This is a genomic window from Paraburkholderia sp. Tr-20389, assembly GCF_017104565.1.
Taxonomy (GTDB): Bacteria; Pseudomonadota; Gammaproteobacteria; order Burkholderiales; family Burkholderiaceae; genus Paraburkholderia.
Genome location: NZ_JAAGPD010000032.1, coordinates 1 through 57,671 on the forward strand (window position 1 = coordinate 1; position 57,671 = coordinate 57,671).

Here is a 57,671-nt window from a genome sequence, read left to right on the forward strand (position 1 = left end):
TCACCGCCAGCGCCTGCACCGCCAGCACCCGCACTGCCAGCACCCGCACTGCCAGCACCCGCACTGCCAGCACCCGCACCACCCGCACCCGCACCGCCAGCGCCTGCGCCACCAGCACCCGCGCCACCCGCACCCGCGCCGGCTGCGCCGGCACCCGCACCGCCCACACCAGAACCACCTCCGCTACGACCGCCTACAGGCTGTCCTTCAGCGAACTGCAGTGCAGCAGAATTCGGAGAAGCTGCACCGCGTTGATCGAACGAAGCTGAACCCACTGGAGGGGTGAGCCCCGCACTGCCAATTGAAGTTCCCCGGGCAGGAGGTGACGATGATCTCGCGACAGGAGCGGACGAAGGCGCCTGTTGCGTTGGCAATATGGATCTGGGGATCACGGGCGCATGCCGGGCGACTACTCGCGCGTGCGGCGCCGGATGGTGACGATTCTGTGTAGCGGTATAGCCTGCTTGCCCCGCCGGGGTTCGTGTAGCCGACTGCGGTGCAGCAGAATCCGGAGTCGGTCCAGCGCGGTGATCGGACGGAGTGGACGGCACAGGCGGGGCGGGTTCACCATTGGCAACCGCAGTTCCGCGAGCGGGAGGCGGCGATGGTTGCGCGACGTCACCGGACCAGGACGTGTGTTGCGGTGGCGACGTAGAGCCGATGATCCCAGGCGCCTGATCATGGTTGAACCGATCGCCGAACGCGATGACACCCATGACCCCGACAGCCAACGATGCGCTTGCCCACGCAACCCAAAGCGCAAGGCTTTTGCCCCGCACAGACAGTGCGGCCTTGATACCAGCATCCGACTTACCTGCATACGAATGCGCAAGCTCGGCCTGGCTGGACATTACACCATGCTTCGGACCGTTTCGTCTGATCCTTCCATTCGCTACATTCATGTGCCGTCCCCTTGCGGAGTGCTCATCGACATGCGCCGCGGGACCGTTCTGCGTGTTCGACCCTGGTTCCGCCACGACAATGGGAGCCGTCAACCAGGTGTTCTATCGTAAGTCTTCCAGCTATGAACGCGCTCGCCATCTTCGTGGCCGATCTGGACGGATGGCTAGTGTCGCCGCCCCGTGGGCTTTCCGCGATGACCCACAGTCGGCGACGAAACCATGCAAGTGAAGCATCCGCTGTGCCCGTTAGTCCGAATCCAAAATTGAATTGGGGCGGCGTGGACATAGCGCGGGGATACACGACCCAACAGGTTCCGCGCGAAATTTATTGGGTCGATCCATGTCGCGCAACGCCCGGATTGAGCTGACCTGATTTCGGAATGTCTAGACCCTTCGATCGTATTGCGATCAAGAAACGGGCTTACCCGAACCTGCTTTACGCTCAGTCTGAAGATAGGCCGGTCATCATTCAAATTTGCAGGTACCCGGTGCCGCGTCGCACCTCACTGTTGAGGAACAGACAACATTCAAGTGCGCTTTTTCTATTTCTTCCGTATGAGCCGTCTTTACTAGTGGATGGCTCCGCACGACGGCCAGGTAATCAGATTGATGCCATTCATCCTGTCGAAGTAGCCGCGTGCTCTGCGGCGTCGGGCAACACTTGCAACTGGATCGGCTATGGGCACACTCAACGCGTTGACCGAATGGGTGAAGCATATGTGGCCGTTGCCGCTGGTTCTGGCCGTTGTCGTGCGCGCCGTTATCGGCTACCTCGTCAACCGCCGTGCTGCCCTCGACCGACACAAACTTGGTCTGGAAATCGCCAGGCTGCAGGGTGACGCGGATCGCGCCGAGCGCGAGAGGATCAAACTCGAACTTGAGCTTTGGAAACTGACGGCCGCTACCGAGCGTCGACAGTCGGGGAGCACAGTGGGCTGGCAGCACATCGATGCGGCGCATCGCGACGGACCTTCACTCGGTGTCGACGATGCCGCGTCCGGGCGGACTTACACATCGGATTGCTCTGGACCACCGTCACCTTCGAAGTAAGACGTGTTGACGTTCTTGTCGTGCGATCGCGGGAAGCAAGCGCGTCCCTTGGCGCGAGGTCACTGTCAGCTGTCGTATAGGCCGCTGAGAACTCGTTGCCCGTGACGAAACGAGCCGAGCTTCGGGTGCTCGCTGAAGTGAGCAAAGATCAGTAATAGAGCCAGCGACCATACTCCGGCGACCAGTACCATCGGCCAGCATATGCCGCCGGCTGATATCGGTCGCCCCACGCGTTGGCTGGCGCGTAGTAAGCGTAGGGACGGGGCGCCATATAGGCTGACTGCTGCGCGTAGCCATAGGCTTGCGGTGGCGGCTGCATCGGTACGGGTGGTGCCGCGTACTGCGCGCGCGGTCTTGCGTATTGTGGGCTGGTCGTATAAACCTGTGCCTCGCGCGGCATTCCACTGTCATAGGCTTCGTCTTCCGCCAGTTCTGCGCGGGACGTCGTCGCCGCTTGCTGCACGCGTCCCGTAGACCGCACGACACCGGCATTTCTTGGTTGCGCACTGGGGCGTGGGACGGGTTGCCTCGCTTGCGGCGCGTCGGATTCCACCAGATCATCAGTTGCCACGGTTGAAGAGCGACGTGCAACAGGCTGCGGCTGCGCGACGCGGGCGGCCCTGGACGCAGAAGACTGCGTGCCTTTGTTGTCCGGCAACGGCGTCGACGTGACGGGCACCTCCTGCACGGTTTCGATATCGCTCGTCTCGCTGTAGACGTGTTTGATGTCGAGGATGGGTTTGCGAGGCGTGTCGGACACCGGCTTTTGCGCCGATATCGCGGTATCGGGCGACGCGGCGGCAACACCCTTCGTCGCGGCCTCGCGCGCGAGTTCTTCTTTCGCCGCTTTGTATCCGCGATCATAGGCGGCTTTCACTTCCCGATCCTGGGCGTCGGCATCCTCGGTCGCACTGTACGCATGCGACGCCGACGAAAACAGACAGCCTGTGGCCAGAAACGCACTCGCCAACGTATGCCTCAAGCTTTCGTCCATGAGGCCTCCCTTTAGCATTATTGATGGGAAATCGTACAACGTCCTGACTGACAGTCAAACGCCATTTACCGCACACCGTGCGCTTCCCAACCGAAAGCCGCTTTGCAATCGCATGAGGACGCGCAATGCGCATTGCATCGACCGATAGTCCCTGACACAACAAGAGCATACAACGCAGCGTAGCGGCTAAAGGAATGCCCTATTGATGACGTTAACGTGTTTGCTCGAAAACGTTACCGGGCGACTGCCGTTCTTGCGGCGCGTTTCTCATCGCACGTGGACAGGCACGCGCGCACACACATTGCCACAACAAGAATGCGATCGCATGACTGATTCAATCGATACCAGGCCATGACGACGCCAGTCTGAATACGGGGAACCATTGAATGTCTCAAATCGTTGGAATCGACCTCGGCACGACGAACAGTTTGATTGCCGTTTGGCGAGAAGACAAAGCCGAGCTTATTCCGAATGCGCTTGGCGACTTTTTGACGCCATCGTGTGTATCGATCGATGCCGATGGTGCTGTGCTGGTCGGTCGACCCGCACTCGAACGAAGCAGTACCCATCCTGATCGAACCGCTGCCAGCTTCAAGCGTTACATGGGCACGGATCGGAAACTGCATCTCGCCGACCGTTTCTTTCGGCCGGAAGAGTTATCGTCACTCGTTCTGAAATCGCTAAAGGCCGATGCCGAGGCATGGTTGCGCGAACCCGTGACCGACGCCGTGATTGCTGTTCCAGCGTACTTCAACGACGCCCAAAGAAGAGCGACGCGGGTGGCCGGCGAACTCGCCGGACTCAAGGTATTGCGGTTGATCAACGAACCGACGGCGGCAGCGCTTGCGTACAGCGTGCATCAGCGGGAAGGCGAACGTAAGTTCCTGATCTTCGATCTGGGCGGCGGAACGTTCGACGTGTCGGTCCTCGACTTTTTCGAGGGCGTAATGGAAGTCCGTGCGAGTACCGGCGACAACTTCCTGGGCGGTGATGATTTCACGCAGGCGCTGTGCGAACTGTTCTGTCGCAAACGAGGCATCGTGTTCGCTGCGCTGTCAGCAGGGGACTCGCAGCGTTTGTGGCGACAGGTCGAAATCGCCAAGCGGCGATTGACGCAAAGCGACGCCGGGTGCGTGTCGGTGGAAATGCGTATCGGCGATATCGAGCATGCCGTCGAACTCGGTTCCGATGAGATCCAGCAGCACTTGGAGCCGCTGCTGAACAAGTTGCGCAAGCCCGTCGAGCGTGCATTGCGGGACGCACGGATTCCGCTCGACACACTGGACGACGTGATTCTCGTTGGCGGTGCGACCCGCATGCCGTTGGTTCGAAAGCTCGTGTCGCGAATGTTCGGCCGCCTGCCTGCCGGCAATCTGAATCCGGACGAGGTCGTCGCACTGGGCGCGGCCGTGCAGGCCGGACTCGTCGGCCGTCACTCGGCACTCGACGAAATGGTGATGACGGACGTCGCACCCTACAGCCTCGGGATCGAAACGGCGATTCAGCTAGGCGCCAACGATTACGTCGGCGGGAATTTCGTGCCGATCATCGAACGCAATACGGTGGTGCCCGTTAGCCGCGAGCAACGCATTCTGACGATTCGCGACCGGCAGCGTTATCTGGTCGTCAAGGTGTTCCAGGGTGAAGCTCGATTGACCCGAGACAACATCGCGCTCGGCGAACTAAAGCTCGAGGTGCCAATCAAGCCCGCCGCCGAGGCAGGCGCCGACATCCGTTTCACCTATGACGTCAGTGGCGTGCTGGAAGTGCAGGCGACAACGTTCCCCGACGGCGTGACAAAGACGATCGTGATCGAAGAGAATCCGGGCGCCATGACAGCGGAAGAGATCGCGCGTTGTATCGCGGCATTGGCGTCGTTGAAGATTCATCCGCGCGACCAGACAGAAAATCGCACCGTGCTTGCGAGGGCGGACCGGATTTACGAAGAATTGCTTGGTGAGCCACGTCGCCTGCTCGCGGTCGAGATTGCGCGATTCCAGTCCTCGCTCGAACGACAGATTGTCGACGAAATCTCGCGTACACGTCAGGAGTTGACGGGCGTACTCGACCACATCGAAGCGCAATACACCTATTGAGTCGGGAAGACAAATGAATCAATGGCCATGGAGTACGCTCGACATCGAGAGCGGCTCAGACGAACGCGCGGTTCGCCGGGCCTACGCCCGTGCATTGAAGGCGAGCCGGGCGGATGAGAATCCCGCGGAATTTCAGGCACTGCGAAGCGCATACGAGCACGCACTCTTGCTCTCTCGCAGCGCGGCAAGCGTGAGTGAGCCTGTCGAAACGGTCGTCGCCGGCTCTTCCGATTTTCAGTCGGGTGCGAGTGAAGCCGAAACCCAGCGCGCGCACACGCAACGGGAGCTTGCGACCGTCGGTGAGGCGAACGAGGTGTCGTCTTGTTCGCCTGAGTCGTTGTTGCCTGTTACGCGGGACCCGATTGAAACGCTAGACCCGGCAGGAGCTGCCGCCGAGATCTGGAATGCGTTCGTGGCTAATCCCGACAATGTGACGTCGCGTCGCGCGCTCAAGAATCTGTTTGAGTCGGCGGTCAGCATTGCGTTGCGCGACGAACTGGAGTGGATCGCGCTGTTGTATTGCTTGAGAGACGATATTCCCGCCGACTGTCGTGAGGATATGGCCGACGTTCTGAAGTGGCGCGAGGAATCATCGCATTTGATTCGACGGGACGCATTAACGGCGAGGCACGCACTAACGAAGGTCTTCGCGGACGAGGAGTATCGCGAACTAAGACGTCGTTTCCCCGTGGCCGTGGACCTTATGGAGCGACCGCGTCCGCGCTTTGCAAAGGCGTTGATCCTGCTGAAGAAAGGCGTGCATTGCCGCGAAATGGAAGCGTTGCTGTTTGCATTGCACATCTCTCATCTGAATGCTCGAAACATCCGCTTCGATGTCGAGAAGATTGCATTCTGGCAAGAGGTCTGCGCTCGTCGAACGAACTTGATTCGACTATCCGCTATGGTGCCCCTGCTCGGCGCATGGGTTGGATTTCTGCTTGCCCAGGGTTTGTCCGGCGTGGACATCGTGGGCAGTGGCGGGATGCGCAGCACACAGGAGTGGGCGATCATTGCGACATCGATAGCAGCGATCATGCTGGTATATGGCGTCATCGTGTTTCGTGCGCCATCGCTTGCGGCTCGCTGGAAAAGTATCTGCGGGCAAAACGTCTACGTTCGATACGGCTGGATCGCGCTTTGGCTGGCTTCGTCCTTCGCCGTATATGCCGATAAGCGGGGCGGTGCGGTGACGGCGTCGGCACTCGTCTTGCTGGCTATCGCGACCGTGTGGACGACGGCAGTCCACGGGTGGATCCATCCCAAAGGGTTGGCCTTCCTCTGCGCATATTCGGCTATCGGCTATGGATTCTGGGGCTATTACGTGACCATCGAGCACCGGCCGTGGTGGGTGCCCGTTGCGCAGTGCGTGTTGTATGGCGTCTTTGTCGCGCGCGTACAGACCGAACTGCGCGAGGTCATCGGAAGATGGAGAGTGGTTCGTCGCGCAGTGAGTATCGTATGGCTCGTTGCTGCGGCAGCGACGGCGGTCATGCTGGTCGGCCCCGAACTGGCAGAGACAGGATCCGAATGGCTCGGCGTCAGTTGGGGCGTATGTGCATTGTTGATCCCCTTGGGAGGGACGCTTGCGACAATGCGTTGGGGGCAACTGTCGAATATCGTTCCGCGACTTTTCCTCGGCTATCTGTACATGATGTGGTTTGCATTGGCGTTGTTCAAACCGTCGTTTGCTGCCTTCGTCGCGCTTTCCGTTGCGGCTTTCTGGATTGTGCAGGCGCTGTCAGGGCGGAAATACCAGGCTTGGGCTTAAGCAAAGCGATCTGCGTATCGGTAGTCACGCAACGGTTCGCCCGAGCGAACTTCCGATCTCAAGCGTCTCCTGATGGAAGGATACGAGCGACTCCCGATGCGTCACGCTGACGATGGCTGCCTTAGGCAGCCGTTCGCACAGCAGCCGATAAAGATGTGCCTCATTGGCAGCGTCGAGTGCACTCGTTGCTTCGTCGAGAAAGACATAGTCGGGGCGGTGCAACAGCAGACGGGCCGCCGACATTCGCTGCTGCTCGCCGGGCGACAGATTCTGCGACCAGGCGCAGGATTCGTGCAACCGGTCGACGTAACGATCCAGCTGGCATGCCTGTAGCGCCTCGGAGCACTCGATGTCGCTGAAAGTACTGGCTGGAGCGGGATACGTGAGCACCGCCTTCAACGTGTCATTCGGCAGATAGGCTTGCTGCGGAACGAACATGATTCGCGCGTCAACGGGCGCATGGATCGAGCCTGCACCGAACGGCCAGAGACCGGCAATCGCGCGCAATAACGTGGTCTTGCCGGAGCCGGATGGTCCCCGCACGAGCCAGCGGGAACCGGGCCGGATGACGATGTCGCGCACGTTCGCAAGTACCTCTCTGTCAGGTAACGCGAGCGTCAGGTTACGGACTGCAAGCTGGTTCTCGTCCCCGTAGTGAATATCGATGCCGCTCTGCCCGGCCGTCTGTGCCACTGCCTCATTCATAGGCGGCCGCGTCATGACGCGCCTGAACTCCCGAAGGCGGTTGACGGTCGCGCGCCACCGCGTGAGCGTGTCGTAGCTGTTGATGAACCAGGACAGCGATCCGCTAACCGAGCCGAATGCGTCGGCGATCTGCATGAGCGTGCCGAAACTGATCGCACCCGTGAAAAAGCGAGGCGACGCAACGACAAGCGGAAAGATGTCGGCAATCTGACCATAGACGTTGACCACGAAGCTGTAGCGCCTCGTGTACCTCATGAAGCGCCACCAGTTGTTGCGAATCTGCTCGAACAGTGTGTTGGCGTTCGACTCTTCGGCGCGCATGCCGTCCTGAAACGCAATAGGTTCGGCGTGTTCGCGAACGCGTACCAGCCCGAAGCGGAAGTCCGCCTCGACGCGCTGCAACTGGTAGTTGATCGAGATGAGCGGATGCCCGACCTTGTTGGTGAGAAACGAACCTGTAATCGCATAGGCGAGGGCCGCCCAGAACATGTAGCCCGGGATGTCGACGGGTGTACCGTTCAACATGAAAGTCAGTGTACCTGCCGTGGTCCACAACACGATGGAGAACCAGATCAGGGTCTCTATCGTCGAGAGCAGGTCGAGTGTGAGAGAAAGCGTCGTGTTGGCGAACGCTTCGAGGTCGACGGAGATCCGCTGGTCCGGGTTGTCGGCGAGCCGGTCGCGCTCGATGCGATAGAAGGTGTTGTCGTCCAGCCATTCGTGCAGATAGTGCGTGGTCAGCCATTGGCGCCAGCGGAAACCGAGCATCTGCCGCAGATAGCGGTTGTACACCGCGATGATCACGTATGCGAATGCAAGCGCCGTGAAAGTCAGCATCAGACGTGGGAACGCATGCACGTTCCGGCTTTCGAACGCGTTGTAGAAGTCGCGGTTCCATATGTTCAACTGCGCGTCGATGCCGACCAGAAGAAGGTCCATCAGGATGATGGCGATAAGCAGACACCACGCCAGTCGTCGTTGTTCGGACACCCAGTATGGTTTGATCAGGCTCCAGGTCGAGATGTGATCGGCTTGCGCGGATGGGGAACTGGAAGACTGATTCGTCATACGGCCTCCCTGGAATGCGCCCGTTGTGCGCATTTCCGAAATAATCGTTCGCTTCGTACATCACGCGAGTGTGGGAACGCGCTACCCGCTTCGCAATTGTCAAATTGCAGCCTGGACGAGCCGATAGTGCCTCACCGCTGACTGCATGCTTGAGCGTAGCCCTTGAGGCGCCGCACAGGCGCATCTCATTGCGATATTCGAAAGCATCAGGTGAGAATCGGCTGTTGATAGCTGGGGGCACGGAAACGCGTTGCTTGCCACGTCGGGATTTGGGTCATTACAACAAGCTTCCAGACGGGTCTGCCCCACATCATCATCGGCCAACACGTCTGTCAAATTGGCTTGCAAGTCTGACCCGGAATAAAATGCGCCTGTCTCACAGACACGACTGCGAGCCGATGGGCGAGCGTCGTAGGGAAAAAGCAAGGTACGCTCGACGAGCAACGACTTGCTTTTCGGGGAAGTGATTCCGGAAGCGTCACTGATAACGCCTGTGCACCGGCCTGCGGCGTTCCTGACCGACGGGCGGAGGCCAACAACATAATGCAGACCAATGTCCAGCACTGACGTCCTTCTTGTCGTCGCCATGGTGTCATGCATCGCAAGCGCTGGCGTGCTCGGCAGCCTCATGCGTCATCGCATTGCAGGTCTTGATCAATGGCTTGCCGCGCATTGCATGCTCTTTGTGGCATTCGGCGCACTCGTTTCGAGGCACGGCAATTACTCGCCACTGATCGTACTGGCTGCGTGTTCGTGCGTCCTTACGGCCGCCGTCCTGATCCTGCAAGGCTGTCGTCGCTATGCCGGCCGCCCCGTCATTTGTCTGTACGAGTGCCTTGGTCTGGCTGCGTCGGTCTGCGCCGTAGTGTATTGGACCGTGTTTGCGCCCAATGAGAATGCTCGGGCGGCCATGATGTCGGGCGTACTCGCCTATACACGAATGGCCGTGGGCTGGACCATCTGGAATTCCCGCACGTTTCGTCAGCGTCAGTACGGTCACTGGCTGGTCATCCTGGCGGCGACTGCAGGTACGGCGTTACATGCGGCGCGAGTGATTCAGTGCATTTTTTTCGCCAGCCCGACGGCGAGGGCACTCGAGCCGACGGCATTGAATATCGGGTTCGTTTCAGCAGGCATTCTTTCGCTGCTCCTGCTCTCGATCGGCCTTGTCATGCTGGTGAACGCCAGTCTCGTGGACCATGCCCAGCACCTCGCAACGGTAGACGAACTGACAGGTCTGCTCGCAAGACGCGAGCTTCTGATCCGCGGGGAAAAGTTGCTGAATTCCGCGCGTTCATCCCGGCGTGCGCTCTCGGTCGCCATCATTGATCTCGATGACTTCAAGGTCGTCAACGACCGGTACGGGCATCCTGCCGGTGACCGCGTGCTGCAGAACTTTGCCATCGATGTGTCCCGGCAGCTTCGACGTACCGACGTTTTCGGGCGACTCGGCGGCGAAGAGTTTGCAATATTCTTCCCCGAAACAGTGAAGGAGCAGGCGGCCCGACTGATGGAAGCCATTCTTTCGTCAGCCGGTGTCAGTAAAGCAAACGCAGATCAACCCGCCTGCACCTTCAGTGCGGGTATCGACGAATGCAGTTTCGACGACACCCTCGGCGATCTGATAAGTCGCGCTGACGCGGCGTTGTATCTGGCGAAGCAGAATGGAAAAGGGCGCGTGGAACTGGCCAGTTCGGATTCGCTAACTGCCGCGTGACAGCGAACCTGCAATCGCTCACGCGCGGCAGTTACTCCTCGTCATCGTCGCGGTGACGCTGTTTCCAGCCTCTGTGCCAGCCGTTGTCGTGCCAGCGGCGGCGGTTCCAGTCTTCGCCTTCATAGCCGTATCCGTGCGCAGCTTGCACCGGTACGTAAGCGAGCGGTACCTCCTGATAAACCACCAGAGGCGCCTCGTAGATCATGGGTGGCGGCGGTTTATAGACCGGAATGTGCTGCGCGAGTTGAGGGTGGTTTTGCCTGGCGAAATAGCTTGAGTCACTGGGCTGCCCTCCAGCTACCTGGGTCGAAGCAGAATACGGAGAAGGCGCAGCGCGGCGATCAAACGAAGCGGAAGACACAAGTGGAGTGAGTTCGGCACTGGCGACCGCTGCTCCCCGAGCAGAAGGTGGCCTCGGAACCTGCTTGGACATAGGCGCTTGCGTCGCTATCCCGATTGATCGGGCTGCCTCGGGCGGCTGACGCCTATGGGCCGTCATCTGTGACGCCGGAACGCGGCGGTGCTGTGTCGCGGAATAGCGTGTTTGCACCGGCCGTCGCGCGGCCAGGTGCGGCGCGGAGAGGGGCGCAGAATGCACTGCGCGGTGCTGTGCCGAAGTCGAAGAAACAGATGCGGCGAGCTGAGCATTGACAAGCTTGCTCGCGCGGGAAGACGACGATGGCGCGGCCCGACCGGGCGAAGGCGTTTGATGGGGTGACGCTGGTTCGATGGTCCCGGATACTTCTTGCTGGCTTTCCGTCGCCGTGGAGGGGCGCTGATTCTGGTCGAATCGATCGCCGTACGCGACCATGCACGCGAGAGCCACGGCAAGAGCACTCGCCGACCCAACCCAAACCGCGACCCGTCGGCTGCCCTTCAGCACGTTCACAAATGTTCGAACCTGCCGGAAGCGACGCGCAATAATAATGAAAGACACGACGAAACACATCAGCGTGTTCGCCAGATTCAGCCAGAACATCTGGTTCGGGATACCGCGACTCATTTCGAGGAGCATCAGTGCGAACGTGCCATTGCTCAGAGTCCAGCTACACCAGCTCAACAGGCTGTGACTGCGTATGTCGGCTTCCTTCGCGAGGAGCTTACCGATGGTCGGGATGTACGTAAGGATGCGCGCCCCATTCCAGAACAGGAACATCGCGCTAAGTGCACGGATGTAGAACTCGTGAGACATCCTGAATCCTTTACCCTGCGTGACCGTGTCGCGGCGTCATTGCCGCGCAACGAGGCACGAAGCAAATGCCTTGAGGTGTACCCATCGCGCAGCGGCGACCAATCCTCCGATGACAACGTCCGGAAGCTCCGACCATGTGTTCAGTAAAGTCGCGTTCCGCGGGCCATTCAAGCCGATTTGTAAAGTCATGAAGTAAGCGGCGTGCGTATTGGCCTTGATCCCGTGCCCTAACAGGTCCGCGGCAAGTGCGGCGAGCGCGGCGATTGCCGTTCTGCCGGCAGGATCGGGAACGCGGAATGCGGCGGTGACGGGGATTCAACCACTGGAGCGCATACTCATGTCCCATCGACTCAAAACAGGCGATCGCGTCACGTGGAACACCCCGCAAGGCATGACGACAGGCACGGTCGTCCGCAGGATCATCAGGGATACGGAACTGGACGGTCTGACTGTCACCGCGTCGAAGGACGACCCGCATTACGAGGTCGAAAGCGAGAAGAGTGGCGAGCACGCGGTCCATCGCGCGGACGGACTGGAGAAAGTACACAGCCACTGATCTGCGCAGGGCGTTACCGGGACCACCGGCCTGCCTGCTTCGGCAAGCAACGCCATCAAACCGGCGCAGAGAGGACACGCCACTTCCCGGTCCTTCATGATGGCAATGCGTGAGCCGAGTTTCATGGCCTCATCGATATCATGGATGATGAAGATGATGGTTTTCTTCAACTCCGTCTGCAATTCGAGCAATAGGTCCTGAAGATCGCAGCGGATGAGCGGGTCTAGCGCGGAAAACGCCTCGTCCATCGACAGCACGTCGGCGTTCTTCATCAGCGCACGCGCCAGGCCGACACGCATGGCGCATGCCGCCCGACAGTTCGTCGGGAAATTTGTCGCCATAGCCTTTCAGCCCAATTTATATTTGGCGTCAGTCATATTGACTCGACCAAACGGACCGCGCGATGCACGGCGTCGCGGTGACTTTTTGTGGTTACCGCTCTGCGATATCCTTCAGTTCGGAATCTACGCGGCGAATTTCGCGTCGTCGTGCATGTTGTGTGTGTGGCGCTTGGAACGCTGCGATGTTGACGAGGACGGTATATTGTCGGCTCGTATCCAGCGTGACGCGAGCCTGCAATGACTGTCCATGCGACGATGACCCCTCATTTTGAACAGGCCACATCCAGATGAAATACCTCGGGTCGGTTGCCGCCTTGCTTGGGCTGATGACTGCAGGCTGGCTAATCTGGCGAGAAGATCCTGCCGCGATCCTGCATCTGCTGGAGTCCGCCGGCTGGGGCCTGGTGCTGGCTGCTCTCGTACATGTACTTTCCATGATTCCGAACGCATGGGATTGGCGCCTGCTCATACGCGACGCAGAGCGCCCCTCCTTTGCGACCATGCTCAAGCTCGTCTGGATTCGCGAGTCGATCAACGGACTGCTGCCTGTCGCGCGAATCGGCGGGGAGATCGTGTCGTTTCGCCTGCTCACACGTGTCGGCGTGCGCCCGGCAACCGCCGTGGCCGGTCTTGTCGTGGATATGCAGCTCACGCTCATCAGCCAGGTCGTGTTCGCACTGGTGGCCGTCGGGTACGTGGCAGAGCTGGCCTCGTCGGATTCCGTGCGCCTTGCGGGAAGATTCGCGTGGGGCCTCGCCGGCATCGTGCCCGTCCTCCTGCTCTTCGCGCTGGTGCAACATGCACGGCCGTTTGAACGCGCAGCGCGCACGATTAACCGGGTCACCAGTGGGAAGGTCTATGCCCTTGTTGGAAAGTCGGCGCGCATCGATCAGTCAATCAAGCTGATCTGGCGGCAGACGGGTATCGTGGTGCGCTATCTGTTCATCTGGCAAACGCTGCAGTGCCTTGGCCTGGCACTTGAGCTATGGGTTGCGTTGCACGTGCTTGGGTCGGATACGACCTTCGCAGCCGCATTCGTACTCGAGGCGCTGATTCAGCTCGTGAGCAGTTTTGCTTTTTTCGTGCCGGGTAACATTGGCGTGCAAGAGGGCAGCTTCGTTGTGATCGGCGGCATCCTGGGTATCGATGCGCCCACGTGCCTCGCGCTGGCAGGCGCACGGCGAGTGCGAGATCTGCTGTTCTTCGTGCCAGGGCTCATTTTCTGGCAATTGGCCGAGCGTTCGTTTGGCCCTCGGCGCTCACCCGCATTAAAGCCCGGCAACGCAAACGCCAAGTAATCTGGTGAATACGAAATTGTAAGTTGTGGTTGAATCGAAGCGATAAGCGCAGACGTCAGATCCCGTCACTTGACGATGGGATCGCACACTTTTGCAACGCTGCATTCATCTGGGCGCTTCCAGCATGAACGAACCTTCCCTCGACGGGTTTGCTGTCGAACAGCTGATTCAAGGCTTTCGCTCACCTGAACTGCCGCAACTCAAGCCCGACCAGGCAACCATCGAAGCCGCAGACCGCAAGGTCCGGCATTGGACGAGCGAAGTTGCCGGTACGTTGAAACCAGGCTCCGATGTGCATCGGAGCGAGATGTGCCGGATGTTTCGCGAGACGTTCAGTCCGTACCGCCCGTCGGTCCTCGATTGGCCACAGCTGGCGCCTGACGCACTCGGGCGGATCGTTGCTCTGCCGATCTGGGACATCGCCGTGCAGACGGAGGGCAGGGCCCGGCTGCGCATGGCGGCGTACGCAGGCACCATCAGCGAGCCGGACGTACGGGACGCACTTGCGCTCAATGCATGGGAAGAGAGCCGCCACAAGGAGGTGCTTTCGCGGATGGTGGCTGCATACGGCATTCCGCTCGCGAGCGAAGCACCGTACACATATCCAAAGGATGCTGAATGGGCTTACCTGGTCACGGGTTACAGCGAGTGTATCGACAGTTTCTTCGCATTCGGCCTATTCGAAGTTGCCAGACGCTCGGGGCTGTTCCCACCTGAACTCGTCGAAACTTTCGAACCAGTAATACAAGAGGAATGTCGCCATATCCTGCTCTTTGCAAACTGGGCGGCATGGCATCGGGCGAAGCTCTCCTGGTCGCGGCGCATTCGCTTCGAGTTAAAGGTGGCCGCCGTGTGGGCGTTTCTGGTGTGGGAACGATTGCGGCTTGCTCAAACACTCGATGCCGATGGCAAGGAGCACAAGCAGGATAACAACTTCACCATAAACGGTGCGCAGTCTTTGTCATCCGTGAAGGTGGATTTGCGCGAACTCATGGCGTTGTGCCTTGCCGAGAATGAGCGCCGTTTTTCCGGCTATGACCCGCGATTGCTGCGTCCCGAAACGATCCCGAAGATCGTTGGATTTGCGCTGCGTTTCATGCGCTCAGAAAAGACTAGCTGACACTTTGTCGAATGCCACGTGGCCTTCAAGCGTCTTCTTCTATGAGTACGCCGGCGTTGCGAATCACTCGCAGGTAATTGGCCGTATCACCAACTGCAGCGGTGGCCTGCTCTGCCAGTTTCTGTATGCGAGAAGACTTTTCGGCGTTTGCCATCATCGCCTGCAGGACATCTGACTGGGTAAACCCACGCGCACTCGCCACCTCGAGGACCGCGACCAATATGCGCCGTGCCGCTGCGCGCGCCTCCTCCGAAGCCGCAGGTGCGCGATACGCAAGAAAGCCTGCCATCAACAGAAACTCGGTCGGACTGATGCGCTGGCCATTTCCAACGGGCACACCCGCGGTAATGCCTGGACTTTGCGTCATTGATCCCCTCCTGGCTTCGAACAGGGCGGCGCGATCAGTATGCGTCAAGCCGCCTGCGAAGTCGACAATGAAGCAATCGTCCCGGTTTCGATACGCTAGTCGGCCGCATTAGTCACCTCAGCGTAATGATTCTTCGGCGCGAGAAGAAAAAGGTTCACATTAAAAGACGTGTGAGTCGTAGTATTCTTTAGCGGGCCCCAGTTGAGATCCAGGGCGTCCTCATCGCAGCGGTTACGTCAGCGTCGCTGTCCAGTGACCGCTGGACTGTTTGAAGCCCTGATTTCATTGCTCAATATCGCCGAAGGCGGCGGCCGTGTGTGCAACGCATTCATGAAAGTGGACCGTTATCCTAGAGGGCATTTATGAAAACGCTGTTTCTACAGGCACCTTCGTACGACGGATTCGATGGCGGAGCGGGCTCGCGTTTCCAGACGAGACGCGAGATCCGGTCATTCTGGTACCCGACATGGCTCGTCCAGCCTGCCGCGCTGGTTGAGGATAGCCGGGTCGTGGACGCACCGGCAGATGGCCTGTCGCTGGATGCAACGCTGGATATTGCTAAGGATTACGAGCTTGTAATCATCCACACCAGCTCGCCATCGTTCGCGAGCGATGTGCAGTTTGCGGAGCATCTGAAACGGCGCAACTCGAGCATCCTGATCGGGATGATAGGCGCAAAGGTTGCCGTCGATCCTCACGGCTCGCTGGTCGCGAGCGACTCGATCGATTTCGTGTGCCGCGAAGAGTTCGACTTCACGTGTCGCGACATTGCACAGGGGCTTCCGTTCGAGTCGATCCTCGGTCTGAGCTACCGTTTGCCGGACGGCGGGATCATGCACAACGAAGCCCGGCCGATTCTGGAAGACATGGACCAGTTGCCGTTCGTTGCGCCGATCTACAAGCGCGACCTCACGTCGACGAATTACTTCAGCGGCTACCTCAAGCATCCGTATGTCTCGTTGTACACGGGCCGGGGCTGCAAGTCGCGATGCACCTTCTGCCTCTGGCCGCACACGGTCGGCGGGCATCGCTATCGCACGCGGTCGGTCGAGCACGTCCTCGAAGAGGTGAAGTGGATCAGGGACAACATGCCCGAAATCAAGGAGATCATGTTCGACGACGATACCTTTACCGATCTGAGACCGCGAGCCGAGGAGATTGCGCGCGGTCTTGGCAAACTGGGGGTGACGTGGTCGTGCAACGCGAAAGCGAACGTACCTTATTCGACGCTGAAGGTGATGAAAGAGAATGGGTTGCGGCTATTGCTCGTAGGCTACGAATCCGGCGACGACCAGATTCTCGTGAATGTCAAAAAGGGGCTGCGCACCGATATGGCACGGCGCTTCAGCGATGATTGCCGCCAGCTCGGTATCAAGATTCACGGCACATTCATTCTGGGTCTTCCAGGGGAAACACACGAGACGATACAAAAGACGATCCAGTATGCCAAAGAGATCAACCCGCATACGATCCAGGTGTCGCTCGCCGCACCTTATCCGGGGACGGTCCTTCACAAGCAGGCTCTCGACAATGGCTGGCTGGAAGAAACCAAGGTCATCACGCTCGTCAATTCCGCGGGTACCCAGCTTTCGACTATCGGCTATCCACACCTGTCGCGCGAAGAGATCTTTCTCGGTGTCGAGGAGTTCTACAAACGCTTCTATTTCAGACCGTCAAAGATCTGGGAAATCGTCCGCGAAATGCTGATGAGTTGGGAGATGATGAAGCGGCGACTGCAAGAGGGCGTGCAGTTCTTTAAATTCCTCCACGATCACAAAGCGTGAAGCCTGATTCAGACCGTCACCGCGCCCGGTGACGGTCTGACAGGCGATGCAGACCGCGTCGCTTTTTTACGGGATCGGCGCACGGCCCATGCGCCGTCCGATCCGTCAGCCGCTCACCACGGCAACGAATAGGTCTTGGTATTGGTGAAGCTCTTCATCGCTTCCTGCACGCCTTCCTTATAGCCCAGACCGGAATCCTTCACGCCGCCGAATGGCGTGAGTTCCAGCCGGTAGCCCGGCACTTCGCGCACGTTGACGCTGCCGACTTCCAGTTCCGAAATGAAGCGCGTGATGTAGTCGAAGCGGTTCGTGCACACCGAGGACGACAACGCATAGTCGGTGCTGTTGGACATGCTTATCGCCTCTTCGATATCGCGAAAGCGCATGATCGGCGACACCGGCCCGAACGTTTCGTTCTTCACGAGCGGCATGTCGGGCGTCACGCGATCGACGACGGTCGGGGAATACAGCGCGCCGTCGCGCTGGTTGCCGGCAAGGAGCCGTGCCCCGCGAGCGAGCGCGTCGTCGACCTGGCGCTCGCAGAAGCGCGCCGCAGCCTCGTCGATCACGGTGCCCATGTCGACGGACGAATCCGCTGGGTTGCCGTATTTCCACGCACGCGTCTTGTCGACGACGAGATCGGTGAAGCGGTCAGCGACGGCTTCGTGCACCAGCATCCGCTTGATCGCGGTGCAGCGCTGGCCCGAGTTCTTGTATGAACCGGATACGGCGAGCGTGCTCGCTTCGTCGAGATCGGCATCCTCCATCACGATGATGGGATCGTTGCCGCCCAGTTCGAGCACCGCGCGCCGATAGCCCATGCGCGACGCAATCGATTTGCCGATCGACACGCCACCCGTGAAAGTGATCAGATCGATTGCGCGGTTGGTGATCAGTTCGTCGGCGATCACGGCGGGGTCGCCCGTCACCACCTGCAGCATCTGCACGGGCAGCCCTGCTTCGTACAGGATGTCGGCGAGCAGGTAACACGACAGCGGCACTTTCTCGGACGGCTTCACGACGATCCGGTTGTTGGTCGCAATGGACGGCACGATCTTGTGCGCGACCTGGTTCATCGGATGATTGAATGGCGTGATGGCCGAAATCACGCCGAGCAGGGGATCGCGCTGCGTGTAGACGCGGCGTTTCTTGCCGTGCGGCGTGAGATCGCACGAAAAGATCTGGCCGTCGTCCTTCAGCACTTCGCCGGCGCCGAATACCAGCACATCAGCGACGCGGCCCGCTTCATAGGTCGAATCCTTGATGCAGAGTCCGGCTTCCGCCGTGATGAGCGCGGCGATTTCCTGCGTGCGCGCGCGCACGGCATCGGCGGCGCGCCGCAAGATCGCGGCGCGCTCATAGCGCGTAAGCGACGGGCGATAAGCGCGCGCCACAGCGAAGGCGCGGCGCACGTCGTCGAGCGTCGCCTTCGGCACGGTGCCGACCAGTGCGCCATCGTACGGGTTGCGTACTTCGATGACTTCGTCGCGATAGATCTTTTCGCCGTCGATGCGCAACGCTTCGTGGCGAACCTGTGCTTGTGCTTTCGTCGTGTCTGCAATCGCGTTCATGAGCGTGTCCTTCACTGAAGATGGTTGAGTGCGATGTCGATGACGTCGAAGTTGCGCAGACGCTCGCGTTGCGCAGCGGACTTCGCGACGGGCTGGCTGAAGATCAGCGGTACGCTCTGTTCGGCAAGGCCGCCGTGTGAACGCAGTGGTGCATCGAGTCCCGAGAGATCGTGCCTGGCGCGCTGCGTGCCGAGCACGACGTTGCGTTCGGAGATCACGATCAGGTCGCCGACGCGCTCCGGCGGCAACTCGAAGCGCTTGCAGCCTTCGGCGCGCGTCAGCGCGAGTTCGATGCCGGGCTCGGCCGCAAGCTTGCGGCGCAACGCTTCCGTATCGGCCGACGGCGGCAGATACACGGTCGCAAAGGAGCCGAGCGCGCCGTGATGCACGACATAGGGGTCCGTGATGGGCAGGATCACGCGTGCCTGATCCTTGCCGAGCCATTCGTCGAAACACTCCTGCAGATAGATCACGTTGGGCTCGCCGTCTTCGTTGTGCTTCGCGTTCATGCCGTGGTCGGCCGTGATCGCGACGATCGCGCCCAGTTCGTCGAGCCTTTGCAGATAGCCGTCCATCATCTGATAGAACGCATTCGCGCCGGGCGTGCCGGGCGCGCATTTGTGCTGCACATAGTCGGTGGTCGACAGGTACATCAGATCGATCTCGCGCGTTTCGAGCAGACGCACGCCGGCGGCGAACACGAACTCAGACAGGTCCGCGCTATAGACACTCGGTACCGGCTTGCCGACGAGTTCGACGACGCCATCGATGCCGTTTTCCGCGAGCGTCGCCTCGTCCGCTTTCTCCGATGAGAAGCAGATGCCCTGCAAGCCTTTGCCGAGCAGGCGGCGCAGTTTGTCCTTCGCGGTGACGACGGCGACCTTCGCGCCCGCCTCGGCGAAGCGCGCGAGCACCGTCGGCGCGACGAGGTATTTCGGGTCGTTCATCAACACTTCGGTGCCGCTCTCGCGATCGAAGAAGTAGTTGCCGCTGATGCCGTGCACGGCAGGCGGCACGCCCGTCACGATCGACAGGTTGTTCGGATTCGTGAAGCTCGGCACGACGCAGTCGCCCCTGAGGGCGGTGTCCGGCTGCAACAGCTTGCCGATGAATGGCGCGACGCCCGCGGCCGCCGCCATTTCCAGATATTCGTACGCGCAGCCGTCGACGCAGACCACGACGACGGGCCTGCGCATCCAGTTGTAGCGGCGGCCGTTCACTTCGACGGATACAGGGGATGTGCTCATTGACTTCTCCTTTGACCAGTTAAATCCGGCAGTTGACGATGTGGCGTTGTGTGGCATTGTGAGGCAATACTTGACATTAAAATTGACGCTTTGTAGATTGTCAACAACAGACAACAACGACATCACTTCCGGGGAGACGCACCGAACAAGCTGCATTTCGCTGCACTGGCCGTTTTCGTCGCTGGCCGCGACGCGACTAATCAAGGGGTCTGGAGATGAGGAAAGGAGCGGGATTCAACGGTTGCAAGGGTCTTCTGAAGGTGGCGGCGCGTTGCGCGCTGGCGGCGTCGGTGGCGCTCGGCGCGATGCAGGCTGCGCAGGCGAAGACCCAGTTGCTGGTCTACACGGCGCTCGAAGACGAGGCGATGAAACCGTACAAGGACGCATTCGAAAAGGCGAACCCGGACATCGAGATTCGCTGGGTGCGCGATTCGACGGGTGCCGTCACGGCCAAGCTGCTGGCGGAAAAGAACAATCCGCGCGCCGACGTCGTGCTCGGCCTCGCGGCGTCGAGCCTCACGGTGCTGGATCTGCAGGGAATGCTGATGCCCTATACGCCGAAGGGCTTCGACAGTCTCACGCGCAAATACAGCGACACCAACAATCCGCCGCATTGGGTCGGCATGGACGTGTGGGGCGCGACGATCTGCTACAACCGCGTCGAAGCCGAAAAGCGTCACCTGCCGAAACCGACTTCATGGGAAGACCTCGCGAAGCCCATCTACAAGGGAATGATCGTGATGCCGAGCCCGGTTTCGTCGGGTACGGGATATCTCGACGTGACTTCGTGGCTGCAAACCTTCGGTGACGAAAAGGGCTGGCAGTACATGGATGCGCTCGACAAGAACGTCGCGCAATACGTGCACTCCGGCTCGAAGCCTTGCACCCTGGCGGGCACGGGCGAATTCCCGATCGGCATCTCGTTCGAATTCCGCGGCCACGAGTTGCAGGCGCAAGGCGCACCCATCGACCTGATCTTTCCGAAAGAAGGCCTGGGCTGGGACATGGAAGCGACGGGCATCATGAAAACGACGCGGCATCCCGACGAAGCGAAGAAGCTCGCCGATTTCATGGCGAGCCGGCAAGCGAATGAAATCACCGCACAGTGGTGGGCGATCGTCGCGTATCCGGGCGTCGCGAAGAAGCTCTCGGGCATCCCAGACAACTATTCGCAACTACTCGTGAAGAACGACTTCGTCTGGTCAGCGAAAAACCGTCAGTCGATTCTCGACGACTGGCAGAAGCGCTACGGCAGCAAGGAGCAAAAGTAGCGGCGGGTTTCGCGTGAGGCGCGCGGCACGCGCGCTTCCATCGATGCGGCGGCGCGGCGCATGGCGCAGGCTTGTTGCCGCGACGCACACTGGCAAGCGAAGGCGGAGGATCAGATGACAGCGTATTTGAGCGTGCAGCAGGTTTCGAAGCGGTTCAACGACACGCCCGTTCTAAAGGATATCGATCTGGGTGTGAAGAAGGGCGAGATGCTTTGTTTTCTGGGACCGTCCGGATGCGGCAAGACGACGTTGCTGCGCATCATCGCCGGCCTCGAGACGCAGAGCACGGGGCGCATCATGCAAGACGGCCGCGACATCTCGCGTCTGCCGCCGCAACTGCGCGACTACGGCATCGTGTTCCAGTCGTATGCGCTGTTTCCGAATCTGACCATTTTCGACAACGTCGCATATGGTCTCGTGAATCGCAAGATGAAGCGCGCGGCCATCGCTGAGCGTGTGCACGAACTGCTGGCGCTGGTGGGCTTGCCGGATTCGCATCGCAAGCATCCGAACCAGTTGTCGGGCGGTCAGCAGCAGCGTATTGCGCTCGCGCGGGCGCTCGCTACATCGCCGGGCCTGTTGTTGCTCGACGAGCCGCTGTCGGCACTCGATGCGCGCGTGCGGGTGCGTCTGCGCCAGGAGATCCGTCAGTTGCAGCAGCGGCTCGGCGTCACCACGATCATGGTGACGCATGACCAGGAGGAGGCGCTGTCGATGGCCGATCGCATCGTCGTGATGAATCACGGCGTGATCGAGCAGATCGGCTCGCCGCATGAAATCTATCGCGAGCCGGCGTCGCCGTTCGTCGCGGATTTCATCGGCAAGGTCAACATGATTCCCGCCGAAGTCATGCGGGACGGCACGCTGAAGGCGGGCGAGATCGGCCTCGTCTATGGCTGCGGCGCCGCGCAGCCCGCTGCGGGTTCGCAGGTGTCCGCCTTCGTGCGACCCGAGGATATCCACATCGGCGTGCCCGGCAATGTGTCCGACAACCGGCTCGCCGCACGCGTCGAAAAGCTGGAGTTTCTCGGCGCGTTCTGCCGGGTCAGCTTCAAGGTCGACGGACTGGCGGGGCAGGAGATCGTCGCGGACCTGTCGTTTCATGAGATGCGCCGAACGGGCCTGCAAGCGGGCGCGCGTTTCGACCTTGTCGTACAGCGCGAGAACGTGTGCGTGTTCACGTCCGCGAAGGAGCGTCTGCAATGAGCGCCGTATTGATCGAACGCCGCAGCGGCGAAGAAGCGCACGCCGAAGTGCGGCAAATCACGCATTGGCACGACCGGATCGCGCAGCTTGCGCTCGTGCTGATGTCCTTGCTGCTGGCGGTCTTTCTGCTGGTTCCGCTCGCGCTCGTGATCGGCAAGTGCTTCGTCGATGCGGACGGACATTTCATCGGACTCGCGAACTTCAGCGGTTATCTGGCCAACACTGCCGTCCTGACGTCGGCGCTTCATTCCGTGGCCGTCGCTTGCACGGTGACGGCAATCGTGATCCCGATGGCTTTCACGTTCGCTTACGCGCTCACGCGTTCGTGCATGCCGATGAAGAATGCGGTCCGCACGGTGGCGCTTCTGCCGTTGCTCGCCCCCACGTTATTGTCCGCGGTGTCGTTCATCTACTGGTTCGGCAATTCGGGGCTTCTCAAGCCGCTGTTGCATGGACATTCGATCTACGGCTTCACGGGCATCGTTTGCAGCCTCGTGTATGCGTCCTTTCCGCATGTGCTGATGATTCTCGTGACGGCCTTGTCGCTCTCGGACGGTCGCCTCTATGAAGCCGCCGATGCGATGGGTACGAGCAGTCTGCGCAAGTTCGTGACGATCACGCTGCCCGGCGCGAAGTACGGTCTCATCAGCGCGACGATGGTCTCGTTCACGATCTGCATCAACGATTTCGGGGTGCCCGTGGTGATCGGCGGGCCGTACACGGTGCTGTCGACCGACATCTACAAGCTGATCATCGGCTTGCAGGATTTCAATCGCAGCGCGGTGGTCAGCCTGTTGCTGCTGTGTCCCGCACTGGTCGCCTTCGCCGTCGACTTCATGATTCGCCGCAAGCAGCAGTCGCAACTCGGCGCGCGCTCCACGCCGTTCCAGCCGAAGCCGTCGCGCGGCTTCGATATGGCGATGCTCGTGTACTGTGCGGTCGTCTGTCTGCTGATGATCGCCGTGGTGGGCATTTCGGTGTTCGCTTCGTTCGTGAAGTTCTGGCCGTATCAGATGAGCCTCGGCTTGCAGCACTACAAGATGGGCCTGATCGCAGCGGGCATTTTCGATGCGTACAAGAACAGCTTGCAGATGGCGGCATGCGTCGCGGTCGGCGGCACGGCGATCGTGTTCGGCGGCGCGTATCTGGTCGAGAAGACGCGCGGGCCGCGCTGGTTGCGCGGCTTCATCAACCTTTGCGCGATCCTGCCGATGGGCGTGCCGGGTCTCGTGCTAGGCATCAGCTATATCTTTCTGTTCAACGCGCCCGCCAATCCGCTCAATGGTCTCTACGGCACGCTTGCGCTGCTCGCGGTCGTCACGGTGGTTCACTACTACTCGTCGAGTCATCTGACGGCCGTCACCGCGTTGCGGCAGATCGACAACGAATTCGAAGCGGTGTCCGCGTCGCTGAAAGTGCCGTTCTACAAGACGTTCTGGCGCGTCACAGTGCCCGTGTGCCTGCCGTCCATCTTGCAGATTGCACGCTATCTGTTCGTCAACGGCATGACGACGGTGTCGGCCGTTGCGTTTCTTTACTCACCCGATACACAGCCCGCTTCGGTAGCGATCCTCAACCTCGACGACGCAGGTCAGATCGGACCGGCTGCCGCGATGGCGACGCTCGTCCTCGTCACCGCGGGGTTTGCGTGTGTGCTGTTTGCCGGCGTATCGCACGGCGTGTTGCGTCGAACCCAGGCATGGCGCACTCCGCGCCGTGGCTGAACCCAACTTTCATCGTGTCCATCAAGGAGATACCGTGAATCAGCCCCGTCAACCGATTCTGCTCACTCCCGGTCCGCTCACCACCTCCGACCGCACGCGCGAAGCGATGCTGCGCGACTGGGGATCGTGGGATGGCGACTTCAACCAGATCACCGCGCGCATTCGCCGCGAGACGCTGCGCATCGTACATGGTGAAGAGACGCACGAATGTGTGCCTTTGCAGGGCAGCGGCACGTTCTCGGTCGAAGCGGCCATCGGCACGCTCGTGCCGCGCGACGGCCATGTGCTGGTGCCGAACAACGGCGCCTATTGCCAGCGCATCGTGAAGATCTGCCGGGCACTCGGTCGCCGTCATGCGAGCATCGATTATCCCGAGGACACGCAGGTCAAGGCGGCCGACATCGACCGCGCGCTCGCAGCCGACGCGAGCATCACGCACGTCGCGCTGGTTCATTGCGAAACGGGCGCGGGCGTGCTCAATCCGCTGCACGACATCGCGATGGTCGTCGCGAAGCACGGACGCAGCCTGATCGTCGACGCGATGAGTTCGTTCGGCGCGATCGATATCGATGCACGGCAGACGCCGTTCGATGCCGTGGTCGCGGCGTCGGGCAAGTGTCTCGAGGGCGTGCCCGGCATGGGGTTCGTGATCGTCCGGCGCAGCACGCTCGAGCGCTGCGAAGGCAACAGCCATTCGCTCGCGATGGATCTCTACGACCAGTGGGTCTACATGAACCGCACGATGCAATGGCGCTTCACACCGCCGACTCATGTCGTCGCGGCACTCGATCAGGCCATCGCGCAGTATGTCGACGAAGGCGGTCTCGAAGCACGCGGCGCGCGTTATGCACGCAACTGCCGTGCGCTGATCGACGGCATGGCGAAGCTGGGTTTCAGGCCGTTTCTCGACCAGTCGATCCAGGCGCCGATCATCGTCACGTTTCATGCGCCCGACGATCCCGCGTACGACTTCAAGACCTTCTATCAGGAAGTGAAGAAGCGCGGGTACATCCTTTATCCGGGCAAGCTCACGCAAATCGAAACGTTCCGCGTGGGGTGCATCGGGCACTTCGGCGAGGCGGGCATTCCGGGCGCCGTAGCGGCGATTGCCGAAACGCTGCAGGCGATGGGGATTTCGCAGGTATCGCCGGGCGCGCTCGCGTAAATGGCATTGCGGTCCTCAGGCACTCGCGCGCCTGTTTGTGCATGCGCGCGAGTGCAAGGGGACATCGGCATCTATCGCAGTACAACCTGACCCGCGAGCAACCATGCGTCCCTTCTGGATCGAACAGGCTCTTTTCTCCGATGGCGAACTGTCCCCGGCTTTGCAAGGCAGCATCACCGCTGACGTGTGCATCGTCGGAGGCGGTTACACGGGACTTTGGACGGCTATTCAGACGAAGCTGCTCAAGCCCGACATCGATATCGTGATCGTCGAAAGCGATCTGTGCGGTGCGGGTGCGAGCGGGCGCAACGGCGGATGCATGCTCACCTGGTCCGCGAAGTTCTTCACGTTGCGGCGCCTGTTCGGCGAAGCGGAAGCGCTGCGGCTCGTGAAGGCATCCGAAGACGCCGTGCACCGCATCCGCGATTTCTGCGCGACGCATCGTATCGACGCCGAACTGCGCATGGACGGCACGCTCTATACCGCGACATCGCGTGCACAAGTGGGCGCGTTGGACCCTGTTATCGCGGCGCTGCGCGAGCATGGCATTCATTCGTACCAGCACGTTTCGCCGGAGGAGGTGGCGCGCCGCTCCGGTTCCGCGCGCAACCTGGGCGGCGTGTTCTCTCCGACTGCGGCGACCGTGCATCCGGGCAAGCTCGTGCGCGGCCTGCGTCGCGTCGCGATCGAGATGGGCATACGGATCTACGAGCGCACGCCGATGCTCGACTTCACGGGCGGCGAGTGCGTGACGGTGCGCACGCCGGCGGGGAGCGTGACGGCCGGCAAGCTCGTGCTCGCGATCAACGCGTGGATGGCAAGCCGCTTCAAACAATTCGAACGGACGCTCGCGATCGTCTCCAGTGACATGATCGTCACGGAGAAATGCCCGGAACTTCTGGCGCGCAGCGGACTGACGGACGGCGTATCGGTGCTCGATTCGCGCATCTTCGTCTACTACTATCGCAGCACGCCTGATGGGCGTCTGATGCTGGGCAAGGGCGGCAATACGTTTGCGTGGCGCGGACGGCTTGCGCCTGTGTTCGATCAGCGCTCGCCTTACGAAGCCGAGCTGACGCGGGGCTTGCACTCATTCTTTCCCGCGTTGCGCGAGGTGCCCGTGACAGCGAGCTGGAACGGCCCATCGGATCGTTCGGTGACGGGGATTCCGTTTTTCGGCAGACTCGATGACGCACCCAACGTGTTCTATGGGTTCGGCTATTCGGGCAACGGTGTGGGGCCGACCTATATGGGCGGACAAATTCTCTCGTCGTTCGTGCTGGGACTCGACAACGCGTGGACCCGCAGCCCGTTGACGCGCGGACCGCTGGGCCGCTTTCCGCCCGAGCCGATACGGTATGTCGGCTCGATTACGGTGCGCAATGCGATACGGCGTAAGGAGCGTGCCGAAGACGAGAACCGCCGGCCGTGGCTAGTCGATCAGTGGCTGAGCCGCTTTGCGAGCGCGGCAGGTAAATCGGACAAGGCGTAGGCTTCACGCCCCGGCGACTGCCGCTCCATCGGGGCTGGCTGCTTCGACCCAACGCTCGTGCGCCAGCCGCATCCTGGCGATGCCGTGAGCGACATGCTCGCGCACGAGCGCGACGGCGCGATCTTCATCGCCGCTCGCGAGCGCGTTCACTATCTTCTCGTGCTCGGCGACCGACTCGCTCAATGCACCGTGTTCCGTTTCGATCGCGGCCTGACGCAACAGCCCGAGTTGCAGCACGAGCTGACGATATGTCGCAATCAGATGTTGGTTGCCGACGCCGGCGATCATCGCTTCGTGCAACTGCACGTTCAGTTCCGTATAGCGCGCGAGGTCGCGTGTTTTCTTCGCAGACTTCATCGCTGCGATGATCGCTTTTAACGTGTCGAGCGTCTGGGGCGGCATATCGTTCGCCAGCTTCCTCGCGACCGATTCGTCGAGCATGGCTCGCACTTCATAGATTTCTTCGGCTTCTCGCAGCGAAACGACACGTACCATCACGCCGCGGTTCTTTTCCGTTTTGAGGAGACCCGACGCTTCCAGAGCGCGGAATGCTTCGCGCACAGGACCACGCGATACTCGCAGGCGTGTGGCGATCTCGGCCTCATTGAGCTTTTCGCCTGGCGCAAATTCGCCGGAAAGGATGCTTCGGTGAAGACTTTCTTGCACCAGCATTGCCAGCGATTGTCGTCGCAGGAGTTCGAAGGCAACGGGCAGGTTGTTGTTGTCGTTCATTGAGATCGATCCCGAAGTGTCAGCGGACGCGGCTTAACTCTGCAAACATTGCGGCACGGCATGTTTATTGTCAACAATGAACACGGCGGTTGAAGCGAAAGTGAGCATCGCATGGCTCACAGGCCTGCTCAGAAAAGTGCTTCATCGATAGCGCGCAAGAAGCCGCTGAAGCCTGCGGCGGCGACGGCTGTGCGCACACGTTCGAGTTCGCAGCGCGCGCCGCCGGACGCAGGATCCTGTTGTATCGCCGCGAGTGCGCGGCCACGTGCCGCAAACAGTTGCGCCCACGGCAGCGGTTCCGCTTGCGTATAGCGTTCCAGTGCTTCGACATGGCGCAACACGCCGTCCGGATCGCGGACCCATAGCATTGCCTCGATCGCATCGCGGTAAAACCACAGATGGTTGTGTCCCACCGCACCGAGGCGCAGCAATTCGGCGCCCTCGGCGAGCAGCTGCAAGCGCTCGGCGTCGTCATCGACAGCGCGGCTCAGCGCGCTCAGCGCCTTCGGGGCGCTGAACTGCATGCCGACCTCGCGACATAACTGGAGCGCGTCCCGCAACATCTGCGCGGCTTCCGTCCGTCGACCGGTTTCGAGCAACAGGCGCCCCTCGATCTCGATGTTCTGCGCCTCGAAGCGGCGCGCGCCGAGTTGCCGGATCAGCCGCCGTTCCTGTTCGAGATGCACGCGTGTCGCTTCGATGTCGCCCATTTCGCAGCATGCAAAAGCGCCGAGCGTTTCGCACAGCATCTGGGCACGAGGCTGCCCGACGAGCGCGGCCTCGCGCGATGCGTCGACGGCATCGTCACGCGCCTCTCGCGCCTCGTTGAGGTAGATGCGGCTGAAACCCTGCATGGAACGATTGGCCACTTCGATGCGGCCAAATCCGTGTTCGCGGCTGAGCGCGACGCAACGGCTGAAGTATTCGAACGCGGAGCGCATCCGGCCTTGTGCGTAGGCCGCATCCGCCAGGCCGCCCAGCGCGCGTGCTTCCGCTTCCGGCAACCCCAGACTGCGAGCATGTGCGAGCCCGCGCTCATGCTCGACGCGGCAATCGTCGATGCGGCCGAGCGGAAAGAGAATGTTGCCGCGCAGATGATGCAGCCGCGCCAGTTCGCTGATCAGGTTCTCGCGTTCGGCTGTCTGCTGTGCCGCGTCCAGCAGCGCGAGCGCTTCCGTCAGGCCCTCGTTGACGCGCAGCCCCTCCGCGAGCCCGAGTTGCGCGGTACACAGGGTGGCGTCGTCGGGCGCGATGGCGGCGGCATCGCGGTACGTCGCAATCGATGCCTCGATGTCGCCCAGATCGCGCTGCAACTCGCCCTTGAAGCACGTCAGCGCGTGCCGGTCGAGGGGCGTTTGTGCAATCTCCAGACCCCGCTCGACCAGTCGCAATGCCGACTCGGTGAAACGGGCCGCGCGTTGTGTCATCGCCGCGACGAGACAGGCATGCGCGGCGCGCTCGTCCTCCGCCCGATCCAGATGCTGCGCGTGAAGCACGGCATCGGTGTGGGCAAACCATTCGGCGGCGCGCCGGTGCAGCTCGCGTCGCCGCGTGTGCAACAGCGTCGAATAGGCACTCTCCTGGATCAGTGCATGGGCGAATAAAAAGTCTTCGCCTTCGGGAAGCACGAGTGCGTTTTCGACGAGCTTTTTGCAGTCGTAGTCTGGCTCGACGATCAGATGCCTCAACAGAGCAACGCCAAAGCGTTGGCCAATCACTGACGCTGCCTGAAACGCCAGCCGGTCGCGCGGCGCGAGTCGGTCCATGCGTGCGAGCACGAGGCTCTGGATCGACGCAGGCACCGCCTCGCTGCTGCCTTCCTCGGCGTTGTGCAGCAGTTGTTCGAGGAACAGTGGATTGCCGTCCGCCCGTTCGATGCAGGCGAGCGCGACACGCTGCGTTGCATCGATGAAATTGCCTGCCAGGGTCAGCGCTTCGTCGCGCCGCAGCGGACCGAGATCGATCGTCGCGAGCGGCATGTCTCGCAGACGCGCGCGCCACGCGGCATCGAGCGGATCGCCTTCGGCACGCGAGGTCAGCACCAGCAGCCCGGCGCCACCCGCCATGCCCGACGCGAAAGCCGCGAGATAGCCGAGCACCTGCCCATCCGCCCAATGCAGGTCTTCGACGAGCAGCATGATCGACCTGCGCCGGCACGCATTGGCCGTCAGCGCCGCCACGACGGACTGCTTGCCGCGCTTGCGCGCCGTATGATCCATCGCGTCATGGAGGGTGCGCCATTCTCCCGTTTGCGGCAGATCGAGCAGGTCGTGCAGAAACACGCGCTCCTCGCTGCTGATGACACGTTCTTGCACCAGGCGTTCGGCCGCTTCAAGTCGCTCGTCGAGCATGGACGACGCGGACAGGCCGAGCAGGCTGTCGATGATCGCGCGCACAGGGTCCTGTCCTTTGCCGACACCGAAGTCGAGCACGAGCCCTCGATGTACCGCAAAACCCTGCGCCTGCGCGAAGACGCGCATCTCATTGACGAGACGCGTCTTGCCGATGCCCGCATCGCCGCGCACATAGACGACGTGGCCCGCGCATTGTTCGACACAGGTTCGGACGATGCCGTGGAACTGTTCCAGTTCGGCTTTCCGTCCGACAAATTGGCTGCGGCTCGCGCGGATCGGTTCACGCGCCACGCTGCACAATCTCCAGACACGCACGGGCGCGCTGATGCCCTTGAAGCGCATCTCGCCCAACGATTCGCAGATGGCGTTTTCGCCCAGCGCGCGCTGTACGCCATCCGACAGCAATGTCTGCCCCGCAGTCGCGGCCGCGACGAGCCGCGCCGCCAGGTTCACGGAATCGCCATGCACCGTGTAGTCCAGCGCATCGGCACGGCCGACGGCGCCCGCTACCACTTCGCCGCTCGCAATGCCGATATGGGCTTGCAACGGGTGGGCGCTCTTTGCGCTGAGCTGCGCGAGCGCGTCGTGGATGTCGAGCGCGGCGCGAGCGGCACGCAGCGTATCGGTCTCATGTGCGCGCGGCGCGCCGAACAGCGCCATCACGGCGTCGCCGATGTGTTTGTCGACCGTGCCGCCATAGGCAAGCAAGATGCCGTCGACCAGCGATATGAAGCGGCCGATTACCTCGCGCAACTCTTCGGGATCGAGCCTTTGAGAAAGCGCCGTGTAGCCGCACAGATCGGCGAACAGAATGGTGACCTGTCTGCGATCGTCGACGGGCGAGGGGACAAGCGGCGGTGGGTTCGCGTTCGACGTCGAGGCGGTTCGTTCGGCAATCGCTGCCAGCAGCCGCTTGCGATGCCCCAGCGACCGGACGCCGAGTTCCTTCAGATCCGCGTCGGTCAGTTCGGGCAGCATCGCAAGCTCGATGTCGTTATCGACGAACGCCTGCGCGTATTGATCGAGGCCAAGTCCGCCCAGCCATTGTTCGATATCCATTGCCATTGCCGGAAGCCCTGGAGCTATTTTTCGCTATCCCGATTCGTAGTGTAGGCGCTGATCGGGATAACGGCCTTCAGGCCGGATCGTCAATTGAAAGGTTTCAGGCGTTTTGGCATTGGCGCGAAGTGCGGTTCGGCGGACTTCCGAAATGGCCGCGTGCTCAACTTCCCTGGTAAATGTCGCACGACAATCCGACGACGCATGGCGCACCGCTTCTCGCTCGCCCGCTGCCGCTCGATCCGCCGGGCTGCGGCCCACTCGAATCATAGTCGTAACGGTTCATCGAACCGGCCGGTTGTGCCATTTGCGGCGGCGATGTCGTCGCGCTTTGAGGCATCGGCTGATCGGCATTTCCTGAAGGCTGCCATGTCTGTGAATACGCGACACTCGAGACAGCGGACAGGGCGGTTGCAACGAGTAATACAGAAAGATGAAGTCTCATTTTTTCACCTGCACTGGAGAATTCGATATTCAAATATAAAATAAGGATGCCAAACCAAACACATCGATTGCATGTGTTGGGTAGAGCACGCCACAAAGATTGATTCTATCGAGTTTGGAAACTGCGTGCCGATCGCAGGAAAGGAGTCCTGTCGCGGCGAGGCTCGCAATGCGCTACCTCATGCGACCAGCCGAAAGAGCGTTGAAAGGCTGGCGCGCATGTAATAACAATCCAGGTTCTTCTTGTTGAAGTCACTCCCGAAACCAGCCGGGAATAATGGGCGTTCCGGGGAGGCGCTTTTGTTCTTTATAGACCCGTCGACATCGGAAAGCCAGCGTCAAGGCAATTGGAAACGCTATAGGCGTCGCGTTCGCGCGATAAAACTTCGTATCCGACTTTGCGATTATTTCCGCAACCGGACAACCGCCTTTCACGCATGACAAGTCAGTAAGAAAGTGATCATGCGCGTCGCGCAAGCACGCGTCGAATTCGCTCGGCTCAGGACGAACCGCGCCGGTTTCGTGCATGAATATCGTGTTCAAACATGCGATTTCCTTGGCCTGTGATCGTCTTTCATATACGCCAGGCGTCGCGTGTTACCAGCGCTCACGGTTGTATCGAAGTTGAAGGCTTGGGCGCCTAGACTTCGGTTGCCAGTGATCGAGCCATGCATGCGTATTACGCGACCCTGGCATCCACAAGGAGGTCCCCCATGAGATCAATTGCTATGGCGATCGCCGCGGTGTCTGCGCTTGCGTTGCCAGTCGCCGCATTCTCTCAGACAGATGCGTCGCCCACGCGTGCGCAGGTACGCGCTGAGCTACAGCAACTGGAGCAAGCCGGCTATGACCCAGCCAAAGGAGAAAATCCGAATTATCCGGCGGATATCCAGGCAGCGGAGGCGCGCGTATCGAGCCAAAGCGGCGCAACGGCTTATGGCGGAGTGACGTCGGGCACATCGGCATCCGGCTCTCACGCTATCAGCCGCCCAGCTACTAACGAGGAAATGAAGCAACTCTATTTCGGAGGTGATTAGCGGGTTCTATTTCTCTGACCGTGCGTCGAAGACCGTCGAGGCTTCAACGCACGGCGTCGGCGAAGACAACCGATAGGCTCCGCCAGAGAAGCACGAGTTATATAGCGTATTACCTGAATCAGGTGTCGATGGAAATCGATATGGGCGAGCAAGGCGCGAGTTCGCTGATAAGGGATTCGGGGCCGCGCCCAAGCCCGATTCAGATAGGTAGAGCCAGTCCCTTCACCGCCTTGTCGCCGGCTTTCTTCGCGCCATGCAGCGCGAGGCCCACGAAATCGAAATTGGCTGCGTCCGGTGGCGTCCTCATACGGCTCGCCCAGCGTGCGCCCGCAGCACTTCGATACCCGTCTCCGGATCACGCCGCGCGACGCTCGTTGAACACGGTTGCGTCTGTCATCGCTTGCTCCGGTGGTGTCGGCATCTTGCCTTGGCGCACATGGTAGTCGATCAGGCGGAACGCGACCCGTGAGCCGTCATTCGCCAATCGATTGCCGGGACGTTCAAGCGGAAATTCCGCTCAGAAGCGGCTGTTCGATCCGGGAGCGGTTGCTGACATTGTCGATCTGGCTGCACACGGAAACGGGTTAACCCAGCCCCCTTCACTGAGGGGGCCGGGCCGCGGCGAGCCTGCGTACGCTGTGAAAATGGAGGCACGGTCTGGTGGCCCCATGGGGCAGCGGCCTGCCACGCAAATGCGGGCCGCTTCCCGAGAGTACGTTCGAGACTCGAACCCAAAAAGCTGCAGTGTTGGAGAAACGATGAAGTTCAACCATGAGCCACTCGCCACAGCGAGACGTAATGGTCAGATCGAATGCATTTACAACGGCTCCGCTGCGGTTGTCGATTCGACGGGCAGGTTGATTGCCTATGTTGGCGATCCAGCATGCCATATCTGGTCGCGCTCGTCCCTGAAGCCGTTTCAGGCGCTTCCATTCGCACTCGCCGGCGGCATGGACGCTTTTGACTTCAGCGAAGCGCAGACTGCGCTGACCTGTGCCAGCCATTCGGCAGAGGATAGTCACATCGCCGCGGTTTCCGACATGCTTCGCAAAATCGATTGTACGGAGCATGACCTCGGTTGCGGTTGCCATCTCCCTGAGCGGTTTCAGAAAGGGGAGATGCCTCCGGCTGGTTTCGTCCTGGACCAGCGGCACAACAACTGTTCCGGCAAGCACGCGGGGTTCCTTGCCTATTGCCGGATGGCGGGCCTTTCAATTCGGGACTACCTCGATCCTTCCCATCCCCTGCAACGCGAGATCGTGAAGGTCGTTTGCGACCTCGCAGACATGAAGGCGACTGATCTCTGGTACGGCACAGACGGCTGCAATGCACCGAATATCGGATTGCCGCTATCCCAATTGGCGAGGATGTGGGCCCGGTTCGGCGCCGCCCGGCACGACGGCGACGAATACCAGCGCGCCATGTCGCGGTTAAGTGCTGCCATGATCCGCCACCCCGGGATGTATTCGGGAAGCGGCCGTGCCGACAACGCCTTGACCCGCGCAGGAAAGGGCGCGTGGGTCAGTAAGACGGGTGCCGAAGGCGTCCGCTGTGTGGGTATCCGGACCCACGGTTTGGGCGTCGCGCTAAAGATCGGCGATGGCAATTATCCGGCGGCTTACGCGGTCACGGTCGAGGTCATGCGTCAACTCGGAATCCTGGACGACCGCGCAGCGGGCGACCTTCGCGAATGGTCGCAGCCGGTGTTTCGCAATTGCATCGGCCGCGATGTCGGCGATCTGATCTGTGATTTTGAACTGAAGTTCATCTAGGCCGCCAGGGCGGAGGACGGGGACATGGCAACGCGAAGGGATACGCCGCTGATTTCAATCGAAGGCGTGAACAAGTTTTTTGGGCCAAAGCAGGTTCTACATGACATCAATCTGCACGTCATGCCCGGCGAGGTGGTTGTTGTCGTCGGACCTTCGGGGTCCGGCAAGTCCACCCTGTGCAGATGTATCAACAGACTCGAAACTATCAGCAGCGGCGAGATTGCCGTGGCCGGCATGCTCCAGCCCGCAGAAGGGCGACCGCTGGCCAGGTATCGTTCCGAGGTGGGCATGGTTTTCCAGTCGTTCAATCTGTTTTCCCATTTGACGGTCCTTCAGAACATCACGATAGGTCCCGTCAAGGTTATGAAGCGGCCCCGGGAACAGGCCGAAGCCGACGCGCGCGAATTACTCAGGCGCGTAGGCATTGCTGAGAAGGAAAACGCGTTCCCGGCGCAACTTTCTGGCGGTCAACAGCAGCGAGTGGCGTTGGCCCGCTCGCTGGCCATGAAGCCAAAAGTGATGCTCTTTGACGAACCGACATCAGCGCTGGATCCCGAGATGGTCTCGGAGGTGTTGTCGGTCATGGTGGACCTGGCAGCGAACGGTATGACCATGATTGTCGTCACCCACGAGATGGGGTTTGCAAACAAGGCCGCGGACAGGGTCGTCTTCATGGACGGCGGCAGGATTGTTGAGGAAGCGCCTCCCGGCGCGTTCTTCAACGCACCTCGAACGGACCGTGCCCGCGATTTCCTGTCCAAGGTGTTGGATCACTGATTGACGTAATGGAGGTAGAACGATTCTGAACAGAACATAACTTCGCAGTACAGAAAATGATTTTATAGATTGGAGACATCGGATGAAAATCGCAAAACTAAAAGTTATCGTGGCATCGCTGGTCGTTGGGCTGGCTTTTGCGGGAATCGCATCTGCTGAGACATTTCCCGCCGGCTCGACCATGGAGGCAATCCAGAAAAAGGGCAAGGTGGTAGTGGGAACCTCGCTCGACGGTCCCGGCTTCTCGTTGCTCAATCCGACCACCAACAAGGCGGAAGGCTTTGAGATCGATATTGCTCGACACCTGGCAAAGCGGCTGACAGGTTCCGAGAGCAATGTCGAATTCGTTCCTGTGCTGAGCGCAAACCGCTTTGCCTTCGTTCAGACGGGCCGGGTCGACATCTCCCTGGCGACGGCGACGATCAATGACGAGCGCAAAAAGATCATCGGCTTCGCGGGTCCATACTACCTTGCGGGTCAGGACGTTCTGGTCGGAAAAAACAGCAATATCCAGACGTTGAGCGACTTGAATGGCAAATCGGTCTGCGTGGTAACGGGAACTGATTCGGCCGCCAATCTCTTGAAGGTTGCTCCACGGGCAGAGATTCACTCGTTGGCGGACGAGAAAAGCTGTGCCGAGGCTGTCGCCGATGGCCGCTTTGCGGCCCTTACCGACGATGGCGCAGTGCTGGTTCCCTTCGTCAAACTGCAGCCGGACCGCGTAAGGATGCTTGGCAAGCCATTCACCAAGGAACCTTATGGCATCGTCGTCAAGCATGACGATGTCGAGTTCAGAAACTGGATCAACACGGAACTGGACACCATGATCAAGAATGGCGAGTGGCAGCGTCTCTATGATAAGGATCTGAAGGAATTCGGAGCCGCTCAGATTCCGACCGTGGAACGTTACTAATCGTGCTGGATGATCTGGCCGCCCGCTCCGGGCGGCCGATTCGATAAAGAAGGTCGGAAATGTTCTGGGACTATGTTTTCCGTTTCGTGCAAGGGATGGGCGTCACGCTGGAGTTATCTTTCTGCTCGATAGTGCTGGCTCTGCTGGCCGGAATATTGTTGGCGGTGATGCGAATATGTCCTTCTTCCCCGTTGCGGTTTTTCTCGTGGTGTTACGTCGAAGCGATGCGTGCCACCCCGGTGCTCGCGCTGTTGATCATGGTCGTCTGGGGTCTGCCAAAACTGGGCTTCATGTATTCCGAGTTTGCGTCCTCTGTACTGGCGCTGGGTCTCTACACCGCTGCGTGGGTGTCTGAAGCAATCCGCGCAGGCGTTGCCTCGGTTCCCGTCGGACAGGTGGAAGCAGCGCGCAGTATCGGGATGTCGTTTGGGAGAATACTGCACTCAATCGTGATTCCGCAGGCTATTCGCACCGTGATTCCGTCTCTGAGCGGCATCGTTATCGTTCATATCAAGACGACTTCGGTCGCGGCGGTTGCCGGTGTTCTGGAGATTACCGGGACGTCACAAATTATCAATGTCGAGAGCGCTCAGTGGTTGTGGTTTCTGGGGGCCGCGGCCTCATACCTGATTCTGACCGTCCCCACTGGATGGATGTTTAGAGCAATTGAACGGAAAGTGGTGTTCGTACGATGAGCGAAAATGTTCTGCTATATGAGCAGCCCGGCCCGGTCGGATTGCTGAAAAACCGTGTCTATGCCGTTGTGGGCGGCGCATTCGTGCTGACACTGTTTTGCACTGTGCTATACAGATTTTATCAGCGTGGACAATTCGACCATGATAGATGGTCTGTGTTCCTGAATACGCAGGTTTGGGGCTTTCTGTTGAATGGCCTGTATGCCACGATGCTGGTCGCTGCAATCAGCGGCGCAATTTCATTCGTCGCCTCAGTTCCGATTGCGCTGGCGCGCATCTCCGAAAACCGTCCGATCAGAAAAGTCGCGGAAGTCTATATATCTGCATTCAGGGCGGTTCCGCTTTTGCTGTTAGTTCTGTTCATGGCGGTCCTGCTACCTACCGTTGGCTTCGCCTGGCCGGCGATGGCCTTCCTCGTGGTGGCGTTGACACTCCATCATTCGGCATTGCTGGCTGAGATCGTGAGATCGGGGATCATGTCGCTTGAGCGAGGGCAAGGGGAGGCTGCTCTTTCAATCGGTATGACCGGATTTCAGTCGATGTGCCACGTCGTTCTGCCTCAGGCCATTCGAAGAATGATGCCGGCACTAATCGGGCAATTGCTGGCGATTGTTCAAGATACCTCCCTGGGGTACATCATTCCCTACAATGAGTTGTTGCGTTGCTCGCAATTGATCTCGACGTACGCACCGCAATCGCTGTTGCAGGCGGCGTTTGTTTCTACGCTCCTGTACGGGATGATCAGCGCCTTGCTGATGGTCGTTCAATATAAGGTTAAGACCCGCGACCGCTCTGTCGGCAAGTAATGTAACGATCTTCTGCCGATCATTGAAGCGGCTTCGGCGTGGCTGGGCACGAGTCGCAACAAATACTCATCGCCGCACGTGAAATGCTGGCTGACGGTACGTTGCAGGCTATTTGTCGTCCTGACCGGATGCCGCTCCGGGTCCGAACAGCGCCCGTCGACGGCGTTTGTGTGAAGCTCCAGCCCCCGATGCCGTCTAACATGATGACTGGCATCCGGACGAGTTGCACATCGAACCGGGCGATCCGATCGACATAGGGGCGAGGCCGTGACCATCCGCAAGCTGAGTCTTCGCGCACTCGCGCTCTGCATAGCGGCCGCGTTGCTGGGCAGCGGGGCCGCATTGGCAGACGAAGTCAAGGTCATGATTTCGGGCGGTTTTGCGGCGGCCTGGCGCGAACTGGGCCCGCAATTCGAGGCGGCGACCGGCCGTAAGCTGATCACCGTCTGGGGACCCGCGGTGGGTACGGCCGCGAATGCGATTCCTATGCGGCTAGCGCGCGGGGAGTGGGCCGACGTGCTGATTGTGGTTGAGTACGCGCTCGACGAGCAGATCGACGCCGGCAAGATATTGCCTGACAGCAAGACGGACCTGGCACGCTCGGCAATTGGCTTGGTGGTTCGCGAGGGGCGGCCGAAGCCGGATATCGGCTCGGCCGACGCATTACGGCAAGTGCTGCTCGCAGCGAAGTCGATCGTCTATCCGGATAGCCCAAGTGGCGTGTATGTCGGCAGAGAACTGTTCGTGCGTCTCGGGATCGCGGGACCGATGGAGAGCAGGAGTCGCATGATTCCGGTCGCGCGGGTAGCCGATGCCGTCGCGAATGGAGAAGCTGAGATCGGACTTCAGCAGGTCGTCGAACTGTTGCCGGTGAAAGGGGTGACGCTGGTCGGCAGTATTCCCGCGGAACTTCAGCGGTACACGGTGTTCTCCGTGGGCATCGCCACCAATGCGAAGAATCCCGCTGGCGCAGTGGCGCTGATCCAGTTTCTGTCGTCGCCGGACGCGGCGCCTGCGATTTCAAGGACCGGTCTCGAGCCGCTTTCGGCCGCGCCTGCGAAGTGAGCGAAAACGCCGTTCGAACCTTGGAAACACAGTCGTCGAAAGTTAAGACTCGGTGGCCACTGGGCTCTGCGAGGCGCGTTCATCGACAAGTGCCGGCTCTGCAGGCTGCTCGATTCGCCGCACGCTCACGCTGACGTCCATGCCGATGAAGTCCTGCGCGGAACCAAACCAGGAACCGGACACTGGCGCAGCCTGTTCAGGCTTGCGCGTGTAGGCCACGCGGATCAGGTCAGTACCGCCGACAAGTGAGTTGGTCGGGTCGTACGGCACCCAGCCAGCGCCCGGCAAGAAGACATGCAGCCATGCGTGGGTCGCGCCGGCGCCTACCACTAGCGGCTCGTCTCGACTTTCTATCTGTCGCGCGCCCTGCTGCAGTCCCGTGTTGCGTACCGCCGGCGGAGCCGGCGTGTCGAGCGCCTGGTCGTACAGATACCCCGACACGAAACGCGCGGCCAGTCCCAGTTCCCGCACCAACTCCATCATCAGCAGCGCGAAATCCCGGCAGGTGCCGCTGCGCCGGTTCAGCGTCTCGGATGGAAGTTGGGTGCCCATGGCGTCACGCGACTGATACTGGAAGTCGCTGCGGATGGCGGCGTTGATATTGGCCAGGATGTCGCGTGTGTGGGTGGTGCCGCGACGGGGGAGAAACTGTGCTACCCAGTCGCGTAGCAGGGGCTGATCCTCCGGGTATTGCGACGGCAGGAAGGGAGCCAGGTCGAGTTGATCCTCATTGGTGTACTGGAACGGGTAGTTTTCGGCTTCGGGTGCCACCGGCAACTCCAGATTCTTGACGCCGAAGTGCTCGATCACGAAGCGCGCGCGAAGATTGAGCGTGTCGGCCGGCACCCGTGGTTCGACGATCGCGACCGAATTGGAAAAGACGTCCTGCATCCAGTACTGTGTGCTGTGCGGCGACACCGCCAGTGTGGCCGACAGCACGCGGATATCGTGCCCGGCGCGCGGCCGGAACATCACGCGGTGCGGGGAGAACTCCACGGGCTTGTGATAGCGATAGGTTGTGACATGCTCGACTTCGAGAAAGACAGACATGTGCGACCTCCGAGCCAGTGCTGTGCGAACCGGTGTCACGCGCGAACGCTGTTGCCCGCGCTGTCGAACGTGCCCGCTGACACGACAATGATGCCACTGACCTCGCCATCGAGGTACACGACGCGCGCAGTCTTCCTCAGCACTTCGACCGCGTGGCATGCGTCAGAATCGATCTCCTTCGCAGGAGAGGAGGTTGATATGGAAACGCTTAATTCTTCCGGCGACGCGCGCGATATGGCTGAGGAACCCGAAGTTTGAATGCTCATCGGTCGGCGAGCGGACAGCTTGCCGGTTGTGAAGAGTCATTCGCGGACACATCGACTACACTCGACATTGGACTTCGACTCTTTCTGCCCGATATGGGCAGCGGCCGGCCGCGAGCCACCCACTGTTCTGAACGACCATCGAGGAGACCGGCATGAAACCTCAGCCCTTGCTCGTGGTGCCGCAAGCTTATGCGCGTGCACTGAATGTCCTCGGCGAAAAAATCACGGTTCTCGCCGACCATGCCGCCACGCAAGGCTACGAGGTCTTCCTGCAGCGCGGGCCGGAAGGCAGCGGGCCGCCTCCGCATAGCCATGACTGGGACGAATCGTTTTTCGTGATCGACGGCAGCGTCGAATTTGTGTACGGCGGCACCATGTCGGTAGCGACCGCGGGCTCGTTCGTTCATATCCCGGCCGGCACGGTTCACAGCTTCCGCTGCGGTCCCGGCGGAGTCGAGATGCTGTCGATAACCAGTCACACCAGCCAGGCGTCGAACCTGTTTGCGGCGATCGATCGTGAAGTCACTGCGATGCCACCCGACGTCTCGAAGCTGGTCGATATCGGGACCCGATACGGTGCGCGCCTCGACGCGTGACGGATACACCAGCGCGAGCGTGCCGAATCTGATTACTTTGTGAAGTCTCCCGCGCTGTCCTAGACTCGGATTGAGTAGCCTTTACCCGCGGCGATTCTTTGGCGGTGGAATTCACTGTTAGATCAACAAGCCGTCATGGTTCCCGCGACGTGCATTCGCGGCGTCGGGAACCGAAAAGGCTCCCGCATGACAGCGCTGGGAGACCAACCCCGCTGATTGTGATCGCTTGCAATCGTTGTCCGCCGCGCGGATACCCGCGCGGCAAACTGCGAGGAGGCATGTGATGCTCACGCCGATTCCCCAACGCCCATACCCCCGAGAGTTGCTCGACGTTCTGATTCGCGCCGGGCTCATAGCGGTGCTCGCGGTCTTCTGCTTTCGCATCTTCGCCCCATTCCTCAATCTCATGGTCTGGGCGTTGATTCTTGCGATCACGTTGTACCCGCTTCAGGTCAAACTCCGGGGAACGCTCCCCGGCAAGGATGGCCTGATCGCGACGCTGATCATCCTCGCTGCATTTGCTGTCATTCTCGTGCCGACCTACCTTCTTGGCGTCGCGGTCGCCAATTCGATAGAGCGTGCTATGGCCGTTTTCAAAAGCGGCAGCTTCCACATTCCGCCGCCCGCCGAATCGGTGGCCGCGTGGCCGCTCGTCGGCCAACGGGTGTACGACTTCTGGGCGCAGGCCGCAAACGACATCACGGGTCTCGCGCAGCGTTTCGCGCCCCAGCTCAAGGAAGGCGGTCTCGCGCTGCTTGGCACGGTCACGGGCCTTGGCGCGGGGCTGCTGGTGTTCTTCATCGCCCTGATCGTCGCGGGCATCTTCATGGCGTATGGGGAGAAGGGCTATCGCAGCACGGTGCAGATTGCTTCACGCATCTCCGGACCGGAAAACGGCCAGCAGATCGCCGACCTGTGCACGGCGACCATCCGGGCCGTGGCCCAGGGCGTGGTCGGGATCGCGTTCATCCAGATGCTGCTGATCGGCATCGGCTTCGTCATGATGGGTATTCCCGGCGCGGGTCTGCTCGCGCTCGCCGTACTGTTGATCGGCATCATGCAGCTACCCGCGACCTTGATCACGGTTCCTGTCATCGCCTATGTGATCGTCACCGAGGGCGTGAGCACGGCCACGATCATCTTCTCGGTCTACGTTTTCGTCGCGGGACTTGCCGACAATGTGTTGAAGCCCCTGTTGCTCGGGCGTGGCGTCGCGGTGCCGATGCCCGTGGTGCTGATCGGAGCGCTTGGCGGCATGGTGACGGGCGGCGTGATAGGTCTCTTCATCGGTCCCGTCATGCTTGCTGTGGCTTACCAGCTGTTCTGGCGGTGGGTGAAAGAGCAGCCGGACCCAGCTGCGCGTGTGCAGGAAGAGCCACGGCAGTTCAGACCGCAACGGCAGCCCGGGCCGCGACAGATTCAGCATCGCCACCGGCACCCATGAAGCCCGGTGTAGGCGAGGCCGCCCTCGCGCTGCTCGCGAAGGACGCCTGTGGTGGAGGTGGTGGTGCCTTGGCAACCTGTTGCTGGCAGCTAATGCAATGTCGCGTCGTCTACCTTGAGTCGAGGCCATATGAGCACCATCACACCCGTCGGGCACGCTGAACGTGAACAGCGTGAACCGATTCTGAATACCGTCGATCGGGTCTGCGAATTGTGTTTTGGTCTGTTCATGGCGCTGACGTTCATCGGCGCCGTGAAGGCCGTCTCCCCCGGCGACGACGCCGGGTACAAGATGTTCTTCGCTGCACTCGGGTGCAATCTCGCCTGGGGCCTCGCCGACGCCGTGATGTATCTCGTCCGCACGCTCGCCGATCGAGGACAGCGCCTGAAACTCGTGACGACCGTGCGGCAGGCGGGAGACCCAGCCGTCGCCGTGCGTGCGCTGCGCGACGCATTGCCTGAGAGGCTGGAATCGCTTGTCGAAGACGCTGACCTCGAACGGATTCGTGCGCGCCTCGCGACCGTGCCGACGCTGCCGGCCCGAGCGAACTTCGTGCTGGATGACTTCGTCGGCGCGATCGGTATCTTTCTGCTCGTCGTGCTGGGGACGTTCCCGGTCGCGGTGCCGTTTCTCGTCATCCACGATCTGACGACGGCGCTTATCGCCTCGCGCGTGCTCACGCTCGTGATGCTGTTTATCGCGGGATTTGCACTGGGGCGCTACACCGGCGCGGGAGCGATGAAAGCAGGCTTCGCCATGATCGCGGTTGGCATTGCGCTGACCATGGCAATCATCGCGATAGGTGGATGATCGACGGGACGCCGTGCTTGAGCGTTGTACGAACCGGTCCATGCTGGCGGCGCCGTGAAGCGCTAATCCCCCTTCGTATAGCACAGAGAGTCAGCGGTTAGCCAGTCAGATGGGGAGCACCATCAGTTCATTCGCTGTTGAAGTTACATCATCGTCCACGTCAAAAATCGATGGCCGCTCTTGGCCTGATTTACCCCCGTCATTGTGCAGACTCCTGTTGACTCGTATCAGCGTCGCGAGGAGGTGAGGTCTTCCTCGATGAAACGCAGTATCGCTTCCGTCAGTGCCTCACGAGGGTAGAGGTTTTGCGTAACGAAGAGCGAGCCGACAGTCGGATGTGTCCGTGCGATCGGTACGGCAACCGCCCAGTGATCCGCATTCAGATAACCGAGCAACGTGCTGCCGGGTACTACCTGATCGTAGAAGATCATCTGGCTGTCATTGCGGGCATCGATGCGGGCCAGCTTTTCGTAGCTCGACTCGAGGATCGACGAAATGCGTTCCGGCTGCGGAAACGTCACGACCGAGTAATAGCGCAGTCCAGTCGGAAGCGGGTTTTGCGCGAGCCATGCCTTGCGCGTCGCAGGGCGGAGACTCTGCACCGCACCTCCGTCCCCTTCCTCGCAGGTTGCACCGGGAAAATACTGAAGCAACTCGGCGTGATATTGCTCGACGTCGTTGGCGAGTGGCGACCCGCCTATTGCACCGGCCGCGCTGACCATCGCCGCCACGCGGGGCCGGATTTCCGGGTACGTGACGAGCGCTTCGAGGATATCGGGTGCACCCTTCGAATAGCCGATCAGCACCAGGCGCGGTGCCCCGGGTTCCAAAGGCATGGCCATGATCGCATCGCGAATCTGTCGGGCGTTATGGGTCGTTCCGGATAGTGCATCGACGGAAAGCAGCATCGCGTCATAGCCGAACTGGCGCAGGTGCGTCACGACCGTGCCGGGCGGATTCAACCACGGCTTGAAGCATTCGTATCCGACACCGGCGACGATCGCTGCGACGAGGTGTTGCCCTGAAGGGCCCAGATCCACGGGCTGACCCGTGCCGTCCGGCTCGGTGCCCACACGCGTCAGTGCCTCCTCGCAGGGTCGATAGTCGGGTAGCTGCGCGCCGTGGGCCTTCAGCACCGCGCAGTAGATTTCCCGGAAGCGGCCCCTTCTGTCCTGCGCGCCTGCATAGGACGCCGGAACCAGCACGAGAGGAGGCGTATCGGTCGAGTAAGAAATCAGCGGCTTCGTGGCGCAAGCACAGAGCGCAAGACATAACGCAACCGTCATGCGGACCGGCATGGCGCGGACTGAATGCCATCTCCCGTACGCCGGACCGCACCGTGGTTCAGCGACCGGTTCGCTTGCGCTCATCGTTTCCGTCCTCCACGTTGACAGCACTGCCCGGCCGCAAATACGGAACCCAGTCGAGGAACTCTACGTCCGACAGCTTCAGTGGCCGCGTCGCGACGAACAGCACGATGCGCAAACCGTCCGTGTGATATGACGCGGAATCGAGTGTCGTACGCGGGTGGGACGGCGGTGCCGGCCCGACGCCATACACGAATCCAAGCCTTTCAAGTCCGCCCGAATACATCATGTCCTGAATCAACAGATTCCTGGCCTCGTCGACATCCGCCTGAAGCGTGAGGCTTGCCCCGCTGTTCGACACGAAGCGTCCCCCGACAGGCCGCCCGATCTGTGCCACGTAGACAGGCTCCTTCCTGAACTGTATCGGTGTCAGCCACACGCGTATCCAGGTCGCCGGCGCCCTCTTCGGCGCCTGCTTGCGCAGGACGACATCCGGACCGCGTCCATAGAGGCGCTGAGCCAGATCGAAATCCCGCTTGTTGCCGTGGTAGCCACGTCGTACGAATGCCGCGCCGATATTGTCGAGCGTGCCGACGAATACCGCATTGAGCGGATCGCCCTGGTTGGCCCCGCTTGCGTCCGTCGCGCAGCATGGCATCCGTTCGAGTGCCGTTCTCAGGGAGGCCAGGTCGTCATAGTTCGTGATGTCGGAATCGGGATAATGGAACTGCGTTTCCTCGTAGAGCGGATTGCCGGCGTCGTCGGGCACTGGCAAAAACAGAGAGAACGGAATCAACGTCCTGTCCGCAAACAGATCGATATTGCAGAGTTTCGTGCCGCGATCCGGGTTGGTGAAAAGCATTCCCGCGTGCGTCGCTCCCGGCGGAATCGGATTTTTGAAGCCGAGCTTGTCGAAATACTCATCCATGCGTTCGTTTGTCGCGCCACCGAGCATCGCGTGCATCGACCATGCGACTTCACGCGGAGAAAAGTACCGCGGGTCCGTTCCTGAACGCAGCAACCATAACGATTGGGAGGTTTCGTTCACGACCTCGATCCATACCGGCTGTATCCCGATGGCATCGAGATCGGCTCCGATCATGCGCTTGCTGTCGTCTGTGCCGAGCACTGCCGCGCTGACGCGTACGCCATGGCTGGTCGCCGTCACTGCACGCGCGCGCAGTGGTGCATCGTCTGCGTCTGTTGGGCGCTGCCATGTCGAACAACTGGCAACGACGAACAGGAGACCGATCCAGCACAGCGGCGATCGAAACAGACGATGCAACCGCTGCAACGCACTCATCGCCGCGCTCCTGCGCTATCGACCGCGTGAGCGCTATCCGCGTTCCACTCGAAAACGCGGATCCCTGAGAGCGACGTAGGCTTCTGGTCGAACACGAGCACCATCCGGTATCCGTCGGTGTAGTAGGGGTCCGTCGTCAGGTTTTCCCGTGGCGCACTTTGTGGCGCAGGGGCGGTCGCCTTCACCAGCCCGATCTGCATCAGACTTTGCGAATAGGCCATGTCTTCCGTGAGCGCGCTCCGGGCCTCGTCGACATCGGGATCGATCTTGTGGGTGGTGAATGTAGGTGTGTGAGTCGTCAGTCGCGTGCCGATATCCCGACTGATCTGACCGACCCAGACAGGCTTGTCGTGATACTTCATGGGGCTTAACCAGAGCCGCAAATGATTGCGCTCGTGAATCGTGTCGCGCGCTTTCTGCAACGCAAGATCCTGTGGCCGTCCAAACAGGTAGAGGTCGCTCACCGGAGCGTTGTCGTACCGCTCTCCCGCTAGCGCGGCAGTCACCATCTTCATGATGGCGCCCGACCATTTTTCCTCCGTCGGCGTCCATCCGCGCCGCACGAGTGCGGGAAAGGCGTCGTCCAGCCCGCCCACGACCACGAGATTGAGGGGATCGCCGTTCTTCGTACCGCCCTCATTGGTGGCGCAGCATGGCAGGGCTTCGAGTGCTGTCCGGAAGGCCGCGTCATCCGTGTAATTCACGATCGACTCGCGTGGATAGACTTCGCGCATGAATACTTCGCTCGTCTTGTAATCGCCCTGGAAGCCCGGCACCGGTACGAAGAGCGAGAACGTCGTGGCGCGCCGGCTCGCAACCAGATCGACCTGAACCACCTTCACGCCCTCCTGAAGGTTGGTCAGCACGAAGCCGGAGGTCGTCTGGCCGGGCAATACAGGGTTATGGAACGCAAGCTCGCGAAAGCGCTCGTCGAGTCCTGTGGGGACGTCGCGAGGGTTGCCATGGATGTAGGCCTCGGCGGCCTCAGAGGCGGGAAGAAAGTTCGGATCGACGCCGGGCGAGAGCAGGAAATAGCGGTGGTCTCCCGTATTCTGGACTTCGATCCAGACAGGCTGGATTCCCTTTCTTGCAAGTGCAACGCCGTAGAGAGCCGCGCTTTCGTCAGCGGAAAGCGCGGCAGCGGATACGCGCAAATGATCCTCGCTACGAGTGACCGTCCGGGTCCTGTAGCTGGACGCGGATGTGTTCGCCGAAGGCGCGGCGCAGCCGGCAACGGCGCACGCGACGGCTAACGCAGCAAGCAGTCGAACAAGCATTCCTTTCATCGCCGATTCCAGGTGGTACCACCAGAATGGACCCGTCCGGAGAACCAGCGCAAGGCGCAGGTAGCGCGGTCGAAAACCTTCGACAGCCATCTGGCTGCAGGCGGCCTGGCGTGCTGAATACCGCCGCATGTCAACGGTCGAGAGCCGAACTGATTCTCTCGGGACGCAGACAGAAACGACGCGTTGGCTGCTTCATTGCAGTTCGGGTAGTTCTACGAGTCTGCAATGCCGCTTACAGACAGGTGTTCACTGAACCCGTCGCGCTTCCGCCCTCGCCACGAAATCCAACCCATGAGCCAGAGCCGTCCGGCCGTACGACAGCCGACGCACCGCCTGGCGGTTGCTGGCCGGGTACATAGACATTGAACGCGCGGTCACCTGCGAGTTCATGTTGCAGATAGACTGTCTTGCCGGAGCCATTTGCCCAATTGGTAGCAATGCACTGAGCAACCATCGATGGCGAGTGTTGGCTCTTTCCGACGGACTGAAGGTTCTCTTGAGGTGGTGTCGCACACGCGGCAAGCGTCAGCACGGATCCGATCAGAAGATATTTCATTTCGGTATTACCTCCTTCGATTGAGTTCACCCGTTCAATTCATCATCCTTGTAATACTTGGTTCCCTTGGCTGTGAGTTCTACTGCGAGACCTTTGTCGGTGAGCTGATAGAGCCAAACACCCGGCCCCACAGCTATCGCTCCTTCATATGAGCTTCCCTTATCGTTTGCTTTTGCCGCAGCAGTTGCCTGTCCGCCGAAAGTCCACCCTGAAGCGATAAAGTCATTCAGTGCGCTTACGTTCTCGAACACCCAGACCTGCCGGAATTTCTTGACGCCTATGCCCAACCCGGCCTGCACCTCGGCCATCTTCATGTAGGTTGCCGACTTTGTTTTGTTGTTGACGGCAATGCCTTCCCCTGTACCACTGCCTGCAAGGAGAATCTTCATTCCGAAGTTGCTGAATGCAGCGTAACCAGCCGCCGACTGCACCGCTTTGCGCGCCGAAGGTTGCGCCTTATAGAGCGCATCAAGTGTCTTGCGGACAGCGGCCTTTACCTCGGCCTGCTTTTCCGTCTTGCTTGAACCTAGCACCATGCGTGGAGCGACGAACATGGAGGTCAAAATAATCATCACCGCTCGACGGTTCATAGTTCGTCTCTCCGCAGATCGTAAACAGTCGGCCAACCCGAAAAGACGACTTCCGGGCGTGCGGGAAGCGCACGGCCAGCTTGCGGCGCAAGCGCCGTCATGCTCGCCTCGAAGATTCCAGCGCGTGTTCCGGCAACTTCCTGACGTCCCGCTTCGAGGGTTAGTCGGGTTCGCTCGATATGACCTTTGTTACTTATTGCTCGTTCGGTGTTGTGCTGACGCGAGGTGCCTGACGACATGTCGATTGAAATCCGATCGACGCATCACGAGGGTGCTTGAAAACCCTGTTGACTGGCTCAGCCATCCAGCGTCGTGAGCGAACGCGTGCCGAACCTCTACAACAATATAGGCCGCAGGAACACGATTTGCCACATCGTATCGATTTCCGAACGTTGAACCATTCACCCGTCAATGACGGCCGAATGTGATGAGGTCGTTCGACCATTAGGCGGCGTTTGGAAAGATCTTGAGACAGAAAAGCGATCTTCCGGGAAACGATTGTCTGATGGCGGTTCCTTATTAGAACCTGAAGCCTCGTTGTGTCGTCCGGATTACGGACAAGTAGCTAACGGGTGGCCCAGCCAGTCCTGACCAATAGTTAGCCAAACTCGCTGTTACAACATCCGAGCGTTCGCGTGGTTGTCGTGTAGCAGAACGGCGATGTCTTCCAATCGACGTTAGCAAACAACTGACACGTGGTTAGCCGTGGGCATCCTTTTAATAGCCGTGGCGAACGGAGAATGTCATGCCTGTGTTATGCGAGTGAAGAATGGCAACACGAGCCGTAGCGGAAAACACCCAGTCATCAACCGTGAGAGACAACCGCCGCTGCGGTTGGGTACCAAGCGCTAGCGTAGTGTTCGCTGGTTGCAGGATGGAGAATTGCGGTGCTGTTGACGGACCTGAATGTAGGAAAGGCGCTGCTTGACGCGATGCTGTCGACTCGGACATCGATATGTTCTTGTCGGCGCCAATGTGGATGCCGTGCGTTATCTGTGCGCTGTAGAAGATCTCGCTTTGCACGTAGAACGATTTTTCCTCGCTGGTGCGGAATTCGATTTGATCACGCAAAAACTGTTGCGGCTCGGGAATGGATGGAAGAGATTCCACGACCAACGGTGCTACGTTTGCAACCGTCATCTCTTCGTATGATTCAGTGACCAGGTCGCTCGCAAACGAATAACCACTGAGCGCAAGGAAAATAGCACCGACGACTTTTTCGTCCAGGCGTTTCATGAGCATGCTTCCAATTCGGGAATCGAAACGTCACGCCACGTTGCTACCGCACAGATTACTATGTCAGACCTGCGTATTCTCCATCATTCTAGTCAGTTTGCTACGACTTGCTACTTCGGTGTGAGCCTCGGTCGATGTGAATCTTTTAGTGAAACGAAGCGCTTTTCGATTCTTTTGAAAATGGAATCAAGTGCATAGACTGTTCATCGAATGCGGCAAGCATTGCCCGGTTTCGTGCTTCGTACGAAGCAAAGTCCGATAGCGGCATCAGGAGGACATCATGCAACGAAGAAATCTCGTCTGGGCCATCGCAGTGTTTGCTGTGGGTGGATCTCGCTAACCGGATGCTCGACAAGTGGTGAGCCCGACATGGCGAAGCGGCCGTCGATCAACTCCGAAGTCGATCGAACGCTTAGCCCGCTCGACACAACAGTACCGGTTACGCGAGAGCTGGCAGGAAAGGCAAAGGGAACACTGGTCTTTCCTTCCGTGGTCGAGGCGGGTCTGATCGTCGGTGGGCAACATGGCGACGGTGCCTTGCGCGTAGGCGGGCGCCAACGCGGCAATCGATACGGCAACCATCAACGCAGCCGTCGAAGCGATCGTGATGACGAATTCAGGCATCTTGGGCGATCTGTCGGTGCAAGGTACGAAAGCCAGTCGGCTGAAAATACGATCAGGTTCAGTCTCTGCAGCACGCAGGCTGGCAAGCCTCAATGTGCGGGAAGGCTGGCTTGATTTAGTGTCGATGAAAGTCTGGCAACCATTGAGAATGGCAGTTGGATAACGGCCTTTCGAAGAGACTTGTACTGTCCGGTCGCCGTGGTGGTTCCGGGTTCGTTGCAGCCTTCTCCATTTTCGCGGCCATGTTCGCGAGGTAGAAGCATCGCGATCCGATTTAACATAAACGCATACTCGGTAACGGCTTGAAGTCGATCGGCGAGTAACTCTCGTTCGGCGATCGCGCGTCTTCGGTTATACCCATTCCCTAAAGGTTCTCAACGCGCGGGCTTCGTTCGCGTGTGGCTCAAGCCAGAAATATGCTTCGAAAGCCGTGGCGGTTTGCTAGAACCTGCGGTTCAAGGCTGGCTGTTCCCTTGATTTGCTGTCACTGGACCACGGGTACCCGAGTGCTGCATGCGGACCGACCGCTGCCATCCATTCGATGTGTTGTGTTGCACCAATGGCCGGGCATGCCGCACTACGCGGAACGATCTCGGGGCTTCCTCGCGCTCATGCGTGGCGGTCATGAGCCCCATGAAATCTTATCGATTGTTCTCATCCTGTACCCGCGTCAACAATAGGTCGGACGATGCGGCGGCCTTCGCGAATGCGCCCGGCACCGGCCTTTTGCCCGGAGCAGCACTCACCAGGAGCGCGACAATCGATGAACTCTTCTGACATCAACGCTCACTTCGACGACACCGGTACGACACGGCGCGCGCATCATCCTGTCGCGAATCCGACCTGTGGCGAAGCGCTCGTCACCCTGCTCGAAGGGTACGGCATCGAGTTCGTGTTCGGTATCCCCGGCGTGCATACGGTCGAACTCTACCGGGGACTTGCCGCGTCATCGATCCGGCACGTCACGCCACGCCACGAACAGGGCGCCGGTTTCATGGCAGACGGTTATGCGCGCGTGACGGGCAAGCCTGGCGTGTGCTTCGTCATCACTGGACCGGGCATGACCAACATTGCTACGGCGATGGCGCAGGCTTATGCGGATTCGGTCCCGATGCTGGTCATCTCGAGTGTGAACGCGCGACGCGATCTCGGAACGGGCGCTGGACATCTGCACGAACTGCCGTCCCAGCGCGGCGTCGTTAGCGGGTTCACAGCGTTTTCGCACACGTTGCTCGATGCTGCGGAACTGCCGCATGTTCTTGCCCGGGCATTCGCGGTTTTCGAAAGTGCGAGACCACGCCCGGTGCACATCGAAATACCGCTCGACGTCATCGTGGCACCGGCAACGGGAATCAACCTTACGCCGACCGCATTGCCGTCGAAGCCTGCCGCATGCCCGAATGCACTCGTCGCTGCTGCAGAACTGCTGGCTGAATCGCGCCGGCCACTGATTCTTGCGGGCGGTGGCGCATCGAATGCCGCGCTCGAGTTACGCGAACTGGCGGAACGACTGCAGGCCCCCGTGGCGCTGACGACGAATGCCAAAGGTCTGTTGCCCGCAAACCACCCGTTGCTTATCGGCTCGACGCAGTCGCTCGCGCCAACGCGGGCGATGATTCGCGAAGCGGATGTCGTGCTCGCGGTCGGCACGGAACTAGGGGAAACCGATTACGACGTCGTGTTCGACGGCGGGTTCGGGATCGAGGGCTTGCTGATACGCGTCGACATCGATGGGCAGCAGCTCATGCGCAATCTGCGTCCGGACATCGCGATTGCAGGTGACGCGCGGCACGTGCTGGGCAGTCTTTCGATGCGGCTGCACGAATGCGCGATGCGCACGCCGCAGCCGGATTGGGGCAGCCCGCGCGTTGCGGCTGTGCGTGACGCCGTGCTGGCAGGCTACGACGCAGCGACGCGTTCGCAGATCCAGTTGATCGACACGATCGTCAGCGCGCTGCCGGATGCAATCATCGCAGGCGATTCGACCAGTCCTGTCTATGCGGGCAACTTCGCGTACGACGCGCGGGCGCCGCGTTCCTGGTTCAATTCGTCGACCGGTTACGGCACGCTCGGCTATGCGCTGCCCGCCGCGATCGGCGCGAAGCTCGCCGCACCCGGGCGTCCCGTCGTGTGTCTGATCGGCGATGGCGGCCTGCAGTTCACGCTGCCCGAGCTTGCGAGCGCCGTCGAAGCGAAGGTCCCCGCGATCGTGCTGCTGTGGAACAACTTCGGCTACGGCGAGATCCGCAAATACATGGTGTCGCGAGGCATCGTTCCCGTCGGCGTCGACATTCACACACCGGATTTCATTGCGCTCGCGCGAGGTTTCGGATGCGCGGCGTGCCGTGCCGACAGTCCGCATGCAGTCGCAGCGCAGTTGCGCCGTGCTGTGCAGCGCGATATCCCGACATTGATCGAGGTGGACGAGGCAGACTGGTTCGCGCATGTGCCGGCGTGAAAGCGAGCCGCGCATTACCTGTTTGCATGCACCACGCACGATTGCGCCATCGTGTTTCGTCAGCAGTGAAAATCTCGAACTGTGCCGGACACCGCTGGTCGTCTTGCAGACTGGCCAACGGCCCTTCGTCGACAAACTCGCCGTTTGCTTAATGCAGCGTGCGCGTGCGGTCCGTTGCTCGATATCAGGCCAGTCCTTTGAAGACCCCACACTGTTGCGCGGCAAATTCACGTGTGACGCATGAGCGCAAGTCATGACGCGCATGCAGAGATTTCGTTTGTTGCCCGATTGTGACGCACCTACAGTGGATTCGCCCACCACGCCGGAACGTGGCCACGCGATTGCAACTGGAGACGACCATGCAAGAGATCAAACGGGGTAGAAGGCAGGCTATCAAGACCATTGGCGCGGCATTGGCGGCATCGACACTGCCCATGCCGTTCATCAGTACTGCGAGAGCGCAAGAAAAGAACTTCGCAGGCAAAACGCTGCGGCTTCTGACGTGGTCCGACGATACGGGCGCTGCTGCGTTGCGTAATATCGCCAACTCCTTCAGCCAGAAGACGGGCGCCCAGGTCATTGCCGATCGTGCGGACGGCACCTCGGGAATGGTCGCGAAGGTGAAAGCCGCCGGCGATCGGCCGACATACGACGTGATCACGCTGGCGGGAGTCGGTGCGTCGGGTCTCGCCGACGCTGGCCTGCTGATGAAGCCGGATCTCGACAAGCTGCCCAACCTCAAGGACGTCGCCCCGCAATACCGCACCGGTGCCAACGGGTTCGGTGTGGGCTATCTGCTGTGGTCGGACGGGCTGATCTACAACACGTCGACCGTGAAGACGCCGCCGGCGAGTTATGAAGCGTTGTGGGATCCGAAGTACGCGGGCCGGTTATTCCTTCCGCCGCCGGAATGGGCGGAAGCCGTCGATCTCGCGATCATCGCGGCGAAAATGTCGGGTGGCTCGCAGCAGAACATCGAGCCTGGCTTCGCGCGGCTCGCGCAGTTGAAGGACCGCGTGATGACGCTTGGAGAAAACCCGAACCAGGTCGCCGATCTGTTCCGCACGGGCTCACTCGATATTGGCGGCATCTATGCGCCGGCCTTCTTCCCCGACCAGATCCGCAAGCCGGAATACAAAATGGGCGTGACGTACGGAATGAAGGAGGGCTTCGCGACGCAATTGATGTTCACGGTGATTCCGAAGGCACACCCCGGCGATCTCGATCTGATCCACGCGTTCATCAATCATTCGCTCGACGCAGGTGTCCAGGGGCGCATGGCCGCAGATGTACTCAACGGTCCTGTCAACTCGAAGGCTGTGATTCCGGCTCAAAGCCGTGCGTTCGTGCCGTCGCCGCAGCAGATCGCCGAAAAGGCCATCTTGCACGACGACAAGACGCTGGCCGCTGTCCAGCCCGCATGGATCAAGCGCTATACCGCGCTTTTTGCGGCGTGATGGATATGCCGACGCTCTCGTCACGCGAGGGGCGCAACGCGGCATCCGCGAACGAGACCGCGGGACAACGCGACGTCCCTCCGGCGTTGCCCCGCGTTCCGCCCTGGCTGCTGCTCGCGCCGATTCTCGCGTTTCTCGCGGTGCTGGTCGCGGCGTCGATCGCGGTGCTGCGCATGAGCTTCGGTGTGCAAGGCAACGAGTGGCATGCGTTCACGCTGCAGAACTATGTGGACCTGGGGGATGCGTACTTCCTGCATTCACTGTGGCTGACGCTGCGGCTCGCATTCCAGAGCATGATCTGCGCGGTCGTGCTCGCGATTCCCGTGGCGCTGGCGCTTGCGCGTACGCAATCGCGCCTGGCACGACGGCTGTTGCTTGCGGGTGTGCTGTTGCCGTTGCTGGTGAATTTGCTGCTGCAGGGTTATGGATGGCTCGTGATGCTGGGCCCGGCGGGTCTCGTCAATCATGCGCTGCTTGCGGCCGGCGTCATTCAGCGGCCGTTGCAATGGCTGTATCGTGAGAACGGGGTGTTGCTCGGCCTGATCCAGACGGCGTTTCCGCTCGCCGTACTGCCGATCTCGAGTGCGATGCGCGCGATATCCCACTCATATGAAGAAGCGGCCGCGACGCTCGGTGCGACGCGCTGGCAGACCTTGCGTGATGTGGTGCTGCCGCTCGCGATGCCGGGGCTCGTGTCGGGTGCGCTGCTCGTGTTCGCCTATAACGCGAGCGCGTTCGCCGTGCCGTTGCTGCTCGGCGGACGCCGCGTCCCGATGCTCGCCGTACTGGTGCATGACCAGGTCGCGCCGCTGCTGAACTGGCCTGCAGCATCGGCATCGGGTGTCGTGCTGATGCTGGCGACGCTTGCCGTGATGGCCATCTCGCAGCGGCTCGTGCGCACCCTGCAACGGCACGAGGAGACTCGTTCATGACCACCTTGCGTATTCCCGCGATCATGCCCGGCCGGCTCGGGCGACTCACAGGACTGCTCGCGACGCTCGTGCTTTTTCTTGCCGCGCTGCCGATCCTGACCATGATCACGATGTCGTTCGGCAATTCGGACACGCTCGAATTTCCGCCCCAAAGTTTCGGCCTGCACTGGTATCGCGCCGCCTGGCACGCGTTCGTATCGCCCGACGCGGGCGATGTACTGTCGATGGGCACGGCGCTGACAACGTCCCTCGTCGTGGCAATCTCGACGATGCTGATCGCCACCGCGGTGTCGGTGCCGGCCGCGTACGCGCTGTCGCGCTACCGCTTCCGTGGCAAGGCTCTCGTCGAGCAACTGGTTGCGCTGCCGCTCGTCTATCCGCTCGTCATGCTCGGGCTTTCGCTGTTGCTCGTCTTCAATGCGTTGCCCGTTGAACTCGGCATGTTGCGGCTCATCATTGCGCACGTGATTCTCGCGTTGCCATTTACGGTGAAGAACTGCGCGGCATCGGTTGCGTCCGTCGGTCCGGAGTTCGAGGAAGCCGCCTGTGTGATGGGCGCAAGCCCGCATCGCGCGCTCTTCGACGTGGTGCTGCCGCTGATGCGTCCAGGCATCCTGGCCGGGATGCTGTTCGCGTTCATCATCTCGTTCAATGAATTCACGGTGACGTTCTTTCTCTACGGCATCAACACGATGACACTGCCCGTGTGGCTGTACAGCCGTACGGTGTCGTCGCTGGATCCGACCGTGTTTTCGTTTGCCGTCGTCATTGTGATGATCGACTTCGCGCTCATCTGGCTGCTCGAAAAGCTGGTCGGCGACGAGGGCGTAGCGCTCTGATCCGAACGGCATGCTGTCACAGAGATAAGGAAAGGTCATGAGCCATCTGACGCTTCAGTCCGTCACCAAGCGCTTTCACAATACATTCGCCGTCGATCATGTCGATCTGAGCGTGCCGGACGGCAAGCTGGTCTGTTTTCTCGGCCCGTCCGGTTGCGGCAAGACGACCTTGCTGCGCATGATCGCCGGACTGGAAACGCCGACCTCCGGCTCAGTCATGTTCGCAGGGCGCGATCTCACTCACGTGCCGGCGAACCGGCGCGATTTCGGCATGGTGTTCCAGTCGCTCGCGTTGTTCCCGCATATGAGCGTGGCGGAGAACGTCGCTTATCCGCTGCGGCTGCGCCGTGTCGAGCGTGGAGCGCAGGCGCGCCGTGTCGCCGAACTGCTCGACCTGATCCAGCTGCCGCATATGGCCAACCGGCCGGTGACGCAACTCTCGGGCGGACAGCGTCAGCGCGTCGCGATTGCCCGCGCAATCGCTTCGTCGCCGAAGCTGCTGTTGCTCGACGAGCCGCTCTCCGCGCTCGACGCCAAGCTGCGCGAAGCGATGCAGGTCGAGATCCGGCTGTTGCAGCAGCGTCTCGGCATCACCACGATCATGGTCACGCATGACCAGCGCGAAGCCATGACGATGGCAGACGAGATCGTCGTGATGGAAAAAGGGCGTATCGCGCAGGTCGGCAAGCCGCTCGACATCTACCGCGATCCCGTCAGCGAGTTCGTGGCGGACTTCATCGGCCTCGGCAACATCCTGCCGGTGACGGTCGGCGGCGAGGACAGGATCGAACTGCCCGGCGGCCAGCAGATAGCCGTGCACGCTGCTTCTGGCATGGCGCGCCCGGCGGGCGAAGTCCGCCTGCTGATCCGGCCGGAGGATGTATGTGTCCGGCCTATCGATGCGACACCAGGACCCAACCTACTCGCCGGCAAGGTGACGTTCGTGCGCGACGTGGGAGCGTCGATCGAGGCAACAATCGACTGCGACGGTTTCACATTGACAGCAGCCACGACGCCCCGCGAGACGCCATGCCTCTCGGTCGGCATGCCGGTGCTGGCGGAAATGCCGGCCCATGCCTGCCGGCTGATCGCGGCACGCACCGCGCATTGATCATGGCGGTGTGCAATAGACGGGCTTAGCTGCGCATCGATGGCTGCGACAGCGATTTCGCGGAGGCAATCAGATCGTCGAGCATCGCGGCACGCTTGCTGGGATCGGTATCGCGTCCCGTCATGAAGCACAGCGCGGCGATGGGCAGGCCCGTACGATCGCGCACAGGTGCGGCCATGCAAAGCCGGAACGACATCGAAAGGCCCTCCGTGCAGCAATAGCCCTGCTCTGCCGCATGGCGCACGTCCCGCATGAAGTCGTCGAACCCGATGCGGCGACCGTCTTCCAGCACGTAGTCTTCGTCCGGAATAAGCGCATGCACATCGTCGTCGTTCAGATGTCCGAGCAACAGGCGGCCCGTCGCCGTCCACGGAATCGGCACCTTCACGCCGATATCCGACGTGATGTTGAACGGGCGCGCGCTGTTTTCCGAGAGCACCACCGTGTACTTGTTGCCTTCGAGCATGCACAGTTGCGTGGTCTCGTCATACTTGCGCACGAGACCGAGAATGGTCTGATGCGCGCGGCTGATGAGATCGTTGTGCATCGCGTAATCGGCGCCGTAGTAATGCATCTCGCGCCCGAAGAACACGCTGCCGTCGGCGGCCGTTTCGAGCCAGCCCGCCTCCGTGAGTATCGTGACCAGTTCGTAGACGCTGGAGCGCGGCGCACGCGTTGCCTCGATCAGCTCGCGCATCGTCAGCGGACGCCGCGCAGTATGCAGTTCCCTGAAAATGCCGATCACGCGGTCCACTCCCCGGGCGCGTGACGATTCTGGTGCAGACATTCCGTAGACTCCGTCGGCGATAAGGATCGCAGTTCGTTCTCGTGTTGTTGTGGTCGTTCGTGCGTGGCCTTCGTTGCCCGCGGCGCGAGTTTAGCGGAAACAGGCCATCAATGATCGAGCACGCGGTGCAGGAACTGCTTCGTCCGTTCGTTCTGCGGCGTGACGAAGATTTCCTCCGGCACACCCTGTTCCGCGATCACGCCTTTGTCCATGAACACAACACGGTCTGCCGTCTTGCGCGCGAATCCCATCTCGTGTGTGACGACGACCATCGTCATGCCGTCGCGCGCCAGTCCACGCATGACTTCCGTCACTTCGCCGACCAGTTCCGGGTCGAGCGCGGAGGTCGCTTCGTCGAAGAACATGATGCCGGGCTCGACCGCCAGCGCCCGCGCAATCGCTACCCGCTGCTGCTGGCCGCCCGACAACTGGCTCGGATAGTGTTCGGCGCGATCGGCGAGGCCCACACGGTCGAGCACGTCCATCGCGCGTTTGCGCGCGTCGGCGGGACTCATCTTGCGCGCCTTGATCAGCGCGAGCGTCACATTGCCGAGCGCGGTCTTGTGCGGAAACAGATTGAACTGCTGGAACACCATGCCGACGTGACCGCGGATTTCTTTAGCGCGGCGCGCGTCGTGCAGCGGAACTTCGTTGACCCAGACTTCGCCGGAATCGGCCGTTTCGAGACCGGCCATAATGCGCAGCACCGTGCTCTTGCCCGAACCGGATGC

Annotated in this window: 47 protein-coding genes and 3 pseudogenes (1 of these 50 running past the window's edge); 29 read left to right on the top strand and 21 right to left on the bottom strand. The window is 60.7% G+C overall.

Going from position 1 to position 57,671, the window contains the following annotated elements:
• Positions 1-1,580: 1,580 nt before the first annotated feature.
• The gene (locus G3N95_RS26390; protein ID WP_205973021.1) at positions 1,581-1,952 is read left to right on the top strand and encodes a hypothetical protein; all 372 of its coding nucleotides are present in this window, start codon (positions 1,581-1,583) and stop codon (positions 1,950-1,952) included.
• A gap of 148 nt (positions 1,953-2,100) precedes the next feature.
• Here G3N95_RS26390 and G3N95_RS26395 read toward each other — a convergent pair whose 3' ends face one another.
• Entirely contained in the window at positions 2,101-2,946 is an 846-nt protein-coding gene (locus tag G3N95_RS26395) for a hypothetical protein (protein WP_205973022.1), read from the bottom strand.
• Between the two features lie 386 nt (positions 2,947-3,332).
• Between G3N95_RS26395 and G3N95_RS26400 the strand changes: the two genes are divergently transcribed.
• Together G3N95_RS26400 and G3N95_RS26405 are read left to right on the top strand one after the other, a co-directional pair.
• On the top strand, positions 3,333-5,042 hold the full coding sequence (locus tag G3N95_RS26400) for a molecular chaperone HscC (protein WP_205973023.1): 1,710 nt from the start codon (positions 3,333-3,335) through the stop codon (positions 5,040-5,042).
• A 13-nt stretch (positions 5,043-5,055) separates the two neighbouring features.
• On the top strand, positions 5,056-6,810 hold the full coding sequence (locus G3N95_RS26405; RefSeq protein ID WP_205973024.1) for a hypothetical protein: 1,755 nt from the start codon (positions 5,056-5,058) through the stop codon (positions 6,808-6,810).
• 24 nt (positions 6,811-6,834) lie between these two features.
• Here G3N95_RS26405 and G3N95_RS26410 read toward each other — a convergent pair whose 3' ends face one another.
• On the bottom strand, positions 6,835-8,583 hold the full coding sequence (locus G3N95_RS26410; protein ID WP_205973025.1) for an ABC transporter ATP-binding protein/permease: 1,749 nt from the start codon (positions 8,581-8,583) through the stop codon (positions 6,835-6,837).
• A 553-nt stretch (positions 8,584-9,136) separates the two neighbouring features.
• Between G3N95_RS26410 and G3N95_RS26415 the strand changes: the two genes are divergently transcribed.
• On the top strand, positions 9,137-10,300 hold the full coding sequence (locus G3N95_RS26415) for a GGDEF domain-containing protein (protein ID WP_205973026.1): 1,164 nt from the start codon (positions 9,137-9,139) through the stop codon (positions 10,298-10,300).
• Positions 10,301-10,331: 31 nt separating this feature from the next.
• On the opposite strand, the gene G3N95_RS26420 is transcribed toward G3N95_RS26415, so the two are convergent.
• The gene (locus G3N95_RS26420; protein WP_205973027.1) at positions 10,332-11,492 is read right to left on the bottom strand and encodes a hypothetical protein; all 1,161 of its coding nucleotides are present in this window, start codon (positions 11,490-11,492) and stop codon (positions 10,332-10,334) included.
• Positions 11,493-11,883: 391 nt separating this feature from the next.
• On the opposite strand from G3N95_RS26420, the gene G3N95_RS26425 reads away from it, so the two are divergent.
• Entirely contained in the window at positions 11,884-12,048 is a 165-nt protein-coding gene (locus G3N95_RS26425) for a DUF2945 domain-containing protein (protein WP_346778414.1), read from the top strand.
• Here the strand turns inward: G3N95_RS26425 and G3N95_RS41060 are convergent.
• A complete protein-coding gene (locus tag G3N95_RS41060; protein ID WP_205973134.1) occupies positions 11,970-12,347 on the bottom strand; it encodes a hypothetical protein in 378 nt (125 codons plus the stop codon). The two genes, G3N95_RS26425 and G3N95_RS41060, sit on opposite strands and share 79 nt — an antisense overlap.
• Before the next feature lie 329 nt (positions 12,348-12,676).
• Here G3N95_RS41060 and G3N95_RS26435 point away from each other — a divergent pair, with 329 nt between their 5' ends.
• Complete coding sequence (locus G3N95_RS26435; RefSeq protein WP_205973029.1) at positions 12,677-13,687, top strand: lysylphosphatidylglycerol synthase domain-containing protein; 1,011 nt, start codon at positions 12,677-12,679, stop codon at positions 13,685-13,687.
• A 124-nt stretch (positions 13,688-13,811) separates the two neighbouring features.
• The gene (locus G3N95_RS26440) at positions 13,812-14,807 is read left to right on the top strand and encodes a ferritin-like domain-containing protein (protein ID WP_205973030.1); all 996 of its coding nucleotides are present in this window, start codon (positions 13,812-13,814) and stop codon (positions 14,805-14,807) included.
• A gap of 25 nt (positions 14,808-14,832) precedes the next feature.
• On the opposite strand, the gene G3N95_RS26445 is transcribed toward G3N95_RS26440, so the two are convergent.
• Positions 14,833-15,174, bottom strand: coding sequence for a hypothetical protein (locus tag G3N95_RS26445; protein WP_205973031.1), 342 nt, complete (start codon positions 15,172-15,174; stop codon positions 14,833-14,835).
• 362 nt (positions 15,175-15,536) lie between these two features.
• Here G3N95_RS26445 and hpnJ point away from each other — a divergent pair, with 362 nt between their 5' ends.
• Positions 15,537-16,958, top strand: a complete 1,422-nt coding sequence (hpnJ, locus tag G3N95_RS26450) for a hopanoid biosynthesis associated radical SAM protein HpnJ (protein WP_205973032.1) — start codon at positions 15,537-15,539, stop codon at positions 16,956-16,958.
• 113 nt (positions 16,959-17,071) lie between these two features.
• On the opposite strand, the gene phnY is transcribed toward hpnJ, so the two are convergent.
• Both phnY and phnA read right to left on the bottom strand, forming a co-directional pair.
• Positions 17,072-18,529, bottom strand: a complete 1,458-nt coding sequence (gene phnY, locus G3N95_RS26455) for a phosphonoacetaldehyde dehydrogenase (protein WP_205973033.1) — start codon at positions 18,527-18,529, stop codon at positions 17,072-17,074.
• An 11-nt stretch (positions 18,530-18,540) separates the two neighbouring features.
• A complete protein-coding gene (gene phnA, locus G3N95_RS26460) occupies positions 18,541-19,776 on the bottom strand; it encodes a phosphonoacetate hydrolase (protein WP_205973034.1) in 1,236 nt (411 codons plus the stop codon).
• Between the two features lie 215 nt (positions 19,777-19,991).
• Here phnA and G3N95_RS26465 point away from each other — a divergent pair, with 215 nt between their 5' ends.
• The 5 genes from G3N95_RS26465 to G3N95_RS26485 all read left to right on the top strand — a co-directional run bounded on the left by G3N95_RS26465 (position 19,992) and on the right by G3N95_RS26485 (position 26,634).
• Positions 19,992-21,047, top strand: a complete 1,056-nt coding sequence (locus G3N95_RS26465) for a putative 2-aminoethylphosphonate ABC transporter substrate-binding protein (protein ID WP_205973035.1) — start codon at positions 19,992-19,994, stop codon at positions 21,045-21,047.
• A 114-nt stretch (positions 21,048-21,161) separates the two neighbouring features.
• Positions 21,162-22,253: a putative 2-aminoethylphosphonate ABC transporter ATP-binding protein gene (locus tag G3N95_RS26470; RefSeq protein WP_205973036.1), complete on the top strand. Its 1,092-nt coding sequence runs from the start codon at positions 21,162-21,164 to the stop codon at positions 22,251-22,253.
• Positions 22,250-23,977 carry a putative 2-aminoethylphosphonate ABC transporter permease subunit gene (locus G3N95_RS26475; protein ID WP_205973037.1) on the top strand — a complete coding sequence of 576 codons (1,728 nt, stop codon included), beginning with the start codon at positions 22,250-22,252 and terminating at the stop codon, positions 23,975-23,977. The genes G3N95_RS26470 and G3N95_RS26475 overlap by 4 nt, the downstream gene beginning before the upstream one ends.
• 34 nt (positions 23,978-24,011) lie before the next feature.
• Entirely contained in the window at positions 24,012-25,142 is a 1,131-nt protein-coding gene (locus G3N95_RS26480) for a 2-aminoethylphosphonate--pyruvate transaminase (RefSeq protein WP_205973038.1), read from the top strand.
• Positions 25,143-25,245: 103 nt separating this feature from the next.
• Positions 25,246-26,634 carry an FAD-dependent oxidoreductase gene (locus tag G3N95_RS26485; RefSeq protein WP_205973039.1) on the top strand — a complete coding sequence of 463 codons (1,389 nt, stop codon included), beginning with the start codon at positions 25,246-25,248 and terminating at the stop codon, positions 26,632-26,634.
• Positions 26,635-26,637: 3 nt separating this feature from the next.
• Here G3N95_RS26485 and G3N95_RS26490 read toward each other — a convergent pair whose 3' ends face one another.
• The 3 genes from G3N95_RS26490 to G3N95_RS26500 all read right to left on the bottom strand — a co-directional run bounded on the left by G3N95_RS26490 (position 26,638) and on the right by G3N95_RS26500 (position 31,766).
• Complete coding sequence (locus G3N95_RS26490; protein ID WP_205973040.1) at positions 26,638-27,366, bottom strand: phosphonate utilization associated transcriptional regulator; 729 nt, start codon at positions 27,364-27,366, stop codon at positions 26,638-26,640.
• Positions 27,367-27,494: 128 nt separating this feature from the next.
• Positions 27,495-30,779, bottom strand: coding sequence for an adenylate/guanylate cyclase domain-containing protein (locus G3N95_RS26495; protein WP_241018959.1), 3,285 nt, complete (start codon positions 30,777-30,779; stop codon positions 27,495-27,497).
• A 696-nt stretch (positions 30,780-31,475) separates the two neighbouring features.
• Positions 31,476-31,766 (bottom strand): hypothetical protein, encoded by a 291-nt coding sequence (locus G3N95_RS26500; protein ID WP_205973042.1) that lies wholly within the window; start codon positions 31,764-31,766, stop codon positions 31,476-31,478.
• Between the two features lie 170 nt (positions 31,767-31,936).
• Here G3N95_RS26500 and G3N95_RS26505 point away from each other — a divergent pair, with 170 nt between their 5' ends.
• Complete coding sequence (locus G3N95_RS26505; RefSeq protein WP_205973043.1) at positions 31,937-32,260, top strand: DUF4148 domain-containing protein; 324 nt, start codon at positions 31,937-31,939, stop codon at positions 32,258-32,260.
• Positions 32,261-32,459: 199 nt separating this feature from the next.
• Here the strand turns inward: G3N95_RS26505 and G3N95_RS26510 are convergent.
• Positions 32,460-32,552, bottom strand: a pseudogene (locus G3N95_RS26510) (DUF2000 domain-containing protein); the annotation flags it as partial.
• Between the two features lie 466 nt (positions 32,553-33,018).
• On the opposite strand from G3N95_RS26510, the gene G3N95_RS26515 reads away from it, so the two are divergent.
• The 6 genes from G3N95_RS26515 (at position 33,019) to G3N95_RS26540 (ending at position 38,288) form a co-directional block, all read left to right on the top strand.
• A complete protein-coding gene (locus G3N95_RS26515) occupies positions 33,019-34,032 on the top strand; it encodes an asparaginase (protein ID WP_205973044.1) in 1,014 nt (337 codons plus the stop codon).
• 24 nt (positions 34,033-34,056) lie between these two features.
• The gene (locus tag G3N95_RS26520) at positions 34,057-34,809 is read left to right on the top strand and encodes an amino acid ABC transporter ATP-binding protein (RefSeq protein ID WP_277398037.1); all 753 of its coding nucleotides are present in this window, start codon (positions 34,057-34,059) and stop codon (positions 34,807-34,809) included.
• A gap of 82 nt (positions 34,810-34,891) precedes the next feature.
• Positions 34,892-35,722: a glutamate ABC transporter substrate-binding protein gene (locus G3N95_RS26525; RefSeq protein ID WP_205973045.1), complete on the top strand. Its 831-nt coding sequence runs from the start codon at positions 34,892-34,894 to the stop codon at positions 35,720-35,722.
• Positions 35,723-35,781: 59 nt separating this feature from the next.
• A complete protein-coding gene (locus tag G3N95_RS26530) occupies positions 35,782-36,417 on the top strand; it encodes an amino acid ABC transporter permease (RefSeq protein WP_205973046.1) in 636 nt (211 codons plus the stop codon).
• Positions 36,414-37,223 (top strand): amino acid ABC transporter permease, encoded by an 810-nt coding sequence (locus tag G3N95_RS26535; RefSeq protein ID WP_205973047.1) that lies wholly within the window; start codon positions 36,414-36,416, stop codon positions 37,221-37,223. The genes G3N95_RS26530 and G3N95_RS26535 overlap by 4 nt, the downstream gene beginning before the upstream one ends.
• Positions 37,224-37,490: 267 nt before the next feature.
• Complete coding sequence (locus G3N95_RS26540) at positions 37,491-38,288, top strand: substrate-binding domain-containing protein (RefSeq protein ID WP_205973048.1); 798 nt, start codon at positions 37,491-37,493, stop codon at positions 38,286-38,288.
• Between the two features lie 42 nt (positions 38,289-38,330).
• Here the strand turns inward: G3N95_RS26540 and G3N95_RS26545 are convergent, their stop codons facing one another.
• On the bottom strand, positions 38,331-39,338 hold the full coding sequence (locus G3N95_RS26545; RefSeq protein WP_205973049.1) for a transglutaminase family protein: 1,008 nt from the start codon (positions 39,336-39,338) through the stop codon (positions 38,331-38,333).
• Positions 39,339-39,756: 418 nt separating this feature from the next.
• Between G3N95_RS26545 and G3N95_RS26550 the strand changes: the two genes are divergently transcribed.
• The 3 genes from G3N95_RS26550 (at position 39,757) to G3N95_RS26560 (ending at position 42,454) form a co-directional block, all read left to right on the top strand.
• A complete protein-coding gene (locus tag G3N95_RS26550) occupies positions 39,757-40,200 on the top strand; it encodes a cupin domain-containing protein (protein ID WP_205973050.1) in 444 nt (147 codons plus the stop codon).
• A 280-nt stretch (positions 40,201-40,480) separates the two neighbouring features.
• Positions 40,481-41,644, top strand: a complete 1,164-nt coding sequence (locus G3N95_RS26555) for an AI-2E family transporter (RefSeq protein ID WP_205973051.1) — start codon at positions 40,481-40,483, stop codon at positions 41,642-41,644.
• Between the two features lie 129 nt (positions 41,645-41,773).
• Positions 41,774-42,454, top strand: coding sequence for a VIT1/CCC1 transporter family protein (locus tag G3N95_RS26560; protein ID WP_205973052.1), 681 nt, complete (start codon positions 41,774-41,776; stop codon positions 42,452-42,454).
• Between the two features lie 227 nt (positions 42,455-42,681).
• Here the strand turns inward: G3N95_RS26560 and G3N95_RS40670 are convergent, their stop codons facing one another.
• The 6 genes from G3N95_RS40670 to G3N95_RS26590 form a co-directional block, all read right to left on the bottom strand.
• Positions 42,682-43,740, bottom strand: a complete 1,059-nt coding sequence (locus tag G3N95_RS40670; protein ID WP_241018961.1) for a hypothetical protein — start codon at positions 43,738-43,740, stop codon at positions 42,682-42,684.
• 58 nt (positions 43,741-43,798) lie between these two features.
• On the bottom strand, positions 43,799-45,064 hold the full coding sequence (locus G3N95_RS26570) for an LssY C-terminal domain-containing protein (RefSeq protein WP_205973053.1): 1,266 nt from the start codon (positions 45,062-45,064) through the stop codon (positions 43,799-43,801).
• A complete protein-coding gene (locus tag G3N95_RS26575; protein ID WP_205973127.1) occupies positions 45,061-46,350 on the bottom strand; it encodes an LssY C-terminal domain-containing protein in 1,290 nt (429 codons plus the stop codon). The genes G3N95_RS26570 and G3N95_RS26575 overlap by 4 nt, the downstream gene beginning before the upstream one ends.
• A 232-nt stretch (positions 46,351-46,582) precedes the next feature.
• The gene (locus G3N95_RS26580; protein ID WP_205973054.1) at positions 46,583-46,906 is read right to left on the bottom strand and encodes a hypothetical protein; all 324 of its coding nucleotides are present in this window, start codon (positions 46,904-46,906) and stop codon (positions 46,583-46,585) included.
• Between the two features lie 26 nt (positions 46,907-46,932).
• Positions 46,933-47,496, bottom strand: coding sequence for a YSC84-related protein (locus G3N95_RS26585; RefSeq protein ID WP_205973055.1), 564 nt, complete (start codon positions 47,494-47,496; stop codon positions 46,933-46,935).
• Positions 47,497-48,213: 717 nt separating this feature from the next.
• Positions 48,214-48,732, bottom strand: coding sequence for a hypothetical protein (locus G3N95_RS26590; RefSeq protein WP_205973056.1), 519 nt, complete (start codon positions 48,730-48,732; stop codon positions 48,214-48,216).
• Positions 48,733-49,012: 280 nt separating this feature from the next.
• Here G3N95_RS26590 and G3N95_RS40675 point away from each other — a divergent pair.
• Positions 49,013-49,405, top strand: a pseudogene (locus tag G3N95_RS40675) (hypothetical protein); the annotation flags it as partial.
• 265 nt (positions 49,406-49,670) lie between these two features.
• Here the strand turns inward: G3N95_RS40675 and G3N95_RS40680 are convergent.
• Positions 49,671-49,779, bottom strand: a pseudogene (locus tag G3N95_RS40680) (DUF1488 domain-containing protein); the annotation flags it as partial.
• A 340-nt stretch (positions 49,780-50,119) separates the two neighbouring features.
• Here G3N95_RS40680 and G3N95_RS26595 point away from each other — a divergent pair.
• The 5 genes from G3N95_RS26595 (at position 50,120) to G3N95_RS26615 (ending at position 56,153) form a co-directional block, all read left to right on the top strand.
• Complete coding sequence (locus G3N95_RS26595; protein ID WP_205973057.1) at positions 50,120-51,814, top strand: 5-guanidino-2-oxopentanoate decarboxylase; 1,695 nt, start codon at positions 50,120-50,122, stop codon at positions 51,812-51,814.
• Between the two features lie 359 nt (positions 51,815-52,173).
• A complete protein-coding gene (locus tag G3N95_RS26600; RefSeq protein WP_205973058.1) occupies positions 52,174-53,271 on the top strand; it encodes an extracellular solute-binding protein in 1,098 nt (365 codons plus the stop codon).
• A gap of 5 nt (positions 53,272-53,276) precedes the next feature.
• Positions 53,277-54,203, top strand: coding sequence for an ABC transporter permease (locus G3N95_RS26605; RefSeq protein ID WP_205973128.1), 927 nt, complete (start codon positions 53,277-53,279; stop codon positions 54,201-54,203).
• Positions 54,200-55,042, top strand: coding sequence for an ABC transporter permease (locus G3N95_RS26610; RefSeq protein ID WP_205973059.1), 843 nt, complete (start codon positions 54,200-54,202; stop codon positions 55,040-55,042). The genes G3N95_RS26605 and G3N95_RS26610 overlap by 4 nt, the downstream gene beginning before the upstream one ends.
• Positions 55,043-55,079: 37 nt before the next feature.
• Positions 55,080-56,153, top strand: a complete 1,074-nt coding sequence (locus tag G3N95_RS26615; protein WP_205973060.1) for an ABC transporter ATP-binding protein — start codon at positions 55,080-55,082, stop codon at positions 56,151-56,153.
• 25 nt (positions 56,154-56,178) lie between these two features.
• Here G3N95_RS26615 and G3N95_RS26620 read toward each other — a convergent pair whose 3' ends face one another.
• Positions 56,179-56,940, bottom strand: coding sequence for an IclR family transcriptional regulator (locus G3N95_RS26620; RefSeq protein ID WP_205973061.1), 762 nt, complete (start codon positions 56,938-56,940; stop codon positions 56,179-56,181).
• Positions 56,941-57,047: 107 nt separating this feature from the next.
• A protein-coding gene (locus tag G3N95_RS26625; RefSeq protein ID WP_205973062.1) for an amino acid ABC transporter ATP-binding protein crosses the window boundary here: on the bottom strand, positions 57,048-57,671 show its 3' portion. The gene runs 129 nt beyond the window's last position; 624 of the gene's 753 nt are visible here — the last part of the coding sequence; its start codon lies beyond the right edge, outside the window; it ends in the stop codon at positions 57,048-57,050.

Bases quoted from the DNA above. Each gene is read 5' to 3' on its own strand.
- G3N95_RS26390 (WP_205973021.1), top strand. From the start codon at position 1,581: ATGGGCACACTCAACGCGTTGACCGAATGGGTGAAGCATATGTGGCCG.
- G3N95_RS26395 (WP_205973022.1), bottom strand. From the start codon at position 2,946: ATGGACGAAAGCTTGAGGCATACGTTGGCGAGTGCGTTTCTGGCCACA.
- G3N95_RS26400 (WP_205973023.1), top strand. From the start codon at position 3,333: ATGTCTCAAATCGTTGGAATCGACCTCGGCACGACGAACAGTTTGATT.
- G3N95_RS26405 (WP_205973024.1), top strand. From the start codon at position 5,056: ATGAATCAATGGCCATGGAGTACGCTCGACATCGAGAGCGGCTCAGAC.
- G3N95_RS26410 (WP_205973025.1), bottom strand. From the start codon at position 8,583: ATGACGAATCAGTCTTCCAGTTCCCCATCCGCGCAAGCCGATCACATC.
- G3N95_RS26415 (WP_205973026.1), top strand. From the start codon at position 9,137: ATGTCCAGCACTGACGTCCTTCTTGTCGTCGCCATGGTGTCATGCATC.
- G3N95_RS26420 (WP_205973027.1), bottom strand. From the start codon at position 11,492: ATGTCTCACGAGTTCTACATCCGTGCACTTAGCGCGATGTTCCTGTTC.
- G3N95_RS26425 (WP_346778414.1), top strand. From the start codon at position 11,884: ATGACGACAGGCACGGTCGTCCGCAGGATCATCAGGGATACGGAACTG.
- G3N95_RS41060 (WP_205973134.1), bottom strand. From the start codon at position 12,347: ATGCGTGTCGGCCTGGCGCGTGCGCTGATGAAGAACGCCGACGTGCTG.
- G3N95_RS26435 (WP_205973029.1), top strand. From the start codon at position 12,677: ATGAAATACCTCGGGTCGGTTGCCGCCTTGCTTGGGCTGATGACTGCA.
- G3N95_RS26440 (WP_205973030.1), top strand. From the start codon at position 13,812: ATGAACGAACCTTCCCTCGACGGGTTTGCTGTCGAACAGCTGATTCAA.
- G3N95_RS26445 (WP_205973031.1), bottom strand. From the start codon at position 15,174: ATGACGCAAAGTCCAGGCATTACCGCGGGTGTGCCCGTTGGAAATGGC.
- hpnJ (WP_205973032.1), top strand. From the start codon at position 15,537: ATGAAAACGCTGTTTCTACAGGCACCTTCGTACGACGGATTCGATGGC.
- phnY (WP_205973033.1), bottom strand. From the start codon at position 18,529: ATGAACGCGATTGCAGACACGACGAAAGCACAAGCACAGGTTCGCCAC.
- phnA (WP_205973034.1), bottom strand. From the start codon at position 19,776: ATGAGCACATCCCCTGTATCCGTCGAAGTGAACGGCCGCCGCTACAAC.
- G3N95_RS26465 (WP_205973035.1), top strand. From the start codon at position 19,992: ATGAGGAAAGGAGCGGGATTCAACGGTTGCAAGGGTCTTCTGAAGGTG.
- G3N95_RS26470 (WP_205973036.1), top strand. From the start codon at position 21,162: ATGACAGCGTATTTGAGCGTGCAGCAGGTTTCGAAGCGGTTCAACGAC.
- G3N95_RS26475 (WP_205973037.1), top strand. From the start codon at position 22,250: ATGAGCGCCGTATTGATCGAACGCCGCAGCGGCGAAGAAGCGCACGCC.
- G3N95_RS26485 (WP_205973039.1), top strand. From the start codon at position 25,246: ATGCGTCCCTTCTGGATCGAACAGGCTCTTTTCTCCGATGGCGAACTG.
- G3N95_RS26490 (WP_205973040.1), bottom strand. From the start codon at position 27,366: ATGAACGACAACAACAACCTGCCCGTTGCCTTCGAACTCCTGCGACGA.
- G3N95_RS26495 (WP_241018959.1), bottom strand. From the start codon at position 30,779: ATGGATATCGAACAATGGCTGGGCGGACTTGGCCTCGATCAATACGCG.
- G3N95_RS26505 (WP_205973043.1), top strand. From the start codon at position 31,937: ATGAGATCAATTGCTATGGCGATCGCCGCGGTGTCTGCGCTTGCGTTG.
- G3N95_RS26515 (WP_205973044.1), top strand. From the start codon at position 33,019: ATGAAGTTCAACCATGAGCCACTCGCCACAGCGAGACGTAATGGTCAG.
- G3N95_RS26520 (WP_277398037.1), top strand. From the start codon at position 34,057: ATGGCAACGCGAAGGGATACGCCGCTGATTTCAATCGAAGGCGTGAAC.
- G3N95_RS26525 (WP_205973045.1), top strand. From the start codon at position 34,892: ATGAAAATCGCAAAACTAAAAGTTATCGTGGCATCGCTGGTCGTTGGG.
- G3N95_RS26530 (WP_205973046.1), top strand. From the start codon at position 35,782: ATGTTCTGGGACTATGTTTTCCGTTTCGTGCAAGGGATGGGCGTCACG.
- G3N95_RS26535 (WP_205973047.1), top strand. From the start codon at position 36,414: ATGAGCGAAAATGTTCTGCTATATGAGCAGCCCGGCCCGGTCGGATTG.
- G3N95_RS26545 (WP_205973049.1), bottom strand. From the start codon at position 39,338: ATGTCTGTCTTTCTCGAAGTCGAGCATGTCACAACCTATCGCTATCAC.
- G3N95_RS26550 (WP_205973050.1), top strand. From the start codon at position 39,757: ATGAAACCTCAGCCCTTGCTCGTGGTGCCGCAAGCTTATGCGCGTGCA.
- G3N95_RS26560 (WP_205973052.1), top strand. From the start codon at position 41,774: ATGAGCACCATCACACCCGTCGGGCACGCTGAACGTGAACAGCGTGAA.
- G3N95_RS40670 (WP_241018961.1), bottom strand. From the start codon at position 43,740: ATGACGGTTGCGTTATGTCTTGCGCTCTGTGCTTGCGCCACGAAGCCG.
- G3N95_RS26570 (WP_205973053.1), bottom strand. From the start codon at position 45,064: ATGAGTGCGTTGCAGCGGTTGCATCGTCTGTTTCGATCGCCGCTGTGC.
- G3N95_RS26575 (WP_205973127.1), bottom strand. From the start codon at position 46,350: ATGAAAGGAATGCTTGTTCGACTGCTTGCTGCGTTAGCCGTCGCGTGC.
- G3N95_RS26580 (WP_205973054.1), bottom strand. From the start codon at position 46,906: ATGAAATATCTTCTGATCGGATCCGTGCTGACGCTTGCCGCGTGTGCG.
- G3N95_RS26585 (WP_205973055.1), bottom strand. From the start codon at position 47,496: ATGAACCGTCGAGCGGTGATGATTATTTTGACCTCCATGTTCGTCGCT.
- G3N95_RS26590 (WP_205973056.1), bottom strand. From the start codon at position 48,732: ATGAAACGCCTGGACGAAAAAGTCGTCGGTGCTATTTTCCTTGCGCTC.
- G3N95_RS26595 (WP_205973057.1), top strand. From the start codon at position 50,120: ATGAACTCTTCTGACATCAACGCTCACTTCGACGACACCGGTACGACA.
- G3N95_RS26600 (WP_205973058.1), top strand. From the start codon at position 52,174: ATGCAAGAGATCAAACGGGGTAGAAGGCAGGCTATCAAGACCATTGGC.
- G3N95_RS26605 (WP_205973128.1), top strand. From the start codon at position 53,277: ATGCCGACGCTCTCGTCACGCGAGGGGCGCAACGCGGCATCCGCGAAC.
- G3N95_RS26610 (WP_205973059.1), top strand. From the start codon at position 54,200: ATGACCACCTTGCGTATTCCCGCGATCATGCCCGGCCGGCTCGGGCGA.
- G3N95_RS26615 (WP_205973060.1), top strand. From the start codon at position 55,080: ATGAGCCATCTGACGCTTCAGTCCGTCACCAAGCGCTTTCACAATACA.
- G3N95_RS26620 (WP_205973061.1), bottom strand. From the start codon at position 56,940: ATGTCTGCACCAGAATCGTCACGCGCCCGGGGAGTGGACCGCGTGATC.